General features: G+C 39.8%; 43 protein-coding genes, 1 tRNA gene and 1 riboswitch (2 of these 45 running past the window's edge). Of the genes, 13 read left to right on the top strand and 31 right to left on the bottom strand.

The features are described from left to right. Positions 1-1,200 carry the 3' portion of a DUF5690 family protein gene (locus tag AC04QZ_RS15345; protein WP_478358474.1) on the top strand. The gene continues 117 nt to the left of window position 1, outside the view, so the window shows 1,200 of its 1,317 coding nt (coding positions 118-1,317); its start codon lies beyond the left edge, outside the window; it ends in the stop codon at positions 1,198-1,200. Between the two features lie 82 nt (positions 1,201-1,282). Here AC04QZ_RS15345 and AC04QZ_RS15340 read toward each other — a convergent pair whose 3' ends face one another. The 8 genes from AC04QZ_RS15340 to AC04QZ_RS15305 all read right to left on the bottom strand — a co-directional run bounded on the left by AC04QZ_RS15340 (position 1,283) and on the right by AC04QZ_RS15305 (position 10,090). Beyond that, the gene (locus AC04QZ_RS15340) at positions 1,283-1,714 is read right to left on the bottom strand and encodes a hypothetical protein (RefSeq protein ID WP_478358473.1); all 432 of its coding nucleotides are present in this window, start codon (positions 1,712-1,714) and stop codon (positions 1,283-1,285) included. A gap of 13 nt (positions 1,715-1,727) precedes the next feature. Then, positions 1,728-3,176, bottom strand: a complete 1,449-nt coding sequence (locus tag AC04QZ_RS15335) for a RagB/SusD family nutrient uptake outer membrane protein (RefSeq protein WP_478358472.1) — start codon at positions 3,174-3,176, stop codon at positions 1,728-1,730. 16 nt (positions 3,177-3,192) lie between these two features. Next, positions 3,193-6,183 (bottom strand): SusC/RagA family TonB-linked outer membrane protein, encoded by a 2,991-nt coding sequence (locus AC04QZ_RS15330; RefSeq protein ID WP_478358471.1) that lies wholly within the window; start codon positions 6,181-6,183, stop codon positions 3,193-3,195. 443 nt (positions 6,184-6,626) lie between these two features. After that, on the bottom strand, positions 6,627-7,754 hold the full coding sequence (locus AC04QZ_RS15325; protein WP_478358470.1) for a redoxin domain-containing protein: 1,128 nt from the start codon (positions 7,752-7,754) through the stop codon (positions 6,627-6,629). A 243-nt stretch (positions 7,755-7,997) separates the two neighbouring features. Beyond that, a riboswitch (SAM riboswitch) is annotated at positions 7,998-8,097 on the bottom strand. A gap of 219 nt (positions 8,098-8,316) precedes the next feature. Next, positions 8,317-8,393, bottom strand: a tRNA-Ala gene (locus AC04QZ_RS15320). Between the two features lie 82 nt (positions 8,394-8,475). After that, the gene (locus tag AC04QZ_RS15315) at positions 8,476-8,682 is read right to left on the bottom strand and encodes a hypothetical protein (RefSeq protein ID WP_478358469.1); all 207 of its coding nucleotides are present in this window, start codon (positions 8,680-8,682) and stop codon (positions 8,476-8,478) included. A gap of 71 nt (positions 8,683-8,753) precedes the next feature. Beyond that, the gene (locus tag AC04QZ_RS15310) at positions 8,754-9,398 is read right to left on the bottom strand and encodes a CatA-like O-acetyltransferase (protein WP_478358468.1); all 645 of its coding nucleotides are present in this window, start codon (positions 9,396-9,398) and stop codon (positions 8,754-8,756) included. Beyond that, complete coding sequence (locus AC04QZ_RS15305) at positions 9,395-10,090, bottom strand: HAD family hydrolase (RefSeq protein WP_478358467.1); 696 nt, start codon at positions 10,088-10,090, stop codon at positions 9,395-9,397. Before AC04QZ_RS15305 ends, AC04QZ_RS15310 begins: the two co-directional genes overlap by 4 nt. Positions 10,091-10,168: 78 nt before the next feature. Between AC04QZ_RS15305 and AC04QZ_RS15300 the strand changes: the two genes are divergently transcribed. From AC04QZ_RS15300 to AC04QZ_RS15285, 4 genes are all read left to right on the top strand, one after another. After that, on the top strand, positions 10,169-10,810 hold the full coding sequence (locus AC04QZ_RS15300; RefSeq protein WP_478358465.1) for a Crp/Fnr family transcriptional regulator: 642 nt from the start codon (positions 10,169-10,171) through the stop codon (positions 10,808-10,810). A 311-nt stretch (positions 10,811-11,121) separates the two neighbouring features. After that, positions 11,122-11,730 (top strand): hypothetical protein, encoded by a 609-nt coding sequence (locus AC04QZ_RS15295; protein WP_478358464.1) that lies wholly within the window; start codon positions 11,122-11,124, stop codon positions 11,728-11,730. A gap of 295 nt (positions 11,731-12,025) precedes the next feature. Then, complete coding sequence (locus AC04QZ_RS15290; RefSeq protein WP_478358463.1) at positions 12,026-12,535, top strand: flavodoxin family protein; 510 nt, start codon at positions 12,026-12,028, stop codon at positions 12,533-12,535. Positions 12,536-12,594: 59 nt separating this feature from the next. Further along, positions 12,595-13,221, top strand: a complete 627-nt coding sequence (locus AC04QZ_RS15285) for a carbonic anhydrase (protein WP_086544787.1) — start codon at positions 12,595-12,597, stop codon at positions 13,219-13,221. A gap of 132 nt (positions 13,222-13,353) precedes the next feature. On the opposite strand, the gene AC04QZ_RS15280 is transcribed toward AC04QZ_RS15285, so the two are convergent. The 10 genes from AC04QZ_RS15280 to AC04QZ_RS15235 all read right to left on the bottom strand — a co-directional run bounded on the left by AC04QZ_RS15280 (position 13,354) and on the right by AC04QZ_RS15235 (position 32,295). Beyond that, positions 13,354-14,118 (bottom strand): SDR family NAD(P)-dependent oxidoreductase, encoded by a 765-nt coding sequence (locus tag AC04QZ_RS15280; protein ID WP_478358462.1) that lies wholly within the window; start codon positions 14,116-14,118, stop codon positions 13,354-13,356. 71 nt (positions 14,119-14,189) lie between these two features. Next, positions 14,190-15,029: a 5-dehydro-4-deoxy-D-glucuronate isomerase gene (kduI, locus tag AC04QZ_RS15275; protein WP_478358461.1), complete on the bottom strand. Its 840-nt coding sequence runs from the start codon at positions 15,027-15,029 to the stop codon at positions 14,190-14,192. Between the two features lie 86 nt (positions 15,030-15,115). Next, positions 15,116-16,339: a DUF2264 domain-containing protein gene (locus AC04QZ_RS15270; protein ID WP_478358460.1), complete on the bottom strand. Its 1,224-nt coding sequence runs from the start codon at positions 16,337-16,339 to the stop codon at positions 15,116-15,118. A 345-nt stretch (positions 16,340-16,684) separates the two neighbouring features. Continuing rightward, a complete protein-coding gene (locus tag AC04QZ_RS15265) occupies positions 16,685-17,869 on the bottom strand; it encodes a glycoside hydrolase family 88 protein (protein WP_478358459.1) in 1,185 nt (394 codons plus the stop codon). Positions 17,870-17,936: 67 nt separating this feature from the next. After that, complete coding sequence (locus tag AC04QZ_RS15260) at positions 17,937-19,967, bottom strand: polysaccharide lyase family 8 super-sandwich domain-containing protein (protein ID WP_478358458.1); 2,031 nt, start codon at positions 19,965-19,967, stop codon at positions 17,937-17,939. Positions 19,968-20,056: 89 nt separating this feature from the next. Beyond that, on the bottom strand, positions 20,057-22,351 hold the full coding sequence (locus AC04QZ_RS15255) for a glycosyl hydrolase family 95 catalytic domain-containing protein (protein WP_478358457.1): 2,295 nt from the start codon (positions 22,349-22,351) through the stop codon (positions 20,057-20,059). Positions 22,352-22,473: 122 nt separating this feature from the next. Further along, positions 22,474-24,216, bottom strand: a complete 1,743-nt coding sequence (locus tag AC04QZ_RS15250) for a RagB/SusD family nutrient uptake outer membrane protein (protein WP_478358456.1) — start codon at positions 24,214-24,216, stop codon at positions 22,474-22,476. A 97-nt stretch (positions 24,217-24,313) separates the two neighbouring features. Beyond that, a complete protein-coding gene (locus AC04QZ_RS15245) occupies positions 24,314-27,424 on the bottom strand; it encodes a SusC/RagA family TonB-linked outer membrane protein (protein ID WP_478358455.1) in 3,111 nt (1,036 codons plus the stop codon). A gap of 41 nt (positions 27,425-27,465) precedes the next feature. After that, positions 27,466-29,148: a RagB/SusD family nutrient uptake outer membrane protein gene (locus tag AC04QZ_RS15240; RefSeq protein ID WP_478358454.1), complete on the bottom strand. Its 1,683-nt coding sequence runs from the start codon at positions 29,146-29,148 to the stop codon at positions 27,466-27,468. Between the two features lie 87 nt (positions 29,149-29,235). Continuing rightward, the gene (locus AC04QZ_RS15235) at positions 29,236-32,295 is read right to left on the bottom strand and encodes a SusC/RagA family TonB-linked outer membrane protein (RefSeq protein ID WP_478358453.1); all 3,060 of its coding nucleotides are present in this window, start codon (positions 32,293-32,295) and stop codon (positions 29,236-29,238) included. 270 nt (positions 32,296-32,565) lie between these two features. Between AC04QZ_RS15235 and AC04QZ_RS15230 the strand changes: the two genes are divergently transcribed. Both AC04QZ_RS15230 and AC04QZ_RS15225 read left to right on the top strand, forming a co-directional pair. Beyond that, positions 32,566-34,008, top strand: a complete 1,443-nt coding sequence (locus tag AC04QZ_RS15230) for a ligand-binding sensor domain-containing protein (protein ID WP_478358451.1) — start codon at positions 32,566-32,568, stop codon at positions 34,006-34,008. 133 nt (positions 34,009-34,141) lie between these two features. Next, complete coding sequence (locus AC04QZ_RS15225; RefSeq protein WP_478358450.1) at positions 34,142-36,688, top strand: hybrid sensor histidine kinase/response regulator; 2,547 nt, start codon at positions 34,142-34,144, stop codon at positions 36,686-36,688. On the opposite strand, the gene AC04QZ_RS15220 is transcribed toward AC04QZ_RS15225, so the two are convergent. Next, positions 36,685-37,512 carry a HEPN domain-containing protein gene (locus AC04QZ_RS15220; RefSeq protein ID WP_478358449.1) on the bottom strand — a complete coding sequence of 276 codons (828 nt, stop codon included), beginning with the start codon at positions 37,510-37,512 and terminating at the stop codon, positions 36,685-36,687. The genes AC04QZ_RS15225 and AC04QZ_RS15220 overlap by 4 nt on opposite strands. Then, positions 37,494-38,681 carry a hypothetical protein gene (locus AC04QZ_RS15215; RefSeq protein ID WP_478358448.1) on the bottom strand — a complete coding sequence of 396 codons (1,188 nt, stop codon included), beginning with the start codon at positions 38,679-38,681 and terminating at the stop codon, positions 37,494-37,496. Before AC04QZ_RS15215 ends, AC04QZ_RS15220 begins: the two co-directional genes overlap by 19 nt. 100 nt (positions 38,682-38,781) lie before the next feature. Between AC04QZ_RS15215 and AC04QZ_RS15210 the strand changes: the two genes are divergently transcribed. Then, entirely contained in the window at positions 38,782-39,429 is a 648-nt protein-coding gene (locus tag AC04QZ_RS15210) for a LexA family transcriptional regulator (protein ID WP_478358447.1), read from the top strand. 244 nt (positions 39,430-39,673) lie between these two features. Here the strand turns inward: AC04QZ_RS15210 and AC04QZ_RS15205 are convergent, their stop codons facing one another. Next, positions 39,674-40,108 (bottom strand): hypothetical protein, encoded by a 435-nt coding sequence (locus AC04QZ_RS15205; protein WP_478358446.1) that lies wholly within the window; start codon positions 40,106-40,108, stop codon positions 39,674-39,676. Between the two features lie 143 nt (positions 40,109-40,251). Here AC04QZ_RS15205 and msrA point away from each other — a divergent pair, with 143 nt between their 5' ends. Next, positions 40,252-40,740 carry a peptide-methionine (S)-S-oxide reductase MsrA gene (msrA, locus tag AC04QZ_RS15200; protein ID WP_478358445.1) on the top strand — a complete coding sequence of 163 codons (489 nt, stop codon included), beginning with the start codon at positions 40,252-40,254 and terminating at the stop codon, positions 40,738-40,740. Positions 40,741-41,108: 368 nt separating this feature from the next. On the opposite strand, the gene AC04QZ_RS15195 is transcribed toward msrA, so the two are convergent. From AC04QZ_RS15195 to uvrA, 5 genes are all read right to left on the bottom strand, one after another. After that, positions 41,109-43,550, bottom strand: a complete 2,442-nt coding sequence (locus tag AC04QZ_RS15195; protein WP_478358444.1) for a bifunctional YncE family protein/alkaline phosphatase family protein — start codon at positions 43,548-43,550, stop codon at positions 41,109-41,111. A 25-nt stretch (positions 43,551-43,575) separates the two neighbouring features. Then, positions 43,576-44,415 carry a hypothetical protein gene (locus AC04QZ_RS15190; protein WP_478358443.1) on the bottom strand — a complete coding sequence of 280 codons (840 nt, stop codon included), beginning with the start codon at positions 44,413-44,415 and terminating at the stop codon, positions 43,576-43,578. Positions 44,416-44,433: 18 nt separating this feature from the next. Further along, the gene (locus tag AC04QZ_RS15185) at positions 44,434-45,276 is read right to left on the bottom strand and encodes a metallophosphoesterase family protein (RefSeq protein ID WP_478358442.1); all 843 of its coding nucleotides are present in this window, start codon (positions 45,274-45,276) and stop codon (positions 44,434-44,436) included. A gap of 639 nt (positions 45,277-45,915) precedes the next feature. After that, positions 45,916-46,569 carry a LysE family transporter gene (locus AC04QZ_RS15180; RefSeq protein WP_086544766.1) on the bottom strand — a complete coding sequence of 218 codons (654 nt, stop codon included), beginning with the start codon at positions 46,567-46,569 and terminating at the stop codon, positions 45,916-45,918. Between the two features lie 8 nt (positions 46,570-46,577). Next, positions 46,578-49,391 (bottom strand): excinuclease ABC subunit UvrA, encoded by a 2,814-nt coding sequence (uvrA, locus tag AC04QZ_RS15175; RefSeq protein ID WP_478358441.1) that lies wholly within the window; start codon positions 49,389-49,391, stop codon positions 46,578-46,580. A 258-nt stretch (positions 49,392-49,649) separates the two neighbouring features. On the opposite strand from uvrA, the gene AC04QZ_RS15170 reads away from it, so the two are divergent. The 3 genes from AC04QZ_RS15170 (at position 49,650) to AC04QZ_RS15160 (ending at position 51,993) form a co-directional block, all read left to right on the top strand. Further along, positions 49,650-50,234: an RNA polymerase sigma factor gene (locus tag AC04QZ_RS15170; protein ID WP_057933765.1), complete on the top strand. Its 585-nt coding sequence runs from the start codon at positions 49,650-49,652 to the stop codon at positions 50,232-50,234. 88 nt (positions 50,235-50,322) lie between these two features. After that, entirely contained in the window at positions 50,323-50,517 is a 195-nt protein-coding gene (locus AC04QZ_RS15165; protein WP_086544764.1) for a hypothetical protein, read from the top strand. Positions 50,518-50,808: 291 nt separating this feature from the next. Next, the gene (locus AC04QZ_RS15160) at positions 50,809-51,993 is read left to right on the top strand and encodes an MFS transporter (protein WP_086544763.1); all 1,185 of its coding nucleotides are present in this window, start codon (positions 50,809-50,811) and stop codon (positions 51,991-51,993) included. Positions 51,994-52,263: 270 nt separating this feature from the next. On the opposite strand, the gene AC04QZ_RS15155 is transcribed toward AC04QZ_RS15160, so the two are convergent. From AC04QZ_RS15155 to AC04QZ_RS15140, 4 genes are read right to left on the bottom strand one after another with little or no spacing between them, the layout of a single operon-like run. Then, entirely contained in the window at positions 52,264-52,839 is a 576-nt protein-coding gene (locus AC04QZ_RS15155) for a hypothetical protein (RefSeq protein WP_478358440.1), read from the bottom strand. Positions 52,840-52,866: 27 nt separating this feature from the next. Continuing rightward, on the bottom strand, positions 52,867-53,925 hold the full coding sequence (locus tag AC04QZ_RS15150; RefSeq protein ID WP_478358439.1) for a fatty acid desaturase family protein: 1,059 nt from the start codon (positions 53,923-53,925) through the stop codon (positions 52,867-52,869). Next, entirely contained in the window at positions 53,915-55,012 is a 1,098-nt protein-coding gene (locus AC04QZ_RS15145; protein WP_478358438.1) for a fatty acid desaturase family protein, read from the bottom strand. The genes AC04QZ_RS15150 and AC04QZ_RS15145 overlap by 11 nt, the downstream gene beginning before the upstream one ends. Before the next feature lie 8 nt (positions 55,013-55,020). Continuing rightward, positions 55,021-55,668, bottom strand: coding sequence for a hypothetical protein (locus AC04QZ_RS15140; RefSeq protein WP_478358437.1), 648 nt, complete (start codon positions 55,666-55,668; stop codon positions 55,021-55,023). Between the two features lie 205 nt (positions 55,669-55,873). Between AC04QZ_RS15140 and AC04QZ_RS15135 the strand changes: the two genes are divergently transcribed. Continuing rightward, positions 55,874-56,833 (top strand): hypothetical protein, encoded by a 960-nt coding sequence (locus tag AC04QZ_RS15135; protein WP_086544758.1) that lies wholly within the window; start codon positions 55,874-55,876, stop codon positions 56,831-56,833. 1 nt (position 56,834) lies between these two features. On the opposite strand, the gene AC04QZ_RS15130 is transcribed toward AC04QZ_RS15135, so the two are convergent. Beyond that, positions 56,835-57,671, bottom strand: the final stretch of a protein-coding gene (locus AC04QZ_RS15130) for a multicopper oxidase domain-containing protein (protein ID WP_478358436.1). It continues 1,455 nt past the right edge of the window; only the last 837 of its 2,292 coding nucleotides appear in the window; its start codon lies off the right edge, out of view; it ends in the stop codon at positions 56,835-56,837.

Raw genomic sequence — 57,671 nt, 5'->3', positions numbered from 1 at the left:
GGTACCTACACAAGTTTAACGCTTTTTAATCTTGATTACAAGGCTGTTTTAATCATCTCGCAGGTACTAGGCTATATGATTTCAAAATTTATTGGTATAAAAGTGATCTCAGAGCTTAAAAAATCTGGCAGAAAAAAACTCATTATTGGCCTTATCCTTTTTGCTGAAGCATCTTTGCTGCTCTTTGGCCTGGTTCCATACCCTTTCAATTTCATTTTTCTATGCTTAAACGGTCTTCCCCTCGGCATGGTCTGGGGAATCATATTCAGCTATTTGGAAGGAAGGCGTTTTACAGAAATGCTGGCCATGGGGCTAAGCATTAGCCTTATTATATCTTCCGGAATAATTAAAACCATATATTTCACCATACATGAATGGCTTCCCTGGGTTTCAGAATTCTGGATGCCTGCTACCGTAGGCTTGTTTTTTCTACCCCTCTTCCTGCTGTTCGTTTGGATGCTGAATGTTATTCCGGAACCCAATGAAACCGATAAACTCCTCCGCGTAGAGCGCTTACCCATGAATACGGAAGACAAAAAGTTATGTCTCCGTGAATACCGCGTTGCGATCATAGGCATTGGCATTATCTACACCATGCTTACTACGATGAGAGACTTTCGGGATAATTTTTCGGTCGAGATCTGGACTGAGATTGACAGTCAGTGGGACAAGGCTATTTTTTCTATTACTGAAGGTATCTCAGGGACGATCGTACTGCTTTTTATTGGCAGCTTATCTTTGATCAGAAATAATATTAAGGGTTTTTGGGGTACTCAATACCTGATTGCTTTAGGTTTAATACTGAGTGGAGGCAGCACCTTGTGTTTCCAGTTTAACCTCATCAGTCCTTTTTGGTGGATGTTACTGGTAGGAATGGGGATGTTTATGGCTTATACGCCTATCCAGGTCGTGCTATTTGAACGGATGATTGCCCTTTTTAAAATAAAAGCAAATGCCGGATTTTTTGTTTACATCTGTGATGCTGTGGGCTACCTGGGCAGTGTAGGCCTTTTATTGTACAAAGAATTTTTCATGAAAAACGTCAGCTGGGCAAAAGTACTGATGCAATTCAGCTATCTGCTATCAGGAATATGTCTTTTACTGCTGGTCTTCGTCGCTATTTTCTTTAACCGAAAAATAAGGGCAAAAGGGCCGATAACAGGAATTTTAGATAAGCTACAGGTAAATTCCGGTAGCTAAGTCCTCCTGACTATGTATAGCGCATCGGTAACGGATAAAAATTAAAAATGCGGGCAACACAAACAGCACTGCCCGCGGTTATTTATTGAAGCGTTATGGTTGAGGTTTTATAGTTTTGGCTCACCGGCAGGGTACCGTCCTTCAAGGTCAATATCAGCTTTTTAGCCGTTGCCAGATTTGCAGGAATAGCAGTGATGACCAACTGCGCCGAACTGCTATTGGCAGGAATCGTAATTTTCCCTGCCGGTCCCGAGATGGTATAATGTGTACCTACTACAGCTGTACTTGCAGGATCTATCGAATAGTCGATGTTAATATCAGAACCCTGTTGTGGCCCTACCAGTTGGATAAGTACTGTGGTGCTTCCGGGAGCAGCCGTTGTACCTTTCGCAAGTGTTACAGTAACCGGCTTAAATTCTACCTGCGATGGCTGGTCGTATTCTATCCTGTATTTTTTGCATCCAAAAAACAGCAGTATTGCCAATATAGCGGCTGGAAATATTATTTTTTTCATATGATTTATCATTTTAATAGCCAGGATTTTTAACAAGATTCGGGTTCACACTCAGGTCGGCCTGTGGTATGGGGGCAAGGATTCTATAATCGGTATTATAGGCAATAGGCGCAATAGTTCCCAATGCCGTAGATTTTGGAACATCTAAACCAAGGCGAACCAGATCAAACCACCTGTCCCCTTCAAATGCAAGTTCAATCCTTCTTTCTTTCAGAATTGCAGCTAATGAAACGGGAACACTAGTTAAACCTGCTCTTATTCTAATCTTATCCAGATCACTCTGGGCGGTTGCGCCAATGGCCGAACCTGCCCTAAAATTGGCTTCCGCCCTGATCAGGTAAAGTTCAGAAACCCTAAATAAGGGTATATTCTGTAAAAAGTTAACCCCATTTGTCGGAACCCATTTGCGCACATAATTAACCGTTACATTACTTTTTTTGCCTGTTGTAATGGTACCTCTTCTTATATCTCCCGTTTCATACAATGCCAGTAACTCGGGTGTTGGCGTAAAATCGCCATATCCTACCTTTGGCTCACTGTTGTTATCAAAAGCAGTCTGATCCTGGCGCTTACCGTAATCAGCGGGAAACTGGGCGTAATAAGACTGTAAGGATTCATTGATATTAGATTGTTCGGAAGTGATTACAATATTCAGGATGGCTTCGGGATTATTATCAGCGTAAAAACTGGAGGCATATGCGGCATTACTCACAAAGGTTGAGCCTGCTGCAGCAATTGCTTTATCTGCATAAGTGGCGGCCTGACTATACTTACCCCAGTAAAGGTAAACTTTAGACAAAATAGCCTGTGCAACCGTTTTGGTAATGTACCTGTTCCCGGCGGCATTATCCAGAATACTTTCTGCAGCCAATAAATCCAATTCAATTTGTTTGTAAACCTCATCTACTGTATTCCTTGCAGGAAAAGTAACTGCTGCGAGTGTAGGTGTCGGCTTCAGAACAAGCGGCACACCTTTATCAAATCCATTGACGATAAATTGAGGATTATAGCCGTACAACTTTACCAGATCCCAGTAAAATAAGGCGCGTAAGCCATATGCCTGACCTAAGATCTTATTTTTGTCTGCCTGCGCACCAGCAAGGTTAGTTGTTGCTTCGATAACCAGGTTAACCTGATTAATACCCGAAGTGTACAGCCCCCAAAGGCTCATGTGGGCACCCGCTGCATTAACCGAATTGGTGATCAAACGGTTAGAATTAAGCCCGGGAATCGGATAAATATTATCAGCCATGATATCAGGGTTGATTTTAAACGATTGCCCGTAATATCCGGTTCCCCTTAAATTACTGTAAACGGTATTGAGCAGACTATTAACGCCTGTAAGACTGGTTAAGGCATCAGCCGCAGCTATAGTATCTCTGGGCGCCGTTTCCAATGTTTTTTTACATCCTGAAATCCCAACCAGCCCGGTTAGTATAAGTGTATATAAGTATTTTTTCATTTTGATTTATTTTTATCTACAGTCCGATTTGGAATCCTAAAGTATAAGTTCTCGCCTGCGGCACTCCCCCATTATCAGAAAGTACGCTCTCCGGATCAGTCCCTGTATATTTGGTCCAGGTTAACAGATTGGTACCGGTTGCGTAAAGAAGTACGTTATTAAGCTTTGCTTTGGAGATGAAATTTTTAGGAAATTTGTAAGACAACCTCACTTCTTTTAGTCGCAGGTAATCTCCTGGCTTATACCACTGGGTTGATAGCGTACTGTAGGCAGTAGAGGCAATTCCCCCGGTTACATAATTTCCTCCGGTATATGCAAGCGGCACATCTGTAATCTGCCCAGGTGTTGTCCATCTTCTAAAAACATCCGTACTCCGGTTTGATGCATTTGCATAACTATCCAGGAAGTTTTTATTCTGATCGATCAGCAAAAAGCCTGTAGCATACTGGAAGAAGATATCAAGGCCAATTCCACCGTATGAAAAGTTATTGGTAAACCCACCAAAATATTTCTGCTGGCTGTCGCCTATAATTTTCCTGTCGTTGGTGGTGAGGTTATAGGTCAGGTTATTGTTTGCATCTAACCAAAGCGGTCTTCCATCAGCCGGATTTACCCCCGCATACTGGTAAGAAAGAATCCTGCTTACGGAGTTGCCAACCAACTGGAATCGTGGATCAAGATCATCGGTAATAAGCTCGAGCACTTTGTTTTTATTAAACGAGACGTTGAATGAGCTGCTCCATTTAAATTTACCGACCAGGTTTTCAGAATTTATCTGAAATTCGAAACCCCGGTTACGCATTTTACCGGCATTATCACTCACTCCGCTATAACCGCTTGTACTGGGCAGTGTACGCGTTAAAAGCAGGTTTTTATTCAGTTTATTATAATATTCGGCAGTAAAACTTAACCTATTGTTCAATATTGACACATCGGTACCAAGATTCAGGGTATAACTGTCTTCCCATGTAAGTTCTACATTCGGAAGGCCGCCTGGCGAAATCCCGCCTACACCATTATAACCTGAGTTCGAACCAAAGGTGGAAAGAGAGGCAAAGTTTCCGATACCCGAATTCCCAACTTTACCATAACTGGCCCTGATTTTCCAGTCATTCAGCCATTTAACATCCTTTAAAAAGTTCTCTCTCGAAAGTCGCCATGTAAGTGATCCCGATCCAAAGAGCCCGAATTTCTGGTTTTCACCAAACCTTGAATTTCCATCGTAACGGATTGTTCCGTTAACAATATACTTATCATCAAAAGCATATTCTGCCCGGGCAAAATATCCCAGGTTTTTAAACTCTGTAAAGCTCGACGAGATAGAAGCCAGAACAGTACCGCCGTTCAATGTCCTGAATAAATAGTTTGGAAAACCTGTTTTCTGGGTAGTTACGGAGTTGTTTACCTGATGGCGATACTCGAAACCTGCCAAAGCAGATACTTTATGTTTAGCTCCATACAGGTGGCTGTAATTTAAAGTTGCGTTGGTTTGGTAATTTTTAAACTCGGTATCCAAAAAGGTATATCTTCCGTTTGGTGCGGCACCATCTCTTGTTCTTGGATCCTGAAAACGGTCCTCTTTGATATCTCCATAATCGATCGAACCTGTTGCCCTAAACTTCAGGTCATCAATAATTTTATAATTCAAGGCAAAAATCCCCTGAAGCTGGTTGGTAGTCCCTTTGTTAATATCGTAATTTGCAGATTTGATTGGATTGGTGGCTACTGCACCGAGCAAAGGTTCATTGTAATCGCCCGAGGCTGTGTATATGGCCTGGGTTGGAATCAGAAAGTTTGCTCCAAATGAAGGGTTTGCAAATGTTGAACCACTTAGCGTTCCATTCTGGGTAAAGGTACTCAGGTTTAAATTTGCCTCCAACGATAACCGGTCATTTACATTGTGCTCAAGATTGGTTTTAAAGGTACCTCTTTTGAAATCCTGCTGAATCTGTTGCCCTTTTTGATCAAACAGACCTGCAGAAATATAAAATTTGGTTTTGGCGTCACCTCCCCGGGCAGTTAACTGATAGTTTTGCGTCTGGCCTTTCCGGTAGGCGGCATCATACCAGCTATAAGATGGTGCGGCAGATGGGTCGGAACCAAAAACCGTTTTAATGCCCGAAGGACCAATAACCTGGCTGCTATTGGCACCGTATCGGTTAACATATTCTTCTGTATATACCGATAGCCACTCAGGTCCAGAAAGTACATCAAGTCTGTTAACCTCTTCTGCGTAACCAAAGTAACTACTGAAATCGAATTCGGTTTTCCCTGCTTTCCCTCGTTTTGTTGTGATGATAATTACACCGTTTGCAGCCTGTGAGCCATAAATGGAGGCAGATGAAGCATCTTTCAAAACATCAATGGTTTCGATATCATCGGGATTCAGGTTGTTTAAAATATTAGATGTAGATAAACTTCTGGATAAATCACCTGAATTGATCTGGATACCATCCACGATGTAAAGTGGTGCAGTACTGGCGTTAAATGAGCCCGTTCCGCGGATCAATACACTTACCGAAGCACCTGGTGTTCCTGAATTGGTGGTTACCCTAACCCCGGGTAACCTACCCTGCATGGCCCTATCGAAACTTATTAAAGGCACTTTTTCAATCTCTTTTGCAGAAATACTGGAAACTGCACCTGTAATATCTCTTTTTTTAACCGTTTGGCCGAAACCAGTAACGATAACCTCTTCTAAACCTGTTTGATCGGCTTGTAAGCTGATATTGATTGCCTTACGGTCACCAATATTCTCCCTTAGCGTTACAAAACCGAGGTAGCTAAACTCAATTGTTTTTGCCGAAGATGGAGCAACGATGGAAAACCTCCCGTCTGCATCAGTTTGCGTGGCAATTTTACTGCCCGCTATTCTTACAGAAACAGCAGGAATGGGCAGCCCGTCTGCCACAGCTATTACCTTTCCTGTAATAACTTTGGTTTGTGCCCTGGCATTAAAGACTGCAAAAAGGCACAGTATAATAAGCGAAAATAACTTTCGTTTCATTTATGATGGTTTTAGTTAATGAATGTTGATGCCAGGTCCCAATTCATGGCAGATATTGAAATTTTACCCACAGCGATTTCATTGCTAACAGAAAAACTGCCTAGCCTTAAATCAACACAATGCTTTAAGAAGAAAAATGGGGTAATTTGGGAGAATAGGATAGTTTAAGCAGTAATACAATCGTTTACGGCTAAGGGACATCCATTTAATTGACGAACTAATTTTTTAGGATATTTTCATTATATTTGTTTGAGTGGTTAAACATTAAGTCGCATTATTGGTCACATACCGTGATAAATCACTTGATTCAGGGGCGGCCTCAATCGCCCCTGTTATTATTTATCTGGTAACCTTTTATACACTTTGCATAAAAGGGCAGCTGTCTTTTTTCTCTTATTATTTCTAAAACTTATTAATTAATTTTTATTGAACCGTATTCTTATCTATTTACTTTTAGCCTCCAGAAGCGACGCCAGTTTTTCTTTCAATGCTTCTCCACGAAGTCCTTTTGCGATAATCTTTCCATCTGGATCAATTAAAAAGTTTGCCGGGATAGATCTGATTCCATATTGTTTTGCTACCGCATTGTCCCAAAATTTTAGGTCAGAAACATGTGTCCATGTTAACTGGTCATCGGCAATGGCTTTTAACCAGGCCTCTTTTTTCCCAGGCTGATCTAAAGAAACACCCAATATGGTAAACCCTTTATCTTTATACTGATTATAGGCTGCTACTACATTAGGATTCTCCTGTCTGCAAGGTCCGCACCATGAAGCCCAAAAATCAACCAGAACATATTTTCCTTTAAAATCAGATAATTTTACCGGTTTATCGTTTACATCATTTTGTGTAAAATCGATTGCCTGAAGTCCAATTTTGGTTTTCTTTACTGCGTTGAAGTAAATTGAAACATCTTTACCAGCTTTACTTTCTTTTACCGTCCCATCTAAACCAGCATAAACCTGTTCGGCTTCTGCCTGTACGGTTTCACTGGTGGCAATCTGCTGAATTGCGTTTAAGCTTATGTAAGATTTAGGGTTTTTCCTTGCAAAATCAAGGTATATCGGTTCCAGCGCCTTACTTGCTGCTTCATAACGTTTATAAATCGAATCGGTTAGTGCCTTATTTTTTTTTTGTTCAGGACTAAGTTTACCAAATTCGCCGCTTATGGCTGCAAGTTTATCCTGTACAGGTTTGGTCAGTGCTTTTAACTTATCATTATCGGCATTTACTTTCGATCCGGTAATTGAAGCATTTTTTAAAGAATCTGCGGTGGCGAGTTTAAGGGTACCTGTTTCGAGATAAAAGGACAATACATCCCTTTTTCCGTTTTTTTCAACTGGTTTTCTATAAAGCGATGCCCTAACCGGATCGGCTACATGGCCAGAAAAGGAGAATGATCCATTTTTTAATTCTGTAGAATCGGTAAGCGATTGTCCGTTCTGAGCATAACTGAGGTATACTTTTTCGGGGGCTGATGATTTTTTCAGGGTTCCCTCAATAGAGAACGGTTTCTGTGCCATTGCTGCAACCGGAAGGATACTAATGGCAATTAGTAGTGATTTTTTCATGGTTTTTGGTTTTATGGGTTCTTTTTATAAAATAATTAAGTTCAAAGTTGAAACATCATGTAAGCCCAACTACCTGATAATACGCTCGAAATAGTTGTTGCCTTTCAGCTGGAAGATATCAGGTTTCATCCCGGCAAAAACTTTGTTCGGGAGTGGTATCGTCAGCGCTGGTGTTTAAATAAATGTTCATTTTTTAATCTTTAAAATTTACCACAGGCTCATTCAGATTCTTTAGCGAAATCTTTCTTATCTTTCCTTGGTTAGAGGAAGGATTTAGCACCTTATTTGGCAACAGGTTGCTAAGACATCACAGGGCCTTTCCCTCAGTCTTTCTGGATAAGTCTGCAAAATTATTCCTTGCAGGAGCAAATATATATAATTCCTATAGATTTTGTAGTCTTTTTATTTAAAGTCTAAAAAAAGTGGTTATACCTGTAAAAACGCTCATGAAAATTGCATATCTATGACTGTTGATGTAACAAACTTGGTGGATATTTAAGCTGCTATGCAAGGGAAGAAACCCTTTAAATGATAAAGGCCACCTTACAGGTAGCCTTTAATGTGGTGGAGAATATCGGATTCGAACCGATCACCTCTTCACTGCCAGCGAAGCGCTCTAGCCAAATGAGCTAATCCCCCAATTTTAAATTTTCAAGCTTCCTGCCCGAGCAGCAAAAATAGCAAATACTTTCTCGAATGCAAATGATAATTCATTTTTTAATTAATCTTTAGGTTTAAAAGCAAGCAAGGCCATTAAACAGATTACCGCAAACACCGATTGCATAGGATAATTGATGAACAGAAAAAGTACAAATGTGGCAATAAGCAACAGCACAAAAAACATAATGGCCTTAAAAACGGTATCCATATAACACATGGCTACAACAGCCAAAAGGTAAAAAGGAATAATAACGGCAGCTATAAACATCGCCGAAAATAAATTCCTAATATTAACCGAACATTAAATATGCTTTAGGTTTAATTGCTTAAAGTTTTGAATTAAATATATTCGTTAACTTCTTTTTTGTTTAACAGCTCCTGATAACAATCTACAAATTGGGCCACGTTATAGCCATCCATCAAGGCATGGTTTACGTGTATGGAAACCGACATTATTTTTCTCCCGTTTTCATCTCTAACTTTACCAAAAGATATTTTAGGGCAGCTATCCTGATAAGCATAATTGCGGGCATGTGATAAAGAAGTGAAATTTAACCAGGGTAGTGCCGAATAGTGGATTACATTTTCGCCTGATGAGGAAGGGATTAAACCTTTGCTGGCCTGCACCTTTTCAATCTCTTTATTGGCCGCTGTCCTAAAATCTTCAAAGTCATTATAGAAATCCATGTAGCCAAATCCAAATGTGCCGTTTGGTCTGTTAATCGTGGCTGCAGCATGCACGCTTTCGTACTTCCAAACTTCGCCATCAATAATGCGGTAACGAAAAGGTTCTACCTGATTGGCAGCAACGAGCGATTTGTGCAGGTAAAGCAGGAAAAAAGAAACTTGATGTGCTTTTGCTTCTTCGTAGGTAGCGGTACAGTCTACTTCTACGGTTACGCCGAAGAAAGGTTCTTCAAAGGCGCTAAAAAATTTAAAATGATCTTTTCTGATCCAGGTGTTTATATCTATTTTTTCTTTCATTCAATTAATTTTGGTAAAATCTCAGATAGATTTTCCATCTGATAAAAGTTTGCATGTTCGATGGTATGATCGATGCTTTCGTGCACCCAGGTGGTATGGAAAGGAATGTGAACAGCATGTCCGCCAATATTCAATACGGGTAAAACATCCGATTTCAGAGAATTGCCCAGCATTAAAAAGGCCTCAGGTTTACAATCCAGATGTTTAATCAGTTTTTGATAATCTTTTTCCTGTTTATCGCTCATAATTTCGATATGGTGAAAATAGTGGTCCAGCCCTGATTTGGTCAGTTTTCGTTGTTGGTCGAGTAAATCACCTTTGGTAGCGACCACCAGTTTGTATTTCCCATGTAGGGTTTTTAATACCTCTTCTACTCCATCAAGCAATACAACCGGTTTATTGAGCATTTCCTGTCCAAGTGTTATCGCTTTACTAATCACAACAGGATCTATTTTACCTTCGGTTATCCTTAAAACGGTCTCGATCATGCTTAAAACAAAACCTTTAATCCCGTAACCATAAAGCGGTAAATTGGCTATTTCTGTTTTATAAAGTTCTGCTAAGATGCTGTGTCGGGGCATAAAATCTTCTAAAAGACCTGCAAACTGCTCTTCGGTTTCGCGGAAATAAGGTTCGTTTACCCAAAGGGTATCATCAGCATCAAAAGCAATTACGGTAATTTGATTTTTCATGGTTATGCTTACTTTAGTAGCACAAAAGTAAAGCAACAGATACCGTTAAAAAAGGACATTTGTCTCGACTAAATAAATATGCTTCGTACTAATCTTACTTTCTTATCCTTTATCGAACGTTTTTCTTCCGAAAATAATGGAGAAACCATTAACCTTAAAAACTTTAAAGCAGGACATCGTTTTGTTGAACAGGGTGAAAAAATCAACAATATTTACATCATTAAGGATGGCATTAGCAAGTGTTTTATTTCTGAAGAAAACGGTAAAGATTTTATTATCGAATTTTTAGGCAAGGGCGAAGTGGTGGGCGAATTGGAAGCTTTAAAAAAGATAGATTGCTTATGTAATGTAGCGGCAATAAGTGATGTTTCGGCCTACGTTATTCCCGATCATCTTTTCCTTTCACTGATTCATAAAAGTAGCGAATTTACTACAATCTTACTCCAGGAATTGTCTACCAGAATTATACAAACCAGTACACGGGCATCCTTCCAGCAGCTATATACTTTAGAATATGCGCTTTTAAAATTGCTCAAACTGCAGGCCGATGAGCACATTTCCATCTCAAAAGAAGACATGGCTGCCTATCTGGGCATTTCCGTAAGAAGCTTTAACAGAAGCTTAAAGCAAGTGATAGATAAAGGAGGTTTTGATACACCCGAATTTAAGCATGTGCTCCAGCTCACCAATATGAAAAAGCTACTCGAACGATTAAAATAACCAACGTTATTTGTGGTATAATTATTGCTTCGAAGGTATTTAAAAATTAACTGTAACGTTTCGGCAATTTGATTCGTTTAAGTAATTGAAATTTAACAAGGCCGCATTTTTGCGGAAAACAATGCCACACAAAAAAACCACATATACAAATGAAAAACTACAACCGTCAATTCACATTAAGATTTCCAAGTTAATCGATATTCTGGAGTACCAGCTTACTCTGCAATAAAACGATATCCTTAATTATCATTTAAATAAGGCGCAGGCAAAACCTATGCCATTTACATTGATTCAGCTAATCTTAATTAAACATGAGTGCTTATATTAACATCTACACCAATTCTTTAACAGACGATCTAATTCCAACAATTTTAAAACGGTTAAATGAACATGAAAATGTTCTGGACATTAACTCATCCTTTTCATTTCGAAATACAAACGGGACTCTTCCAATTGTTTTTAAGTGGGACAAGCCAAGCCTGGAAATATTCAACGAAAATAATTTAAAATTAAATTTTAGTGTTTCACTAAAATCTTTCGATCTTAAAGAATACAAGAAAAAGCTTTTTAAAGAAAAAATCATCAAACAAAGCGCTGTTCAAAAAATATTTGGGTTATTTAAGAAGAAGAAAAAGAAAGTAGCCAAGCCTGTAAAATTAAGTGCAGAGGTTGAAACACAATTACAGCAGTACAATAAAGTATTTTCTTTAAAATATCATTCAGGTGATGTTTTCGAAAACCATTTTGCAACTTTAATTGGGGCTATTATTACTGAATTAACCAATGGCGTTTGTCATTTTACCCAGGAGAATGTGTGGTACAATGCTAAAAACGCATTAAGAGAATCGTTGGTTAACTTATATACACTTGAAGAACTGCCTAACCACATTAACAAAAATGCGGTAGCCGTTGCGAGCTAAAAAAAATTAAATTTCTAAAGCCAATATTAATGCCTTTTATATATTTTAAGGTATTGATATTGGCTTTTCTTTTTTACCTTCATCATTACTTAATACGCTCCCTGGAGTTATTGGTCGTTATCGATATTTAACGCGTCATCACACAATCTCAAATCTTTAGGATTAATTGCTTTCCTGCGAGATATCTACAGAACATCTCTCCACAAACGCCCAAATGCGCTTTGTTTCTCCATGCCTGAGCGAACACTAAACATTTAAAGCTTAAAACTTGTTGTTTAATTAAACGAACACCAGTATGCCCGATATCTTAATTATAAACGGTAGCGCCAGATTGAATGGAAATACACAAAAGTTTATCAGCAAACTCACTCAGGAAATTGCATTTGATCAGCTAAATTTAGTGGAGCATTATTTTCTGCCGTATAATTACGAAAACCAATATCCGGTTGAAGATGGTTTCGAAACCTTTGCAAAAGAAATCCTGTATCATAAACACCTTATTTTTGCAACCCCCGTATATTGGTACAGCATGAGTGGGCGAATGAAAAACCTGTTCGATCGCCTGACAGATTGGGTAACCCTGAATAAAGAAGTGGGCCGAAATCTAAAAGGAAAAACAGTACAGTTAATTGCCGTAGGAACAGATGGTGATTTACCCGACGGTTTTACAACACCATTTTTTATGACCGCCAATTACATGGAGATGGATTTTAAAGGCCATGTTTATTTCAATTCGGATGTAACAATTAGCGATGAAGAACATGCAGAAATCAGGAAATCTTTTTTTAGTTTTATAGCTGTATAAACACCTTGTTTAGCACGCATCATAATTATATATCCAAAAATTCTATTTAAAGCAAAAGCATGAATGTAGAAGAAGTTTTTAAGAATAATGAAAAATGGATTGCCGAGAAACTGGCCATTAATCCTGATTATTTCACTGAATTATCGAAAGGTCAAAGCCCTGAGTTTTTGTACATCGGCTGTTCAGATAGCCGTGTTACCGCAGAAGATTTAATGGGCATACAGCCAGGTCAGGCTTTTGTACACCGAAATGTGGCCAATCTGGTAAACAATGTAGATTTAAATGTAATGACGGTTTTAAATTATGCCGTACGCCATTTAAAAGTAAACCATATTGTGGTTTGCGGCCATTACAATTGTGGGGGTGTTAAAGCAGCCATGCAACCTGCAGATTTGGGCATATTAAACCCCTGGTTAAGAAATATCCGCGATGTATACCGTATCCACAAAGAAGAGCTGAATGCCATTGAGGACGAAGGTCTTCGTTACAACAGATTGGTAGAACTTAACGTTCAGGAGCAATGTGTTAACCTGTTAAAAACCGCAGCCGTGCAGGAAGCAATTGCCGGACGTGGCTTAACCGTTCATGGTTGGGTATTTGACATCCACACCGGTCGTTTAATTGATCTAAAAATCGATTTCGAAAAAATTTTGAAAGACATTAAGGAGATTTATAACCTTTATTAGTCCGTAGTCATAAGTCCGAAGTCTTTAGTCCTAATGACATAAAAACCCCGCAGGTTTAAAACTTGCGGGGTTTTATTATCTTCGGGTTACTACTTTAGACTTCTGACTCAGGACTCAAGACTCAGAACTAACCTACCTTCCCATCCAACCGCCATCAACGGTCAAAATTGTTCCATGAACATAATCACTTGCTGGTGAAGCCAGGAATAAGGTTGGTCCTTTAAAATCTTCTGGAGTGCCCCATCTTCCGGCAGGGATACGCGATAATATAGAGGTGCTTCTATCCTGATCTTCGCGTAAAGCAGAAGTATTATCGGTTGCAATATAACCAGGCGCAATGGCATTTACATTTACCCCTTTTGATGCCCATTCATTGGCGAAAGCTTTGGTTAAAGATGCAATTGCCCCTTTACTCGCTGCATAACCAGGAACGGTAATCCCACCCTGAAATGATAATAATGACGCCGTGAAGATCACTTTTCCACTTCCTCTCGCAATCATCTCTCTACCAATTTCGCGTGTTAAAATAAAGGGAGCCGTTTGGTTTACCGCAATGACTTCATCCCAATACTCATCAGAATGTTCAGCAATTGGCTGACGTAAAATCGTTCCGGCGTTATTGACCAAAATATCGATAACGGGATGGTCTGCTTTTACCTGAGCCGCAAAAGCCAGGATATTTTCGCGTTTACCAAAATCACACTGGTAAGCATAAAACTTTCTGCCCAGCGCTAAAATTTCTTTCTCTACCGCACTGCCCTGAAGTTCGAGACTTGCAGAAACACCGATAATATCGGCACCCGCCTCGGCTAGAGCTAAAGCCATTGCTTTTCCTATTCCTCTTTTACAGCCGGTAACTAATGCAGTTTTACCTGCTAAATTGAATATGTTTGACATGTTTTTTTCTAAAGTTCTATTTTAAAGATCTCTCCACTTCGCTTTGTGCCAGTCGAGATGACGATAAGAATTTATTTCAGTTCGGTAATGGCACAGTGATCCATATCGCCATAATCAAGATTTTCGCCTGCCATACCCCAAATAAAAGTATAGTTGCTTGTACCTGCACCTGAATGGATTGACCAGTTTGGCGAAATAACCGCCTGATCGTTCTGCATCCAAATATGACGGGTTTCTTGTGGCTGGCCCATAAAGTGGCAAACGCTCTGTCCTTTTGGAACTTCGAAATAGAAATAAGCTTCCATCCTTCTATCATGTGTGTGCGCAGGCATGGTATTCCAAACACTGCCCGATTTTAACTCGGTCATACCCATTTGTAACTGACAGGTAGGCAAAACACTATTTACCAATAACTTATTAATTATTCTATGATTTGCAGTTTCAGGCGTACCTAATTCTACAATCTCTGCCTCAGCTTTGCTGACCTTTTTGTTTGGATAAGTATGGTGTGCAGGAGCAGAATTGATGTATAATTTTGCAGCTTCGCCAGGGATAGCAGATTCAAAAAACACTTCTTTGGCACCTTTACCAATATACAAAGCTTCTTTATAATCCAATTCGTATTTTTCGCCGTCAGCAGTAACAATAGCTTTTCCGCCAACATTAATAATACCCAGTTCCCTACGCTCTAAAAAGTAGGTGGCTTTTAAATCATCTGGATTAGGAAGTGCTATTTTCTGATCAACAGGCATTGCACCACCAACAATATATCTGTCAAAATGAGATAAGGTTAGGTTTACCTGGTTTGCCTCAAATACGTTTTCAATCAGGAAATTATCCCGCAAAGCAGCGGTATCCATTTGTTTAACTTCTTTGGGGCTTTGAGCGTAACGGCTTTCGAATTTATTCATTGGTTAAAAATTGAGTTTTGCAATAAGACCTGAACTGATATCAGATCCTATCCGCAAATATATTTATACCTTACTTATTATTTGTATTAATACTCAACTTTATAATCCTTTTTTATGGTTTCTCCACTCCAGGCCTTTAAACTGGTCCAGGGTGCAGGTGCATCTGTCCAGAATTTATTATCGGCGGGTAAACCCAAGGTTAAAAAGCCCAGCGTGGCCATATATAAACTTCCCGTTGAAGTGTAGGTATCTGCCACTTCCGGCTGATGACCATTAAAGCCCAGCACCAGCCATCCCTTATCGTCAAAATTCTGCTTTCCATCATATAGTTTATGCATAACCGCGGTTAAGCCACCACGAACTTGCGATGGTTTTACATATTCGGGTAGTTTTTCCATTAAGGCCGTTTGGGCCAATGCCTGAAAGGCAGCCGTACGATAAGTGATCGAGCGGCCATAAGCCGGATAAGTGCCTTCTGGTGAGATGATCCTTTCTAAATACTCTGAATAACGCACCATTCTTTTCAATGCGATATCATAATCGGCCTGAGCTGCTCTTTTCTTGTCAACCAATACTTTTAACAGATCAACCAGCATCGGGTGGATGACATAAGAATTGTAATAATCCATGCTAAATTTCTCCCCGTCACTATACCAGCTATCGCCTACGTACCATTCTTTCATTTTATTGATCGAAAACTGAACACGGGCAGGATCATACTGCTCGCCGATGCTTAACAGAAAACCTTCGGTTAAACCCGAAAACAAGAGCCAGTTGTTATAAGCACCACTCCGGGTACGTAAGGATTTAAATTCTTCTATAAATCTTTTTTTGGTTAGCTCATCAAGTGGTTCCCACAGCGCTTTTGGTGCACGTAAGAAGGCATGTGCAACATAGGCCGCATCAACAATAGGCTGACTTTCTGAGCGGTAACTGATATAATCGGGACTCTCGGGATTTACCGAATTGGCCAAACCTTTTAAAAGTTCGGTACGCATGGTTTTTCTAAGTTTACCTTCTGCAGAATCATCGTCTGGTAAAGCCAGCCATGGTGCAACACCTGCAATGGTGCGTCCTAATGCTTCGAGATAAGTAACTTTAGCCGCATTTAAGCCATAACCGGGTGCTTTTTCTACAGGCATGTTCTTTTTTAACGTTTCGTTAGCCAGGTTATGGATTACCGGGTAAGCGATGCGGTTTAAGGTTTTAACCCAAAAGGCACGGTCTTCGGCGCCAGTGGCCGGTTTCTTTTGTGCATAAGCAAACTGTGAGAAGATCAGCAGTGCCGAAAAAATTAGTTTGTATTTCATTTTCTTTATAGTGTGAGTCTTAAAACTCAGTGTTAGATTTAAATTATTTGGAGAGCAGGTTTCTGCACTACCATTCAAGTTTCTTCCCGCTTTCCGTTTTACTCTCCCGATGAAAATCGGGCTCGTGTCCACTTCAATCGGGTCTAGGTGGCCTGTGATCTGCTACTATTTTACCCGATTAAGCGATCTGTATTATTTTGTATTGATCAATTTTTAGCTTCTTTTCCTTACGAAATCGTCATGCTGTCCTGAAGCGTCGGCATCGGCATGCTTTAATGCAGGAAAGATCCTGAAATAAATTCAGGATAACGACGCTTTTTATTAAAATCCTGTCATGATCAATCTTTACAAATACCATTTTTTATATCTCGCCAAAGCCTCTAAATAGTAGTAATCAGCATAAACCAAAGGCACATCTATTTCGCTGTTTAATGGATAAGCACCGGTGCTATGCATTAATAAAAAGCCCCCGTTTTCACCTAATTTTGCATGGTAGGCATTACCCGCAAGTGAATAAATCATGGTTTCTGCCGCAGATTTGAATTCAGCTTTTTCGCTTCCTGAAGCATACTGCCCCAGCTCTAACAATGCCGAAGCGATTAATGCACCTGCCGAGGCATCGCGCTTGGCAAAAGGAATACCTTGTGCATCGAAATCCCAGAATGGTATTTTATCGGCTGGTAAATTTGGATGGTTTAATATAAAGTGCGCAATACCTTTGGCTTGTTTTAAATAGCTTTCGTCTTTGGTAAAACGGTACATCATGGTATAACCATATAAGGCCCAGCCTTGTCCGCGCGACCACGCAGAGCAATTTGCAGCGCCCTGCCAGGTTGCTTTTTTAATGATTTCGCCAGTTTGTGGGTTATAATCTATCACATGGTAAGAACTAAAATCTGGTCGGAAATGATTTTTCAAAGTGGTATTGGCGTGTGTAATAGCAATCTCTTTATACTTCTTATCTCCACCATTATCGCTTGCCCAGTTCATCATTTCGAGATTCATCATATTATCAATAATTACCGGACACTCCCACATTTTGCTTTTGTTCCATGATTGGATTGATTTAACAACCGGACGGTAACGCGTAGCGAGAGATTCAGCAGAACGCTGAATTACGGCTTTATATTCTGCTTTGCCTGTTAAACGGTAAGCATTCCCAAAACTACAGTACATCATAAAACCTAAATCGTGGTTTCCGGTATAAGTTTGGTTGGGTTCTATTACTTTTAAGGCCAGCTCTGCCTCTTTTTTAATGTTCTGATCTTTGGTTTGTTCGTATATGTACCACAAACTGCCTGAATAAAAACCGCTGCACCACCACTTAATATCGTAGTTTATAGATTTACCTTTATCGAAACTTTGAGGTGTTTTGCCCTCAGGTATATTTTTAGCCAGCACTTTATATTGGTCAGCGGCGAATTTAAATTCATCGTTAATTAACTGGGCCATTGGCTTCCTGGCGGTTTGGGCAAATGAGCCAGCCCCCGTAAGCAGGAGTAATGCGGCAATTAAATTGATTTTTTTCATCTGTATATTTGTGTTTTTAAAGGTAATGAAGCGCTCCTTCGCAGCGCATATCCTAGTCTGTTTATTATTATTCTTTTATCTTAAAACTTGCTGTAGCACCTGCAAAAGCACCATCTGGCAAAGTACAAGCTATGCTTTTTGGTTTTGATAAACCCGGGAGTTTAAGTTCTACATGTACAGTAGTATGTTCCTGTGCAGGATCTGCCAGGTAAAGCACTGGGCTTTTAGTATTCAACTCTTTAATGTAAACGGCACAAGGCTGATCAACATGGAGGAATAATCCGTTAACCGATAATGTGCCTGCCTTGTAAAACACAGCCTGCAGCATATTTAAACCTATATGTTTTACCGCCTGGATTTCTTCTGTATTTTTTAATACCTGTATCATCGATCGGTTGTATTTCTTTAAACCTTTAGCATCAATTCCCGGCAAAACCAGGTATTGGTAGCTGGCATGCTGGGGATTTTGACCATGATTTAACCAGATTTTAAATACCTTATGTTGCAATTCGGTTTTGCTCTGAAATTGATTGATGCGGTACCAGCTTCCATTTTGGGGATTATTGCTAATCTCTAATTCCCCACCTTGGGGAAATATATACCCAATACTATCATGAAGTGCCCAGATTTCGCTGTTGCCATTAGCATGTGTGCCATTTGAGGAAATGACCTCACCCCTCGACCAGGTCTGGTTAATGGTGGTGGTGATATTTTCTTTCGAGTCACTCCTAATCCCAGCGCCTAAACAAACTATTTCCTGATCAAAAAAGAACCAGGCTTTTTTGGCCTGAACACTATCGTAGTTTAAATCGTAACACGAAACGCCATAAACACCATCACTAACTCCGCCTACAAATTTGGTTGTACCCGGAATTCCCCAATCGCTTTTTATGGTTGCGCCATGATCATCGGCATAATCTCTACTGGTGGTTCCGGGGATTTTATCCCATTCCCATACCGGCATCAGATTGGCATATTCAGCTCCATTGCGTTGAATATTGGTTGCCCCATCGGGTAAAAATTTCCCCAATATATTTTCGTTATTGCCACGCTCTGTACGCAAGGTTCGGGTAGATGCGGTTTGGACGCTAAAGGTATATGCAGGACGAACATGCAGTGTATAGCCGCTTTTCCAATATTGGTTGTGACCAGGCATAACACCATAACTGGCAGGCTCTTTACCCGACGTTCTTAATGTTGAAGCATCCCAGTAAGCCGTGTTTTCGGGATCGAAAAGTTTAATTTTACTGACCATACCGCCCATGCCACTGCTCAACGAATCTTTACGGCTAATCCCGCGTCCGCGTACATTAAAATCGTAAAACGATCCTCTTATGGTTTTTAAGAAAGTATTTTTAAGGTAATTGACCAAAATAGCCAACTGATCTTTCGGCAAGGCATATTCCGTTTCTCTCAAATAAAAAGCCGCATTAACCGAATTTCCGGCAAACACCCTTCCATAACTGGCAATGGCCTGTTGTTTTCCATGTTGATAATAACTGCCATCAACCTGAACACCTTCTTTTCCGTCGGTTATGGCAATAGGTTCGAAGAGATATTTCGCGGCAGAATCGAGGGTTGCCTTATTCTGAGTTAAACAGGCCCGGTATAAATAATGTAAGGCCTCGTCAGAAGTGTTGGCGCCATCACCAACTCTTAACTTTCTGATCATCCGTTTAATCAATGCATTCTCTAACGCTGGAGGAAGTCCTGTTTTTGCACTGCGCATTAATATCAAGGTTTGCCCGATCGCTTGCGGATAAAAAATATCGTTGTACCACCAATTCTTGTTCTTCGGGTTTTTATCCAGCCAATTTTGTAATGACTTAACAATCGCGCTATGGAGCTCGGTGTTATTATACAGCTTGTTCGATGGGCGGATATAAACCGTTGCCATATCTTTAATCCGTTTTAAGGGATCATATTGGGCATCGGCATAATTAACATCCTGCCAGCTGCCATCAGTATTTAGACTTTTAAGGTGCTGACTAACCTCATCAGCCAAGGGCTTATCTTTAACAAAAGTCTGCAAATCTTGATTAATACGTTGCAGAATCATATTAAAAGGTTCGTTTTGCGCTTTCACTGGTATACTCATCAGCACTAAGCATCCCGCCAGGAATCCAAGTCTAACTTTTTGGTGAAACTTTATTTTGTCGTTTGTTTTTTTATTTACGGCAAACATCTTTATTTTTTATTTAAGCCCCAGAACCAGTTTTGATATTGACTATAAGGAAAATCTGGCGCTTGTTTTTCTTCAAAGCTAGCAGAAACCAGCTGTATGGTTTCTCCAATTATGGTTTTTTTAATTTCAATTTTGATTTTTTCGCCTTCCTCATATTGCTCATAATCAATTTTACTCCGCTTATTCGACCGGATGGAAAATTTACCCATGTTGCTCACTAATGTTAGGGTCCCTCCTTTTAAACTGCTTATTTTAATGTTTTTTGTCTCGCCATTTTGCATATCTGCGCTGACCAAAAAAGCACCTTCTGCCCTAAGCTGTTTAAACGACACATTTTTCCAGCTGGATGGAATGGCAGGGAAAATCCTGATTTTATCTCCCCAGCTTTGGATCAGCATTTCCTGCACCGACGTCGCTGCTGCCAATGGTGTTTCGATAACCGGCCCTGATTCGCGGTACAGGGTATTGACCTGCATAAAACGATCGAACAGTTCATTTAACCACTGGTAAGCCATATCGCCATTTCCCATACCGGCATAAATGGAGGCCGCACCGCTAAAAGAAAATCCAGCAAGCGCATTTTTATAAGAAAGCCAGTTTTTTAAAGATAAGCTGATCAGTTCCTTATTTTCTGGCTGCTCCCAATTCACCAGATTATATGGGTAAATCATCAGTAAGTGTGAATAGTGCCTGTGCGAACTGTTTAACGGCACATCTTTGCCGATCAAAAACCCGGTATCTCCAACGGGAAAAGGTGCCAGGTTTTTCAATATCAAACTCCATTTATCGGCATCGGCATCTTTTAACTGCAGTGCTTTATTTACCTTAATTAAAGTTTGCAAAGCCCAGCTTAAACTCGATAAGGTATAATTTGCATCTTCTGCATTTTTGTATTCCGGAGAATGAGACATTGGAAAATGATAAATCCCCTTTTCATCCTGCTTAAGCTGATGGATTAAAAAATTTGCCGATCTTTTTAATAAAGGATAAATTTTAGTGCGGAGGGTCTGCTCATCTTTGGAATAGGCATAATACTGGTAATAATAATACAACATCCAGGTGAGGTTTGCAGGCTCAAAAGTCCCTTTGTTAATCTCTGCTTCCGTAATTGGGCTGACCAGATCGTAAGAAGAGCTCCTTCCTATGGCAGCAGCATCATTACGCCATTGCGCCGGAACATTGTTGATTAAATTTTGCTGATGAACATTTAAGGACTTAAACAGCGATTCGCCTAATTCTAAATGATTGGCCGTAAATATTGGTGAATAAGTAAGCTGGGTATTTAAATTCCACCAGATGGCTGGCCAGGGTGTAGCACTTGTCCATGGCCCCATTAAGTCGGCTATGGGTTTATCTGCACGGGTTATCGAAGCAAGTTTGTAAAGCTGTATCCAATAAAAGTTTTCCATGCGTTTATCGGGCAGGGCAACAAAACTCTGCTGATAATAGCGATGCCACCAATTGCGGTGTGCCGCAATACCTTCCTTACCGGAATTAAAGTTTTTAAGGTTAGTTAAGGCCTCTTGAGTTTCATCAAGATTATTATATCCATCGTAGCCCACACTGACCAGCAGTTTACCAGCACTGGCATGACCACTAATTTGATAAGCTGTGGTATAACCACCATTATTGAATAAGGGTTGATTACAAAAGGTATAACCGTTTTCAGTCGAAATTTTTACAGGCGGGTTTTCCGGATAGTTTGCAGGTTTATCTGTGGGGTAGCCTTGCAGGTATCTCGGGCTGATACTTTTACCCGGGTTCCATTTCCAGGCTGAAACTTTTTCTTGCTGCGTGGCATTGACCGAAATGCTAATTACATTTTGATTGGCTGCTACAAAGGCCGTAAAGGAGATTGTTCCCTGCGTAGTAGATATACTGCCTTTGGCTTCGGCATTGTAAATATCGAGTTCTATTTTGGCACCTGTTATTTTACCTTCAGTTTTAAGCGTAAAATAACCGATGGGCAAACGTGATTGCGTATATAATTTACCTGCGGCAGGCATCAGTTTTTCGCGGTGATCTACGACATCACTCCTGCCTATATCGAAACGGATTAGACTGTCGTTTTCTTTATAAATATTGGTACCGAGCAGCCCGTTACCCAGGATAATGCCACTGTAATAATCTTTACCAAGATGATCCCATTTTAAGTTTTGCCTGGCCATAAAAACAGGCCAGTTTACCTCATTAGCTGGTATTTGCGCCACACAGGTAATGTAAGGCAATATCAGCAAGGGTACAGAGAGGTATGCTTTCAGTAAGCTACGGGTGTATCTTAATTTGTTAAACGGCATTTCTATTTAATTTTCGCTTCAATAATAAATTTTAACATTTAAAAAAGCCACCAAGCCAGGCAAGGTGGCCCAAACTAACGACTAACCATTTTTTATCAGTTTGAACTGATGTTTCTTATTTTTTACCAGCCTGGATTTTGGATCAATGCGGTATTTTTTGCGATTTCTGAAGCCAACATCGGGAATAAACCATAGTTGGCTGGAAAATGATGTTCACGCACATCTACATATTCGTAGCTATAAGTATTGCCTGTTTTGGTAATCTTAACGCCACGTATTGGTTTTTCAAAATCAACCGCAGCTGTTTTCCATCTTCTGGCATCCCACATACGGTGTTCTTCCATAAACAATTCTACATCGCGTTCTTTTTGTATAATGGTGCGCATTTCATCTTGTGTGGCATCGGCCTTAATTCCATAATTACCATCTGTACCTGCAGTAATACCAGCACGCTCTCTTATTTTCCTTAGCTGCGCGTACACTTCTGCTACTGGTCCGCTATACTCGTTAAGGGCTTCAGCATAATTCAATAAAATTTCTGCATATCGGATTAGCCCCCAGCACCGCTCTCCATTCCCTGTAGAATTTTCTAACAGATATTTACGTGGAAAGTAACCCGTATTAAATCCAAGCGGCCCACTTACAGCGTCTGTTGTGCCAGAACCTACATAAGTATTTACCGGAGCAGCATTATTACCGCTTAAAATCCAGGGTGCTCCGTTATAAATGACAGAATTGGCAAAACGGGGATCACGGTTGGCGTAAGGATTGGCCGGATCGTATAAAGAACCTGCTTCATTAATGGCTTTACCATTAATCATCGGAAACTTATCTACTGTTTGCTGGCTTACCGTAAAGGCATAACCACCAGATCTGCTCTGTGGCAGTAAAAAAGTTTCAAACTCACGTTGTGCACCCCTCATTGCCGCAAACAGGTATTCGCTGTTTACCCGCATCTGAAAAACCTTATAAAAGCCATATCCGTTTCTGTTGGTTGTACCGCTTGCCGCACCATTATCTACATATAAAGAATAGTTACCGGTATTGATAATATCCAATGCAGCATCGGCAGCCTTTTTCCAGCGTTCTTTATCGTAAGCAGCATAACCTGTTAGCTCACGCACTTCACCTCCCGTAGCGAGCTGACCACCGTTAAATAAAGGACTTGCGGCATATAGTAAAACACGCGATTTTAAACCCATGCAGGTTCCCTGGGTAATACGACCATAATTTTGAGGCAGAATGGTTACATTGGTTGGTAAATCTGCTTTTGCCGCGTCGCATTCTGAAACGATATAATTTACACACTCCTGGTAGGTTGATCTTTTCAAGTTAAAATCCTCGGTAATATCATAAACCTTATCACCCAGTAATGGAACACCTCCAAAAGCCCTGATCAACAGGAAATAATACCAGGCTCTTAAATACCTGGCTTCGGCAATCATGCCTTTTTTGGTTGCTGCACTTAATGGTGCACCACCAATATTCTGCAGAAGTACATTTACCCTTCTGATATTTTGATAAGGCACTGACCACATACCAGTAAAATCGCTATTGGTTGAGCTTTTAGACACCAGACCAAAGGCAATAACCACTGCTGAATTTTGGGTACCGTTGTAACGGCCCGCAACACCTTCATCAGCCGCACCCGAATGCCCACCGGCATCAAGGTACTGAATATCATATTGAAAGCCAACCTGCTGATAGATGCGCGTTAAAAACGCCTGGGTATTTATACTGTCGGCAAAGGTAGTTTCTTCGTTTAAGGTAGTTAAAGTACTCTCATCCAATAAGCCTCCTTTTTTACAGGAATAGCTGATGATGATAAGCGCAAATAAGGCTATGATGGAAATTTTCTTTTTCATCTGTATAATGATTTATTTTCTAGTTGATGAAGCTATCATGGGCATATTCATCACTATTTTTAAACAGCATGCCCATGATGGTTTCATGATCATTTAATTAAAATGTAACATTTAATCCAAGATTATAAATACGCTGGGTTGGATAAACACTGATTACCGTTGTGGTACTGTTTCCATTTTCAGGATCTACCTGGTAAAGGTCGGTTACGTTGGTCCAGGTAAGCAGGTTGTTACCATTGGCATATAGCCTTATTGCAGAAAGGCGTAGTTTTTTGGCCAATGCATTTGGAAACAGGTAGCTGATTTCTGCCGTTTTTAAACGCACATAATAATTGTCTCTCGTCCAAAAATCAGAGAAATTGTTGGTTGCATTTGGAAAATTGGTTACCGCATTCCCACCCAATCGTGGAAAGATAGCTGTAGCAGCTGTTTCTGGTGTCCAGCGTTGCAAATGTATCGGCTGATAGTTCGAGTTTCCAGGAGTAATAGTCTCCGAGTGGAAACGGGTACTATAACCATATGAACCCTGGAAAAATACATTCAGATAAAAGTTTTTATACCCGAAATTAAAGTTTGCCCCATAGGTAGTGTTTGGCAGGTTTGGTTTGCCAATTACCCCTTTATCGGTATCATCAATAATTTTATCTCCATTCAAATCCTGATATTTCATATCACCTGGACCGACTGCTGTTGTTGGTTTGGCCACATTAGGATCGGCGATTTCTGCTGCAGTATAAAAGCCTAAAAAGTGCCATCCAAAATACTGACCAATTGGGTTGCCTGTAGCCGCTAACCAGGGATAAGCAGGCTGTGCTTCATCTTGATACAGGATTTTATTCTTGGCATAAGAAAAGGTTAACCTTACCCCTGCCGAGAAATCGTTAATTTTTTCGTTGTAGCTTACCTCTCCGTCAAAACCTCTGTTATTTACTTTACCCAGGTTAACTGGTGGTAAACCTACCCCAATGGTAAAGGGAACGCTTTGTCTGGTGGTTAAAATATCGTACCTGTCGTTATTGAAATAATCGGCAGTAATTTTTAGCTTACCTTTAAACATATTCAGATCAATACCCACATCAAGTTTCTTTTCTTTCTCCCAGGTTACATCCAGGTTTCCTAAACTACCCTCGGTAATGCCGTTATATGAAGTAGGTGATGTACCAAAATTGTAAGAACCCGTTCCTAAAGTATATAGCTGGAGGAATTTTTTCGCCCCACCAATATCATCCGATCCCACCATACCATATGATGCCCTGATTTTAAATAAATCTATAAACTTGATATTATCGGAGAAAAACTTCTCTTCAGAAATATTCCAGCCTATCGATGCAGCAGGGAACCAACCTTTGGTTTTCGAACCTGTAAAACGGTCGGTACCATTGTAGGCGGCGTTAAATTCAATCAGATATTTGTTTTTGTAATCGTAACCACCCCTAAGCGTTGTTCCAGTAATTACTGTTGGCACTCCTGGACCTTGATTGGCATCACCTGTGGTAGTGGAATTAATTACACGGTTATCGTTATACAATATCAAACCATATACACGGTGGTCGCCAAAATTACGATCGTAATTTAAAGATGATTGTGTACTTAAGGTACGGAAAATACTGGTATTGCTGTATCCTGCTGCAAATGGCGGAGTACGGTACTGCGTAGCATTTAGTGGCAGGTAAAGCCCCGTAGCCGAATTATATAAATAATAAGGTAATGCGGTCCTACTTGCACTTACACTATAACTTTGGGCACTTGCATATGATAATAATACTTTGGCCGCCAAACCAGGTGTAATAAAATCTAACTTCTGACTGGCGCTCGAAACAATATTCAGGTCATTATCAAAAGTTCTCGAATAACCTGACTCTGCCAAACGGCCAATAATACTGGTATTTGCATTGGTTAACAAAGGGTTGTATGGGTACGAGCCATTTGGATTGGTAACCGGGAAAGCCCAGGGTGGCAAATAACCACCACTGTAAATTTCGCCAACAATACCATTTCCGTTTGCATAATAGGCATTGCCCTGTTGTGAATTAAAAGGTTGGTTGGTTTCGCCGAAACGTCCGGTTAAATCTAAGCGGATACTTAAGGTTTTGGTTGCCTGAATATCTAAGTTCGATCTAAAATTATAACGTTTGTAATAGAAGTTACTATTTACACCGTTATCTGAACTAAAATCCCTTACATTACCATTCTGCCATAAATAACCTGCCGATACAAAGTATTTTACACTTTCTGTTCCACCCTGAAAATCGAGGTTCTGCCTGGTAATCATAGCACCTGGTTTAAAAATGGTTTTCCACCAATCAATATCAGGATGTCCATAAGGATCGGTATGATCTCGGTAAGCAGCCAAATCGGCGTCTGTAGCATAAGCTTTATTGGTTAAATCGCCCGAATTTCTGAGTGCCTCATTGTTTAATAATTTAGCCTCATAAGAATTTAAGAATTCAGGAGTATTTACATCCATCTGATAACCTGCCTCCGACTTTAGATTAATTCGTGGTTTACCGGCTAATCCTCTTTTAGTGGTGATCACCAATACGCCATTCGCACCTTTAATTCCATAAACAGCAGTGGTGGAGGCATCTTTTAAAATGGAAACAGTTTCTACTTCATTGGGATCGATATCGGAAACCTGGTTATAATCATATTCCACATCATCAACAATAATTAAAGGAGAGGTACTACCGGCATAAGTACTTACGCCGCGGATAAAGAAAGCTGCCCCGTCTGCTCCAGGTTGGCCACTTCTTTGTTGTGAAGTAAAACCTGGCAATCGACCTGCGAGGGTATTCTGGATACTTGCACTTGGATTCTGTTTAATCTCTGATGCCGAAATCGAACTGATAGCTCCGGTATTGGTAATTTTCTTTTGCTTACCAAAACCAACAACCAACACTTCATCCAGGCCCTTAGTATCGGCCTTTAAATTGATGGATACTACTGTTTTTCCAGCAACATTAACCTCCTGGGTTAAGTAACCGATTGATTTAACAATAAGGGTTTTTGAGGTGCCTTTTAAAGTAAATTGAAATTTACCTTCACCATCACTCACGGCACCATTGTTGGTTAAGCCCTTTTCTACAATTGTAGCACCAGGTAAGGGGCCCGAATTATCGACTACAGTTCCTCTAATAACCGTTTGCGCCAAAGAAATGCCGGGCAAAAGGATAAAAGGGATTAATAATTTATATAATATTTTTTGCATAATAGGTATGGTTATCATTTAACAATTTTTAAAATCTCCAATTACCAGCCTGGGTTTTGCGTTAAGTTTCTGTTCTTGTTCACCTCGCTGGCTGCAATTGGATAACGATACATCTTAGCGGCATCGAACGACACATTGAGCGCATTTGTTTGAGTATAAGAGAATGTGCCATTTGCATTTTTGATAATCTGCATGCCATGCAAAGTGCCATTCAATACTGTTCCGGCTATTTTCCATCTGCGTATATCCCAAAAACGCTGCTCTTCGAAAGCCATTTCCACCCTACGTTCATGTCTGATCGCCTCTCTCATTTCTGCCTGGGTCATAGTGGTTTTTAATCCATGTTGATATCCTGCTGTGCTGCCTACCGCAATACCCGCCCTTAACCTTAAAGCTTTTAACTGGTTAAAAGCTTCAGTTCTGTTTACGGCATTATCTGCCGCTTCGTTCATGGCCTCGGCATAATTGAGCAAAATCTCTGCATATCTGAAAATCGGGAAATTGTGTGTTTGATTGCTGTAAACCGAAGCACTTTCAAAAGTTTCGTTCAAAAATTTACGCATATAATAACCGGTCCGGGTTTGCACGTTTACCGCACTTCCAGGTCTGTCTAAACCCCCATCATAGGTTTGGATTATTCTATTTAACCATTTTGCGTTGTTGTGAAAAATAGTTCTGTAAAACCTTGGATCTCTGCCTGTGTAAGGATCTGCAGCATTATAACCTGATGCCGGATCACTTATCGCTCTACCATTAGCCATATCAAAAGCATCAACCAGTTCTTGCGTAGGGCTGGTGTAACCAGAACCCGATGCATTGGTAGCCGTATATCCGACAGGTGCATTCCTGGTTTCGAGATCGAAAGTTACTGCTCGCTGGTAGGCAAGAATAACCTCACTATTTTTACGTGTGTTAAAAACCGAAGTATAAGCGGCAGTTAATGAAAATATATTCAGGTTCATTACATCTTTAGCCGCCTGTGCTGCCGCAGCCCATTTGGTTAAATCATTAGTTGGATTGTTTAATGGACTGGCATCGTATAATAAAATTCGTGCTTTTAAGGCAAGTGCAACGCCCTGGGTTACCCTTCCATAATCTTCGTCAGCAGCCAGCGTGTTATCGGGTCTGGCAATAGCCTTTAAAGCATCACATTCATCAGCCACATATTTTACACACTCAGCGTAAGTATTTCTGGGCAATTGAATATTATCATCCAAACCTAAAACCTTATCACCCAATAATGGCACACCACCAAAACGTTTAATCAGTTCGAAATAAGCAATTGCTCTAAGTATTCTGGCTTCCGATTTCCAGAACACTTTTAATCCTTTTTGATTTAATGGCACCACATCAATATTGGCCAGGAATATATTGGCCCTTCTAATGGTTTTGTAATTATTGTCCCACGAGTTATCTACAGTAGCCACGGCAGAAATACGGCCGTTAACAAAATACTCGATGGTGCTTGCTGGCGATGAACTAATGGCATCATCAGAAGCTGCATCTAATACATCATTGCCTATTCTATTGTATCCATTTGGCAGATAAGAATAAATATCTGCTAAAAATGTTTTGGCCTGTATGCCCAGCGAGTCTGTTTTATCGAAAACGTAAGTAATATCCTGACTGGTTGGCTCTGTTTCGTATAGTGGCTTTTTACATGCCGTAAAACCAATGATGGTCATGGCTAAAACACCAACTATTTCTTTTATCTTAATTTTCATCTGTTTCTAATTTGTTTTTAATGGTGATGAAATGCTCATGATTCAGAATTTCCCCTGAATGCTGTGAACTTTCATATCAACCCAGCATTAAAATTTCACATTTAAACCAGCGTTAACCACTCTTTGCAGCGGATAACCATTTCCGTAAACCTCAGGATCTACCCTATCATAAGCTGATAATGTAACTGCGTTTACAGCATTTACAAAAAAGCGGATTGAAGCCAGTTTTAGTTTACTGGTGAGCAGTTTGGGAAGTGTATATCCTAATTCAACATTTTTTAGGCGTACATAACTTCCATCGTGCAACCAGTATGATGAGATGGCTTCGTTATTCGGGTTTGAACCAATAGTTAAGCGCGGCTGTGTGGCAGTGCCTGCTGTGGCAGGTGTCCATCGGCCAAGATTTTGTTCAAAAGCCTGTCCTAAACCATTGTTCTGGAATGCCCATTCTGTTGAGCCGGAAACATAAACATAACGGTTTTGAACACCCTGTAGCAGGGCAGAAAAATCGAAACCTTTATAGCTAAAACCTAAATTTAAACCATAAAACCAGATTGGATTATTGTTTTTGAGTGACTGAATATCAAGCTCGTTGATAATGCCATCGTTATTTAAATCTTTATATTTAATATCGCCTGGTACCGGGCTGTAGCCTTGTATTTTTGCACTTGAATTAATCTCGGCCTGGTTTTGAAACAAACCATCGGCGATATAACCAAAGGTTTGATCTTCGCGCTGCCCTGTTCTAACCATCCATGGGTATGGCCTATCGATCTCATCCTGATATTGAATGATTTTTTGGAGCGAGAAAACATTTGGAGCAATGTAATAGTTAAAGTTACCGATATTATTGCTGTACTTCAGGTCGAACTCTACTCCCGAATATCTGTTGATGCCTATGTTTTCTGCAGGATAGGAAGTACCCAATAATGCCGAACTCCTTCCCCTGGTTTGGACCAGATCAAAATTCTCATTATTGAAATAATCAGCAGCTATGGAGAGCTTATTGTTAAACAAACTTGCATCAATACCAAAGTTATATTGGTTTGCTTTCTCCCAGGTAATGTTCAGGTTAGCCAATGTACCTTCTGTTGTTCCGGCGATTGCTGTTGGCGTGGTGCCATAATTGTAAGTACCACCCGTTACATAATATTGCTTATAAGCAAAATAACCAGCATTTGCATTACCTGTATAAGCATAGTTGGCTCTTACTTTAAGCGCATTTAGCCATTTGGTATCTTTTAAAAAATCTTCTTTCGCAATATTCCATCCTAAACCAAAGCCATAAAAGAACCCAAAGCGATTGCCCTCCTCATATCTGTTTAAGCCGCTATAACTTAAAGCAACCTCAGCCAAATACTTTTCTTTATAGTTATAATCTAGCCTTCCGGATAAATTACTAAAGATCATTGGGATTTGATTGGCCGTTTGCGCACTTTGCGAATTGTATTTTAAAAGTGCATTAATACTGTGATTACCATAAGTTTTATCTAGCCCGGCAGAAAAATCAACAAATAAATTTCTGCTCTGACCAGAATTGGTAGAAAGATTAATCTGCTGACCATCTATACCAAATTTCTGATATACATCAGGATTGGTACTCGCCAGTTTGTAAACCGCATACTGTTTGGTGCGGATAATGTTTTCTGATACACTGGTATTAAAACTGGCCAGGGCTTTTAACCATAAACCTTTGGTTACATTATCGAGCGTTTTCCGTAAAGAGATATCCGCAGAAACATCTCTTGTACTGTTATAAAAATAACCCGAGCGAGTAGTTGCTGCCCATAAATTGGTTTGATAATCAGAACTACCAGCCAGCGAGCCATTAGGATTAAAAACAGGATAAGCATTATTTGGTGTAGCAGCCAGTTGCGCAAAAATATTGTTACCACCAAAGTTTGATAAGGTTGTGCCAGTCGTAAAAATGGCAGTATTGGCCCCTGCCCCGCCTGGCTGGTTGCCATTTTGGATGCGACCAAATAAGTTTAAGTTTAATAAAGTTGTAGGCGTAATATCTATATCGATATTCGTACGAACCAAGTACCTTTTATAATCGGTATTGGTACTGTAAGTATTTTGATCATCCTGTTTAAGGATACCGCTCTGATTGAGATAATCTACGTCAAGAAAATATCTTGTAGAATTACCTCCACCATAGGTATTTAAATTATACCGGCTAAAAACTGTATTTGGTTTTAAGATCGTCCCATACCAATCTACATCAGGATGAAATACAGGGTCTGATCCGGTTGCCCAGGCATTTAAATCAGCAGCAGTATAACGTGGTGCTTTTCCATCGTTTGCCAATGCTTCATTGTATAGAGTAGCGTAATCAAAAGCACCTAAGGGCTGGGGCAATTTAATAGCCGATTGTAAACCTGCCTGTGCGGTTAACGAGATCCGCTGTTTTCCAACTTCCCCCTTACGTGTGGTTATCATCACTACACTGTTAGAAGATTGCTGCCCTAACATTACCGTAGATAAACCATCTTTTAGAATAGTTACAGATTCTATTTCCTCAGGGTCGATAGAAGGATAATCTCTCGGCACGCCATTAACTAAAACTAATGGTACATTTCCCCTAACTGTAATACTTGTTCCATCGGCACCCGGCCTGCCGCTGCTTTGTAAAGTATACAAACCAGCCAATCTACCAGATAATGCATTATTTATTCCGGCTACCGGAACCTTAATTAAATCGCTGTTATAAACGGTTGAAGTAGATTGCAGGTTGGTTGTTACGCTTTGTTCGCCATATAATACGGGTGTAGTAGCCTGGCGTTTTTGACTTTCGCCTAAACTCACGTTCAATAAAGCCTGATTCGCTTCTACCTCTTTTACCAGATAGCCGTTAAGCGTAAAGACTAAAACATCGCCTTCTACAGCACTTATTTTATACTTCCCGTTTTTATCGGTAGAAACACTGGTTCCGGTTTCTTTAATCGAAACCTTTACACCAAACAATGGATTACCAAAGTTATCGGTCACCGTTCCAGTTACTTCCAACCTATGGTTTTTAGTAAACCCAATTTTTCCCTTTACATGGCTTTTGACTCGTATGGTATTTGCATTGGCCACACCTGGGCATACAGCGTATACGGTTAACGAAAAAAGCATTAATTGCTTAAAGTAAGTTTTCCTCATATAGTTCTTGTTTGTTGGCTAGTTGCTTGTCCGGTGTTAAGGAATGGCAGGGCATTCGCTTTACTTACGGATAAATTTTGGTTATTAAATATTTGGTTATCACAATGCAATCAGTTACAAATGCATAGGGTCAAATCTATTTAGAAGCGAAAAAAAGAAGGGGGTAAAATCCTAAACAAATAGGTATAAAAATCCTAAATAAAGGCAGAAACCAGCATTAAACAGGGCAAATAAGCAGATAAAGTATTAAAATTGCCTTGCCAAACAGATTTGATTTTTATAATAGAAACATTTTGTACTTTTAATCAGGTAAAAGCTAAACATCCCTCACTTTCTGCCAACATGAAATACCTGCTAACATTTACTTTAATATTTTTTATCATTGTAAGTAATGCCCAAAACAAATATGCTTTTAAACACCTCAATGTAGAAAACGGGCTAACACAAAGTTCGGTATTATCTATTGCTCAAGATGCCAGGGGTTTTATCTGGTTTGGCACCCGGTTCGGGTTAAATAAATACGATTCTAAATCTTTCAAGGTATATTATCACGAAAACAATAATGAGAAAAGCCTAAGCAATGCTTCCTTTCTCTCGTCTATTTTAGCATTAAAAGATGGAACATTATTAATTGGCACCTCAAATGGGCTGAATAAATATAATGAAGGGGATGATAACTTCGACCGCTATGCGTACAATCGCAAAGATCCGAATAGCATTAGTAATTCCGGAGTAAATTGCATTTTTCAGGACAAAAAGAATCGTGTTTGGATCGGTACCACAAATGGTTTAAACCTGCTCAGCACCAATGGAAAGTATAAATTTAAACGCTTTTTAGATAAGCAAAAGCAACGCCAGCAAATTTATGCCATTACAGAGGACCATAACGGAACATTATGGTTAAGTACAACTTATGGTTTAGTAAACATGCGCTTTAAAGATGGGAAAATACACCTCAGGTATTTTAAAGATTTTAGCGAAGAGTTGAATAAAGCAATTGATAACCACATTACAACCATGGTTGAAGACCGTGAAAATAATTTATGGATCGGCACCAAACAAACGGGCGTAAGCAAGTTAAACCTTAGCACGGAAACCATTACAAGCTACCGATACTCCAGTCTTAACCCAGCGGGCATTAGCAGCAATAACGTCCGCAAAATTATGATGGATCAGGAAGGCAAATTATGGATTGGAACGCTACATGGTATTAACATCTACCATCCTGCCACCAAAAATTTCAGTTCCCTGCATAATATCCCCGAAGATCCAACCAGCCTGAGTCAAAACTCCGTTTACGATATTTACCAGGACCGGCAGGGCATAATATGGGTAGGCACCTATTACGGGGCCATTAACATGGTATATCCCAATTATACGCCATTTAAGGTTTATAGAAGCACTACAGCGCCAAATGGCTTAAGCAGCAATGTAGTCAGTTCGATCATGGAAGATCAGCACCAAAACCTCTGGATTGGTACCGAAGGCGAAGGGTTAAATTACTACGACAGAAAAAACGATACTTTTACCCGTTATAAAAATAACCCGAACGATCCGAAAAGCTTAAGCGCAAACCTGGTAAAATCGGTTATACGGGATAAAAAAAAACAGAATTTGGGTAGGAACACATTATGGAGGGTTAAACCTTTTTCAACCAGAAACCAAAACTTTTGTCAGATATACCAAGCACAAAAACGATACCTCATCCATTAGCAATGATGAAATTACAGCCCTTTTTGAAGATAGTTATGGGCGCTTTTGGGTAGGCACCAATGGTGGCTTAAATAGCTTTAACAGTACTACCGGTAAATTTATCCGAAACCGGGTAAACGGCTTAACCGATGCGGTGCATTACATTTTTGAGGATGCCCAAAGATGCCTTTGGGTAGCGACCAACTCAGGCCTTTACCAGATAAAAAAAGATAGTCAGCGGTTTGTTAGCCGCGTTGCTGCCGATCCGGAAATTTTGAAATATAATGAAATCACTTGCTTAACTACCGATAAAGCAGGTTATTTGCTCATGGGCACCTCGCATAACGGTTTGTTTAGGCTCAACCCTGGTCGCCATAGCTATTCTAGAATGACCACATTTGATGGCTTACCCAGCAACAACATCATGGGCATACTGGAAGATGATTTTAATAACCTTTGGATAACTACCGACAAAGGTTTATGTAAATACAACCCCAGGCAGAAAACGTTTAAAACATATAACATTAAAGATGGACTGCCGGGCAACGAATTTAATTACAAGTCATTTTTGAGAGACAGTAAAGGTGCCTTTTTCTTTGGTGGATTAAGTGGAATGGTGAGCTTTTTTCCTAATGAAATCAAAGAGAATAAAAACACCCCACCGGTTATTTTTACAGGATTAAAACTGTTTAATAAACCCATAGCGCTGCATACCGGAGATGGCTTACTTAAACAAAACATCAGCACCATTAAATCAATTACCTTCGAATCAGATCAGAATGTATTTTCAATTGATTTTACGCTACTCAACTTTATTAAATCTGATAAAAACCGTTATGCCTATAAACTGGGGGGCTTTGAAAAAAACTGGAACTATGTAGATATCCCCTCAGCCAGTTATACCAACCTCTCGCCCGGAAACTATACGCTTATGGTTAAAGGAAGTAATAACGATGGCCTTTGGACCAATGAAACCAGCACCTTAGATATCAAAATTCTGCCGCCATTTTACAGAACATGGTGGGCCTATCTGTTTTATTTTTGTGCTTTTGCAGCCATTTCCTTTGTATTTATACGTTACTTGTTGATAAAAGCCGTACTTAAAAAAGAAAAAGAAATTAATGAACATAAGTTAGAATTTTTCACCAATATTTCTCACGAAATACGTACGCCTTTAACCCTCATCGTTGGTCCGTTAGATAAGTTGATCGAAAACGCTAAAGACGACCCTGCCCTGAACCGGGATCTGCAACCGATTAAAAATAATGCCGACCGTTTGATGAACTTAGTTACCGAACTGCTCGACTTTAGAAAGGCAGAAAGTGGAAAAATGGCCTTACATGTAAGTCCTGGCGATGTGGTAAAATTCTGCAGGGAAATATTTCTGGCTTTTCAGAACATGGCGATTTCTAAAAACATCGATTACCAGTTCGAAGCCACACAGGCAGCAATTGAGCTTTATTTTGATAAGGTTCAAATGGAAAAAGTGATGTTTAACCTACTTTCAAATGCCTTTAAGTTTACACCTGTAAACGGAAAAATCAGCCTAAAAATAGAAACAGAAAAGCAATTGGTTAATATTAAAATCTGCGATAACGGCAAGGGCATTCCTTTGGAGAACCAGGCCAGTTTATTCACTAATTTTTATCAGGCCAATGCCACTACCACCATTGGTACAGGTTTGGGCTTATCGTTCTCTAAAAGCCTTGTAGAACTGCATCATGGCCAGATTAGTTTCGAAAGTACCCCTAAAAATGATAAAGCCTTTGGCAATACGGCTTTCACTGTAAGTTTAAAAACAGGAAAAGAACATTTTAATCCATCCGATTTTATTCCCGATTATGTTTATTACGACGATGCCTTAAATTACAGCCTTAGTACTACAACGCAGGTAACCGAACAGTTTAAGGAGGATGATATACTGCCGGATGGTTTAGGAAAAAACAAAAAGAACAGCATCTTACTGGTAGAAGATAACGAAGATGTGAGAACCTTTATTAAACAGGCTTTAAGCCCTTCATATCAGATATATGAGCGCGAAAACGGGGCAAACGGACTAGAATGCGCATTAGATCTGATTCCCGATTTAATTATCAGCGATGTAATGATGCCCGTAATGGATGGCTTAGAATTATGCCGGAAACTTAAAACAGATGAGCGAACCAGCCATATCCCGGTAGTTTTATTAACGGCAAGATCGGCTTACGTACACCAGGTAAACGGTTTCGAAAACGGAGCTGATGCCTATATTATGAAGCCATTTAATTTAAAAATACTTGAACTGAACATCCAGAACCTGTTAAATGCACGGGAAACCATTAAACAAAAATTTGCACAGGTAATTACGCTCGAGCCCAGAAACATGGTGATTAATACCACCGAGCAGCATTTTTTAAATAAAATTATTCAGCTTATCGAAGACCGGATTGCCGATCCTGATTTTGATGTTCCTACCTTATCAGCAGAAGTTGGGATGAGCCAACCTGTGTTATATAAAAAAATAAGGGCACTGACCGACCTTTCGGTAAACGACTTTATTAAATCGTTGCGGATAAAAAGAGCGGCTCAATTACTTAAACAGGGTACAGGAAACATTGCCGAGATTGCTTATTCAGTAGGTTTTAACGACCGGAAATATTTTAGCTCAGAGTTTAAAAAACATTTCGGCAAAACCCCGAGTGAGTTCATGAGCAATGATTAACCAGTAAACCTTTCCGTAACCTGCTGATCGAAATGATTGTTCATGATTGCCTGATATACCTGTTCGGCAACATGGTACAATAAATCTAGTTTTTCAAACAGGCGTATTACATCTGGTTCACCAATCTGGTAATTGTTTTCATACCGAACAGCCAGGTAAGCCTCATCAAGCAAATGCAACAGGCAAAGTTCTTCCTCGTCATCGCTAAATAGCTCAGACAGCTGTTTTACATAAGCTTTAATATACAGTTGATGGGCTTTGATGCGGTGTGTTTTTTTATCCTTTCCCATCACCAAAACTTCAACGGCCCGGTACATTAAATCGAAAACCTCGTGCAGCATAAAAGTGCAGTATTCGAAATTTTGTTGTTTAAAATAGAACTTTGCACCCAATAAAAATTGGTTGGCTTTATTAATTTCGTGTCGATAAATGTTTTTAACCCGATCTGCAAGGAGGTGAGCTGTTCCACAATCAAGAAAACTTCCAGATTTACTAAATAAAGCATTTTGAGCCGCAGTGGCATAGTAAAAAAACAAACTGCCATCCAGCAAAGCCTGCTCAACCTCGTGCACATGGAAAACCCGGTAACTAAATTCCATTTGCCCGGTAAATACAATATTTAGTACTGGTGTTAATTCGTTCAAAATACATACATGTTTAATCGAAACCATAATCAGCATTTCCTGTACCGCCTTACCGGCAAAAAAGTGAGTGTGGAGATAAATATACTGAGTGGGTACTGCGGCTGTTACACCCTTTAACAAGCGCATAACAGTTTCTTCTTTTACGGCATGATGGCTAAGGTTTAAAAATTTATTCCGCATAAAGGCCTCCTTTCCGCTTTAACATCATCACTTAGTGAAGGATTTCCGATGATCAGAAAAAAAGCTTCCACGATCATCAGCATGGCTTCATACTGCTCAAATAAAAATTCCTTATCCATCAGTTTAATGCTGCTCCCGGTACTCAATGCGGCATACAGCCATTCTAGAAGCCCTAAGCGCAACTGTTTAATTTTTTCAGGAATGAAAAAAGACTCCACAAACCGGTAAGGGTTTTCGAAATGTTCGGCAGGGAGTGTATTTACTTCGCAGAGCCCCTTATTATACACATCGTTTGATATGAAACGCCCTTTCGTGGCAACCAGGCCTTCGGGCAAGTCTTCCTGATAAATTAGGTTTTTGCTTGCAATTAAATAGCCGGTATTAAGCAATTTTGTAAACTGGTTATAAAGGAAAAAATAATCGGCAACATCACTTACACGGTTATCTTCTGACAAGGCTATTTTATACCATTTTTTCAGGTAGGCTTTGTGGCCTGCAAGGTTATCCAAACTAAAGAAAAATTCAATTGCCTGAAATGGATCATTAAATAATTCCTGATCAAAAGCCAGTGGCGATGTACTTTCGAACATGGCCATATGATAATAGCGATCGAGACTTTTAAAACTATTTTTAGTGATTACCCTTTCGTGGATGAGCCAGCAGGCCTCCAGCATTTTTTTTGTGTTTTCGTAAAACGGAAAAATATACTGGTCCCAATCCAGATCGAGCTTATTTTCCAATCCGGCCAGTAACCATTCTTTGTAAATTAATTTATAGCTCTCCGATTCAAAGAAGATAAAAATATCGAGAAAGGTAAATTTTGGACTTTCCATTTCCACTTTGCTCAATAATTTCGGACAATATTCAAGCAAAACCGCTTCGCGTGCCAGGCTGCATTCATCAGCCTCAATCGCTTTTACAAAGGCCGTATCGGTTTCAATCCGATTAAAAATTAAATCTGAATAATCGAACAGCGGCAACAGCTTTTCGTAAAAACCCAACAGTTGCGCAGGATGTTTTTGCGGCGAATAATCAAATTCGTTTTGAGGTGGGTTTAACCAGTTTTTTAGAAACTGTAAATGATGGCCTATACCATTTGACAAAAAAAAGCTTTCAATAGCATCAATAAATGCCATCGTTTCTTTTTTAAAATTTGAGATCCCTTCCATAGCCGTATATTTTTAAATGATTATATTAGCTAACGAATTTAGCAAAACGAAATAAGTTTAACTATTAATTATACATAAAACTTATTAACATCTTTACCTCATGAATGAAAATCAACGCTTAAAAACACTCATGGATTTGTTGGGATTTAGAACCCAAAAAGATTTTGCTATGGCGTTGAATATCAAACAAGGCTCTCTTTCGGATATTTTAAGAGAAAGGATCAACGTATCCAATTCCATTAAAGATAAACTCGAGCTTAAATTCGATGTAAATTTAACCTGGCTTGAAAATGGAACCGGCGAACCCTTCTTTAAAAAGAAACGGGCCGTTGGCGAAAGCAAAGAGGGTGTTCCCTATTTTGACATGAGCCTATCTGATGCTAAAGAGCTCATCGTAGAAGAACAACGCGCAGAATACCTGGTAAATTATCTTCCTTTTAACGATTGCACCGCTTATTTACCGGTTTATGGCGATAGCATGTATCCCAAATATGCCGCAGGCGAAATTATAGCCATAAAAGAAATTACCAATTACGAAATCTTACAGTGGGGCGAAGCTTATGTGGTGATGACGGATGAAAACAGTAACAGTCTGCGTACCATAAAATTAATTTTTCAGCATGCTGATGAGAGCAAACTCATCCTCCGTTCTTCAAATCCAAATTTTAAAGGCGATACGGTAATCCACAAAAAAAGTATTCAGGCACTTTACATCATCAAAGGGAAAATTACACGAAATATTATTTAAATCAGGTTTATTAGCTTTATACGCATAATTACTTACCATATTTTAATTGAAATGTTCAATAATGACACACCACAAGGTGGTTTGAGAAAAGTTTGTATTGATGCTCTATTAATTAAGTCTTAATTTCCATACGTTTGTTTTACATTTTTATTTAGCTAAACTAGAAAACACCATGTTCATCGCAAAATTATCACCTCAGGTTGGTTTAGCTATCTGGCCAGTCGTAACATTAATACTAATTTTTTTAATTATTTTTTCTATTTATAAATTTATCACCAAAAACAAATGAAAAATCTTTTGGCGACATATAGTCCTCGTTTGTAACGAGGATTGGTGAGATTCGCATTTGTAATGCGGTTAAATGATTTTGGGGATAAAACCGGATAAAAAGCACGCCCAAAACTTTAAAACTTGTTACTGCGACTTCAAAACTCCTTACTGCGACTTTAAAACTTCCTACTTCAACTTTAAAACTTCTTACTGTAACTTTAAAACTTCCAACTGCGACTTTAAAACTTCTTACTGCGACTTTAAAACACCTTACTGCGACTTTAAAACTTCTTACTGCAACTTTAAAACTCCTTACTGCAACTTTAAAACTCCTTACTGCAACTTTAAAACTTCCAACTGCGACTTTAAAACTTCTTACTGCGACTTTAAAACCACCGCCTGCAAGCATGAAACGATTAACCGTTCGATCAGAACTTCTTATTGCAATTACAGAACGGCCAGCTGAAAACCACCAGCTGTCAACTGATAACTAATTACTTTCCTTTTACACATCTTCGCCGTACCTTTATTTAATTAAAAAAGGAAAGATATATGAATACTGAAAAAGCCATTCTTGCAGGCGGCTGCTTTTGGGGAGTAGAAGAACTGATCCGTCATTATCCTGGGGTGATCTCCACAGTGGTTGGATATACCGGAGGTGATGTTCCCAATGCCACTTACCGGAACCATGGCACACATGCCGAAGCCATTGAAGTTACCTTTGATCCAACTGTTTTAACCTATCGCAAATTATTAGCATACTTCTTCCAGATCCACGATCCGAGCACACGTAACCGGCAGGGAAATGATGTAGGTACATCGTACCGTTCTGCCATTTTCTACAATAGTGAAGAACAGAAAAACACGGCAAATGTATTGATTGCCGAGCTGGATGCTTCTGGCAAGTGGCCCGGTAAAATTGTAACCGATGTGCTACCTGAAACCGATTTTTGGAATGCAGAAGAAGAACACCAGGATTATTTACAGAAAAACCCTTACGGTTATACCTGCCATTTTGAAAGGCCAGACTGGAAATTATAAATAAGATCGTTATTACAAGGCACTGCCTTCCCCGACTCTTCTTATCGTGGACAGATCTTTTGATTTGGGTTTTTATGCACTTTGCTAAACAACGTTAATAAAGTTCAGGCTTTGCCGAAGAACTTCGTCAATCCTGATCCCCGTGGTCTGTGTCCCCACAGACCACCTAGATTTTTAGAAAAGATTTATACATTTCGTTGCACTTCATGACATGACGATATAAATTCATCTGGAGAAATCCTTGATGTAACGTACAAAAAAAATTGGTCTGTGAGGACACAGACCATGGAAGCAGATCACTCAAACAAAAAGGCAACTTCCTGAATCGAAAACTGCCTTTTTGTTTAAAATGTAATCATGACTGGTCGCTAATCATCATCATCTTTTTTCTTCTTCTCGAGGATGACAAAAGCACTTCGCTTTGGTGCCGGCATTACCGATTGTTCGCCTTTCACCGATTTCCATACCACTTCGTTTAAATCTAAATCCGGTGCCGAATCTTCTTTGGCAAAATTGAACAGTTCAGAACGCCTGCTGCTCTCATTTACGGCGACATTCCTCGTATCTAAATCAATAAGCGGCTGAATCACATTATAAGGTGTAAAATCAGGCGTAGCCGTAAAACATTCATATAAAGGCATGGCCGCAGCATCGTACTGGCTCATGGGCGGCAAACCTAAAATAAGTTCCATTGTTCTTAAAAACCCGGAAGTAGAATACATCGTATGAACAGGTGTATTTCTTTTTACGTAAGGACCAACCACATAAGCCGGCGAACGGTGTGCATCAACATGATCGGGGCCATTTTGCGCATCATCTTCCAGAATAAAAACAACCGATTCTTTCCAGATTTTGCTATGCGATAAATGTTCCAAAATACGGCCTACAGCCAAATCGTTATCGGCAACTGCGGCCTGTGGCGAGTATTTACCTTTCTTTTGTCCGCTGGTATGATCGTTGGATATTCTTAAAGTATTAAACTGAGGTACAACACCTGCAACCAATAACGAATCGAAATCATGCTGCCAGGCATCTACCCGCACCTGATCCTTAATATCCATGTCAAAACCCGGCGAAGCGGTACACATATGGCCTTGCAACGATTTAATATTTGCCTTGCCATAATCGCCAAACTCACCATAACTGCGGTAGCTTACTCCTGCCCTTTGGCAGTAATCCCAGATAAAACCACCCTTCGGATAGGTTACCGGCCTGCCGCCTTCGAAGCTGGTGCTTCCACCGCGTGCGCCATAACTGGTTGGCCATGTTTTCTCGACTACATCTGTGGCGTAAGCAGCCATGCTCCAGTTGTGTCCATCGGCACTCACCTCCGCATCTACATAGAAATTATCCAACAACACATAGTTTTCGGCAAAAGCATGTTGGTTAGGTGTAATTTTTCTGCCGAAAAGTGTTAATGTAGAATCTCCGTTTCCTTTTGGCATATCGCCAAGCACCTGATCGTAGGTTCTGTTTTCTTTGATGATATAAAAAACGTGTTTAATGGGCGATTTTTCGTTCTGTTTACGTGGAATAGGATTTCCGGCTTCACCATCGGCAGTAATTGTCCGTTTATCAGTAAAAGGTGTATTGGCATAAACCTGTTTGGTATATACCTTTAACTGTTCAGGTTTTGGCGCATCGATAAAAGATAAGGTACCCTTAAACAAACCAGCAATATACTGCAGCCTGCTATTGGCCGTACTACCCATGTGATAACCGCTGTTATCTACTTTAGAAATGGGTTGTGGCCCCTGAGGGTTCGCCATAGGCGTATTCCCTTTACCGTTGGTAACCAGAATTTTCGAACCCAGAACCTTCACACTGGTTGGATACCAGCCTACCGGAATAAAACCCTGACTCAGGCTTAGTCCAGGTTTACTTACATCAAAAACGGCTAAACAATTGTTATCTGCATTGGCGATGTACAAAGTTTTTTCGTTGGCACTTAAAGCTAAACCATTGGTGGTCGAGCCTGTTAACTGCGTGGCATAAAGTGTAGTAGCAATGGTTTCAATTACCTTATTGTTTAAGGTATTAATGACCGAAACGGTATTATCGTTTGCATTGGCTACAAAAAGAATATTACCTTTTTTATTAAGCAATAGTTCATTTGGATGATCGCCAACCGGAATACGCTGTGAGATATTTTCTGATATCAGATCGATTACCGCAACTGATTTCCCGCCCCAGAGCGAAACATAGAGTTTACTTTCATCCGTTGATAAAACACAGCTGTAGGCAATTGCCGGAAGCTGGATTTTTTTAAGGATCTGCTTTTCTGTTGGATTGATGATGTATAAACTGCTATCCTCTTTGGTTACGGTATATAGTTTACTGTTGTTTTTGTTTACCACAATCCCTGCCGGACTGATTTTTCCCTTTGGCCAAACCGGACCGAGTTTAATTGTATCGCTTTTGCCCAGTTTACCGTTCTGGATATTAAAATCCAAAATCCAGTTATCGTTACCACCTGAGGCATACAGGTGTTTTTCGTCTTTACTAAATGCGATTCCATACCACGATTTGCTCAGGACTTTTTCATCAATAATCTTTTCTGTTTTGGCATCAAGCAATTGCAGCGACTGTATGCTTTGTCCGTTGTTGGTAATGGCAAGATATTTACCCGAAGCGCTCAGTTGCATGTTTAAAGGCAAATCGCCCAATTGCAGGGAATGCCCCGCCGGACTCAGTTTCCAGCCATTGGGCAATAAAATCTGCTGGGTGCTTTCGTTTTTGCCCGGCCATTGTGCAAATCCATTTTGGATAAAAAAGAAACACAAGAGTAATAATAAGTATGATTTTTTCATTTTTCTTAAATTGAAGATAGCAGCACTAGCGGTGAAGATTAAAATTAACCAGGGCCCTGATGGTGTAACCATTACCCGATGCTACCGAACCGATTTCACGTATGGCCTCGGATGGAATAGCCTGACTGCGGGTTGCATAAAAAACAGGTCCGCCGGAAATAGAAAACGAAAGTTTTGAATGGTTTGGCTCCAGATTGATTGAGGGACCGATCATTACCTTCGCACCTCCTTCTGCCTCGTCTTTTTCCCAAAACCCTTCTAAATCCTGCCCTAAGGCTTCGAAACCAAGGTACAAAACATTAGAAACGCGGTGCTGATAGCCAAAACTGGTAATAAAATCAAGCTTATCCCTTGTTTTATCAAAAGCTTTTTCGAAACGAAGGTTACCCGCCATTCTCCAGTTTGTTTGATCGAATGAAGCGGTAATCCGGCTAATTGCAGAACCTACGTTCGACCAATCTCTGCTTAAGCCTAAACCAGCACCTAATCTAAAACCAGCTAAGCCTTTACCGCCCACAAAATCTCTGATCACTTCAGCTTGTTCTGCACTGGTTACGCCCCCTGAATTGGCAAAACCGATTGCCGCAGTGGCATACAAAGTAAACCTGCTCCCCAAATATCCCTTAACACCAAACTGTTGCCCTAAACCATCATAACCGAACTGTCCATTGGTTCTTTCTCCATAACTTCCAGAATAATGGATATTCCAGCGGGGATTTTCTGCGGTTAGCGTGTTCAAAGAAAACAAAAAGGGTTGTGCAGCATCTGTCCCAATCTTAGCATCCGACTGACCTTCTGTAATCTTTTGGGCAGAACAATTCAGTGCAATACCTGCAAGAGTGATTGCTATAAGTATCTTTTTCATTTTAGTTTAATATATCAGTTAGAATTTCGTTTCATTCAACAGTGGTGATCCACTTGCGTTAACCTGATAAGTTTGGATCTTATCATTTTCATCAACCTCTACAATCCGGTAACCTTTATAGGCTGTGCCCCAGTTTCCACCAATATGTGCATCGAAGAAATGAGGAAGTTTATCGGTGTAAAAGACGGCATCGAGACTATGGTCGTGGCCATGAAATACAGCCTTTACATTGGCATAGCTGTGCAACAGTTTAATCGTATCAGGACATTCTACAAAAGGACTTTCGGGCACCCAGAAATGAGGTGGGATATGCAGCACCACGAAAACAGTTTTTAGGTTTTTAAACTTATCAAGCTCCTGTTTTAAAAAATCGTTGTTAGGGCATAAATAAGTTCCTTTGGTATCTGACGTGTTGGCCAAAACAAAACCTACTCCATTTTTTTCGAAAGAAAAGTTATCCTCGTAACCAAAAACCGATTTCCAGATCTTCGCGTCGGCATGATCGTGGTTACCCGGGATAGCATAAAAAGGAACTTTAAGTTTATCGTAATATTCTTTTTTTACTTCTGATAATAGTTCCGGACGATCGTGTACCAGATCTCCGTTAATGATCACAAAGTTTAAAGGATTTTTGTCGTGAGATTCATTTAACCACTTTACAATATTTTCGTGATGCAGTTTATAATCTGTTCCGGGCTGGCCATAATGCCCATCGGATGCAATGGCGAAACGAAGTTTAGGTGCTTTGCCCGGTCTGGCGGCAGCGCTGTGTTCTTCAGCAAATGAGGAAAGAACCGGCGAAATACTGGCTACTACAGCAGCGGCCAAACTATTTTTCAGAAAAAATCGTCTGTTAGACATAAGGATAAGATATGTTTTGTATCAAAGCCCAATATTAGCTTGGTTAGGCTTCTTAAACATAAATTTAATGTTATGATTAGGTTAACCGAAGCATAACTATGTATCAATTTTATAACAGAAACATGCTGTGGATCTTGCCCTTATACTATACTCCCGGTCTGTATCCTCGCAGAACGAAAAACAAATAATTTCTTCCTATTGAATACTTGATAAAAGCCAACTGGAAGGTCTGTGAGGACATAGATCTTGGAAAGAAAACGGTTGTTCGATCTTCAGCGAGCTCAGACCGACAACATTATCCAAGATAATAAACCAAGTGCATCTGTTCCGTACTTTCCATGTTTCCGTGGCAAAAAAAACAAATTACCAATTCAGGAAACTCCTAAAAAACAAAAGGTCTGTGAGGACATAGATCTTGGAAAGAAAACGGTTGTTCGATTATCCAAGATAATAAACCAAGTGCATCTGTTCCGTGCTTTCCGTGTTTCCGTGGCAAAAAAAACAAATTACCAATTCAGGAAACTTCCAAAAAACAAAAGGTCTGTGTCTCCACAGACCTTGGGATAAGGTATTTAAGTAGATCCTTCGACAGGCTCAGGATGACAATTCTATATTTATGATACAACCGCTTTGATTAGACTATAGAATAACGATCAGCTGTTTTACCACCAGATAGGCCGCCAATGCATATAAAAATATCGCAATTGATTTATTAATAATTAAACTGCTCAGCGCAAACTTTTCCTGAATATAAGTTGCAAAATGCGCATATAGGTAAAGTGCCAGTGTAGAACCCACACCGGAGCCCAAACTAAAGATTACAAGTGACAGATAATCAGTTTCGATCCATTGATGTAAAATCACATAGTTACCAAAAAACAGCCAGAATGGAATCTGAACAGGGTTTAATACGCCTAAAATCAATCCATATAACACACTTCCACTGCGTTTATCTTCTTTTTTATTGCTGGTTTTGGGTACTTTTTTCCTGTTTTTCCAGGTAATCGTTCCCATCACCAAAAACATCACGATCATGAAACAATCGACCAAAGTACTTAAGCGCACTTCACTTACCGCTTCGTTCGGATTGATATCGCTCATGGCCCAGCGGGCAAAACGCATCATCCCAAAGGTGAAAAATACTTCTACGCAAGAGAAGGAAAGAATAAAGTACCAAACCTGCCGCATGCCTTTGTTAATGGCGAGCTGCGCAACGGTGAGATTAATATTGCCGGGAGGAATATACCCCATGGCATTGAGAATGATGCCTATGAAAAACGTTAGAAAAAGCATTGCCGAAATTATGGATTTAAATTTAAATGCGATGCTAAATATTTTCCGGTGTACGATTTTTCTACCTGAACTAAATCTTCAGGTATGCCTTCAAATACCACCTGGCCACCGCCATCGCCCCCTTCAGGGCCGATATCGATAACCCAATCGGCACATTTAATCATGTCCATATTATGTTCAATCACCAAAATTGTGTTCCCTTGTTCAATAAGTGTATTCAGTGCTTTTAACAGTTTTTTAATATCATGAAAATGCAGTCCAGTTGTTGGCTCATCAAAAATGAACAGCGTTTTATTGGCATTATTTCCTTTAATTAAAAACGAAGCCAGTTTAATACGTTGCGCCTCACCACCCGATAAGGTATTAGAAGATTGACCTAAATGCACATAACCCAAACCCACATCAACCAATGGATTTAATTTATTGAGGATCTTTTGTTCATCCTTAAAAAATTCTACCGCTTCTTCAATGGTCATATCCAGAATTTCGGATACGTTTTTCTCTTTATAGGTTACATCTAAAACCTGTTGTTTAAAACGTTTACCGTTACAGGCTTCGCAAGGCAGGTAAATATCGGCCATAAACTGCATTTCGATCTTCACTTCGCCTTCACCCTGGCAAACATCGCAACGGCCGCCTTCTACGTTGAAAGAGAAAGCCGCTGGTTTTAAGCCTGCAGCTTTTGCCGAAGCCAAACCAGAAAACAGCGCACGGATATCATCCCAGGCTTTAACATAAGTAACCGGATTAGATCGGCTGGAACGACCAATCGGATTCTGATCGACCATTTCTACAGCGCTGACCAGATCGTAATTGCCAAAAATGCCATCATAAGCACCCGTTTGTTCACCCGCGTAATTTCCGATTGCTTTTTGCAATGCCGGATATAAGATTTTTTTAACCAAACTGGTTTTTCCTGATCCAGAAACGCCACTTACTGCGGTAAAAACACCTAACGGAAACTTCACGTCAATATTTTGAAGATTGTTTTCCCTCGCACCTTTAATCAGGATATGGTCTTTCCATTTACGGCGTTTATCCGGAATGGCAATTTTTTCCAATCCCGACAGGTAACGGCCGGTTAAACTATTTTTATCTTTTAAAATCTCTTCGTAATTACCACTGAAAACTAAATTACCACCATGGGTACCAGCCTCAGGGCCAATATCGATAATGTAATCGGCTGCGCGCATCATTTCTTCTTCGTGCTCTACCACCAAAACGGTATTGCCTACATTACGGAGCGAGATCAATACTTCAATCAGTTTATTCGTATCGCGTGGATGCAATCCGATACTCGGTTCGTCCAAAACGTAAATAGAACCCACCAAACTACTTCCCAATGATGTGGCCAGGTTAATCCTTTGTGATTCACCACCCGAAAGCGTATTCGATAAACGGTTTAGGGTAAGGTAGCCTAAACCTACATTGTTTAAATAAAGAAAACGGTTATCAATCTCTGCCAGTAAACGTTTGGCAATTTTGGTATCGTTGGTATTTAATTTCAGCTCATTAAAGAAAACAAGGGCTTTTGCCAAAGGCATCAGCACCACATCGATAATCGATTTTTCAGCAATCTTTACATAAGAAGCATCTTTACGCAAGCGAGAACCTTTACAATCCGGGCAGGTGGTTTTACCGCGGTAACGCGATAACATGACGCGGTATTGAATTTTATAAGTCTGCTCTTCCAGTTCTTTGAAAAAAGCATCCAGGCCTGCAAAATATTTATTCCCTGTCCAGAGTAAACGTTGTTCTGTTTCGGTTAAAGCACTATAAGGCCGGTGGATCGGGAATTCGAATTTTGGTGCAGCTTTGATAAAATTCTGCAACCACACATTCATTTTTTCGCCTCGCCAGGGGGCAATGGCATTATCGTAAACACTTTTGCTCTTATCAGGAATCACCAGGTCTTCATCAATGCCGATTACGTTTCCATAACCTTCACAGCGCTTGCAGGCGCCATAAGGGTTGTTGAAAGAGAAAAAGTTTGGCGTAGGTTCTTCGAACTTTATTCCGTCCAGTTCAAAGCGATCGCTAAAATGTTTCGTAGTCCCCTGGGCCTCTACATAACAATCGCCTTTACCTTCAAAAAAAGCTGTCTGCGCCGAATCGGCCAATCTGCTCAAGGTTTCTTCTTCCTGGTTGGTTACAATACGATCGATCAGGATCTGAACGGTTTTATCATCGGTGAGTTCTGCATCTTTAAAATCAGCATCATCTAAAACCGTTTCTATCTTTTCTATTTTATCATTAATCAGGACCCTTAAAAATCCTTTCTGTAATAAAATAGCCAGTTCTTCTTTAATCGTACGGTTATTGTGCGGATACAGCGGGCAAAAAATGGTTACCGTTGTATCTTCAGGCATGGCATTTACATAATCGACCACCGTGCTTACCGAATCTTTTTTCACTTCTTTGCCCGAAACAGGCGAAATGGTTTTCCCGATACGGGAGAAAAGCAGTTTCAGGTAATCGTAAATTTCGGTTGAGGTACCGACGGTAGAACGCGGGTTGGAAGTAATTACCTTTTGTTCGATGGCAATTGCCGGTGCAATACCTTTAATATAATCAACATCGGGTTTATTCATCCGGCCCATAAACTGGCGGGCATAAGAAGATAAACTTTCTACATATCGGCGTTGCCCCTCTGCATATAAAGTATCAAATGCCAGCGAAGATTTCCCCGAACCAGACATACCGGTTACCACCACAAGTTTGTTTTTTGGAATGGCAACATCGATGTTTTTGAGGTTGTGCACACGGGCACCTTTTATGATAATATTTTTATGCGGATCTTTTTCGGCCTCTTTTTTGCTCATGTATGATAACGAATATAATGTATAACCCCAGAATGTTGTTAGGGTTTTAAGAACATACAAAAATAGGGTACTGAGATGGTTAATTTATTTTTTAACATTTTATTTTTTGTTTTTTGATAAAAAAATAACTTTCTTTGAATATTAACAACCTCAAAACCAAACTGACACATTCAAAAAACATAGGAGAGCAGCTATAGAAATTAAACATCTACAAATTAATTTTTAGCAAATAGTACGGGATTTAGTGTAGGTAAACCTATGAATTTACAATCATATAATGATCAGGACCTGGTAAAGGTATATATTACCGGGAACGAGAATGGATTGCAGGAACTTTTAAGAAGACATAAAAGTAAAATTTATACCTCTATCTACTTATTGGTGAAAGACCAATATCTGGCGGAGGATATTTTTCAGGATGCTTTTATAAAAGTAATTAATACCCTGCGATCAGGAAGATATAACGAAGAAGGTAAGTTTTTGCCTTGGGTAATGCGTATTGCGCATAATCTGGTTATCGATTATTTCAGAAAAGAAAAGAGAACACCAATCATCACCAGTGCTGATGGAATGGATGTATTCAATATGCTACACTTTTATGACGAGAGCGCAGAAGACAAAATGCTTCGCGATCAAACCCATAAAGATTTAAAAGCAATGATCCATTTATTGCCCGATGAGCAGAAAGAAGTGCTCCTCATGCGCCATTACGCCGATTTAAGCTTCAAAGAGATTGCTGATTTAACTGACGTGAGCATCAATACCGCCTTAGGCCGTATGCGTTATGCCCTTAGTAATTTGCGTAAAATGCTTAAAACAAAAGAGATGACCTACAAAGGGTAGTAAAAATGTTACATAAAATTTTTTAGGGCTTGAAATAAAGCATCTGAACTATCGTTAAGTTTATAAAACTTATCACATTCAGTTGCTTATGACAAAAACCTCTACATCAAAAACAAATGTAAATTTACCTACACCTAACATGTTTCAGCCTAAAACTGATATTGAATCGGACGCAGAAATCGACTTATTTTATGATCAAATCAAAGGTAAGTTAGATAGACTGGCTAAAAATCCTCAAGATGAAACCATCAACAAGATTTTAGCTTACAGCCGTACCAAGTAGTAAATCTTTACATGAGCCAAAAAAGCTTGTTCCACAGGGTGGGACAAGCTTTTTTTGTATCTATGGATGATGGAAAATGTAGATGAATGGTGTGTGAATTCTGGACCATAAGCTATTTTACAACAACATCCCACCTTTCCCATTTCACCTCTCCCATCTTCCATCCTACCTCTCCCATCTTACATTTCACCTCTCCCATCTTCCATATCCGCATAAATGGCCTAATTTTTACAATCCCCTTAAATAAAAAGCCTTACCTTTACATAGTGTAATTTTAACACTAAGTACGCTATGAACAAGAACTTGCTCCCACTCACTTTAGGCGGTTTAGGCATCGGCATAACAGAATTTGTGATGATGGGTTTGTTACCCGATATCTCTAAAGATTTAGCCGTAACCATTCCACAAGCCGGACATTTAATTTCAGCTTACGCTTTGGGCGTGGTTATCGGTGCCCCGTTATTGATTATGATTGCGGGTAAATATCCTCCAAAAATGATATTGATTGCTTTGATGATCATGTTTACAGTTTTCAATGCTTTTTCAGCATTTGCCCCAACTTTCGATACCCTGTTTATTGCCCGATTGCTTTCAGGCTTACCACATGGTGCATTTTTCGGCGTGGGCTCGGTAGTGGCCAGCAGAATAGCCGAAAAAGGGAAAGCGGCTCAGGCCGTATCGCTCATGTTTATGGGCTTAACCATCGCCAATATTGTCGGCGTACCGCTGGGCACCTTTATTGGTCACAATTTCTCGTGGCGAATATCTTTTGCTGTTGTGGTATTTGTTGGTCTGGTTACTTTATTAAGTTTAAAGTTATGGTTACCTGCTTTAGAAGCTACTAAAAACCGCGATTTAAAAGCCGAACTAAGTTTTTTCAAAAAAAGAGAAGCATGGATCATCATTTTTATGATCTCGATCGGAACCGGTGGTTTATTCACGTGGTACAGTTATATCGCCCCGTTAATGACTGACGTTGCTGGTTTTTCGCCAAATGCAGTAACTTATATTTTAATGTTAGCGGGTATTGGTATGTTATGTGGCAATTACATTGGCGGTATACTGGCCGATAAATTTTCGCCGGCAAAGGCATCTGCTGCGTTATTATTAACCATGGTGATCACCCTAACTATTGTGCACTTCGTATCGGCAAGTCAGCCCTTAGCTTTAATTATGACTTTTGTTACCGGCGCTGTCTCTTTTGCGTTGGCTGCTCCTATACAGATGTTAATGATCCAAAGTGCCAAAGGCTCCGAAATGTTGGCGGCCTCAGCCAGTCAGGCAAGTTTCAACATCGGTAATGCCCTGGGTGCTTTCTTCGGTGGCCTTCCGTTAGTATATGGCTTCGATTATACTTCGCCAGCCTATGTAGGTGCCGCAATGGCTCTGGTTGGTGCTTTCTTTGCATTTTGGCTGATCAAAAGTAACCAGGGGCTAACCGAACAGGTTAAAGTACCTGCTGCTTCTTTTCACTAAAAATATTCGTCATTGCGAACGAAGCGGTGTTTTGTGATGGGAGTGAAGCAATTTATAATATTGCATTTTTTTGGAAAACATAGGTTAGTGCAAGAAAAAATTTTCAGTCCTGCTGTCCGCTAAAGCCTCGCAGAAAAAGCTCGGGCTATCGCTCCCATCAGGTTTAAAATGAAAGGTCATGCCGTTAATTAAAAACCCAGTGCGCCATTTTTGAATGAGTGAATGAGAAAATATAATCATTCGCTCATTCGAAACTCCATCATTCAATAATCACTTCACTCTATCTCTCAAACGCCCAAAGGTAGCACCCACCGAGAAGCCACAAAAGCTATTCGCGCTATTGAGATTGGCACTTATTCCAAGGGTTAACGCTGCAGCCCTCCCCACCAAAAAACTGGTCCTTACTTCTATCGGAATGCCAAGAGTTCGGGTGGTAACAATTTCATAAACATCATGATCAAACAGGCAGAACATAGACTTACAGGTATTGTACAAAAATGCGCCTCTTGATATCTGCTCCGTAAATGCCAGTCCTGCACCAAGCTTGATGTTGATATAGCGCTCGAAACTATAACTTTTGCCTACAATAATCCCAACATCGGAAATACTGGGATTAGGCTTATCTCCAAAAAGCTCGAATTCCGAAATACCCGATGATTTAAAAGCAATGTAATTGGTTTTACGCTGCAAATAAAGATGAAGCTCACCGTAACCCCCATCTTCGGTTCCCTTACCTCCGCTCAAAGCTATACCATAGTAAAATTTATGATTTTTGTGTAAGGTATCTTGTTGCGCTGATGCAGCTGTAAACCCTAGCAAACAAAAGCATATCAATAAATATTTCATAACGTTCAATTTAGATGAGTATGAGGACTATGCGGCAGCTCCCATTCTTTTAAGCAGCTTTAAATGAGATTTTATCCCGCCGAAATAACTGGTACAATTGGGTGTTACACCACTTTCATTTAACATTTCGTACAATATTTTACTGATCTGCGGGTAGTATACATGGTGATAATGCGGAAATAAATGATGGGCAATATGATTGTTAAAACCACCTAAAATAAAGTTCGCCGTTTTACTAAAAGGATGCATATCGTTTGAGCTCTTAATCTGGTTCATTAACCAGGAAGCATTGATGTAACCCTCCGCATCTGCTTTCGGATATTGCGTTTCTTCTACATGGTGCGTCATAAAGAATGTAAACAGCAAAAACAGCGATAGGCTTAAATGCATCATCAAAAAACCAAATAACACTACGTACCATGGCTGAGCCGAAAAAAGTATAGGCAATATCACTAATAAACTGATGTAGACTAATTTCTGAAGCACAAAAGACAGGTAATACTTAAAGCTCTTTTTAACGGCAAAGCCATCATTGCTAAAAAGAATGACAAAATCTTTAATAAAAATCCAGAACAACGAATAAGTGGTATAAGCCAATGGCGCATACAAATGCTGATAAGCATGGAACCAATAATGTTTACTATCAGGCACCACACGGATTAGCTTCGATATTTTAAGGTCCGAATCATAATCCTCTACATTTGGTGCGTAGTGATGCGAATTAACATGGCGCAGTTTCCAGGCTTCGGCATGCGCACCGACCAATGTATAAATAGCCACAAAGCAGATATGGTTTAGCCGCTTACTTTTAAAAATGGTATTGTGCGAAAAATCGTGCGAAAAATTAAAGGCAAAGAGCAAAGAGATAAAACCATATAGCACAAAACAACCTATAAAACTCATCGGACCGGTAATTTTATACAAGGTTAGATAGGCAAATACCGTGAGCGAAAAATACACCAGAAACTTAGCGGCAATCATCCTCATAAAAGCAGGTTTATCAATCACCAGCTCCTGCTCTACACGTTTGTATATCGCTTTTAGCAACTGACTATCAGCCGCTACATGAATGTGTTTATCCTTCATATCGCATCGGAATTAAGTGTTCATTTTTACCCATCATTTTCAAAAACCTGAAATGCGAGGCCAACGATTCACCGTACGACATTTCCATGTAGGTAAGTTTGTGCTTTTTAGCCAATGCCTTAAAAATTGGAATAATGTGAAGGTAATGCACATGGCAAACATTAGGAAGCAGATGGTGTACGGCATGGGCGTTAAAGCCACCCAATGTCCAGTTTAGAAATTTACTTTCTGCATGGTAATCTATAGAAGTAAGCAACTGCAGTTTCGGCCAGCTCATGTTCAATTGATTATCTTCATCGGGCACCGGGTGGCTCACATAATCTGATAAATGTGCAACGCCCAACACCGCCACAAATAACAGCGAAATGATAAAATGATTCAGCAGGAAAGCCATCAAAACTACTGCCCAGCCGAAAGGCAACAGATAAACAGGCAATACAATCATATAACCTATATACAAGAGTTTATACACCACCAGCTTTATGGCTTCAATGCGGGGAATTTCCACTTTAATCGTCCGGCTCGATAAATTGAACAACATCAGGCTTTCCCTAAAAAAGAACCAGTTAATAGAATAAAAGAGATAGAGAAATGGCGCGTAAATAAACTGATACCGGTGGTACCCTTTTAAAGGCTGCGATTCGGTCATTCTAAACAGCGGATTGTTCAGCACATCAATATCACTACCTTCTATGTTCGTATATAAATGGTGCGATTCGTTATGGTTTTTACCCCACACATAGGCATTATTGCCCTGCAGATTAAAACTGAGAGAGAACAATAATCGGTTCCAAAACTTGCTTTTAACCGCTACACCATGGGCAGCATCGTGGGAAACATTAAAAGCGGTTAACAAAACAGAAAGCCCCATCAGCAGGTAAAAAACATAGAATGCCAATACTGAATCGCTGGTGATCATTAAAATATAAAACAGGATGTCCAATCCGAAATACAAGAAAATCTTAAAAAACATCTTCGCGTTCCCGGTTTTCTTCAATCCATTTTGCACAAAATACAGTTCTATCTGCTCATTTAATTCTTTATAGAATGCTGAGCCTTCATCCTTTATAAATCTTAATTTGTTCATGTCGTTATTTATTTAATCCTTTTAAAATGATAAGCAGAATCGTAAGAGCGACCTGCGCCTATAAATAGTAAAAGTGCACCAGAACTATCATAAGCATGATTCACGATAAGTCCTCCGTCGCTTGCTAAACCAATCCGTGTTTTTTCACTCTTTGAGCCCCCTAAAATGTAAGGCACTCCGTGAAATTCCACATATTTATTCCCCAATAGCAACAAGCCTCGTGATTGCAGTTTGGCCGATAAGGTTACGCTATCAACAATCAAATTGTCTTTTTTAAAATGAAAGCTGATTTGGTTATCCTCCATCACCTTTAGATCTACAGTGAGGTTTTCAGAAGGTTTGAAATCGATTTCGCGTTTGCTGATGTATCGATGAAAGCGCTCGGTTGCAGGCTGATCACCAAGCGTTTCGGTTACCCCTTTTTTGGTATAAATCAAATCAGGAAATACCTGATAGGTACCCGAAAGTTTTGATACTTCATCTTTATCCAGTTTAACCTTATGGCGACTAATGGGCCTGTCAGAAAAAGAAGCACAGCCCGAAAAAAACAGCCAACATGTAATGATGCAGACAGACTGCTTAAAGTAACGTAGGTTATCATTCAGCCTATTGTAATGGACATGAGGCTGAATGGAGGTTGAGATTAGCATATTCATTTGATGTATTTTAAATTGTTAATCAAATCTAAAACACTGAACATTAAACCATTAATCTTAAAGATTACTATACATCATAAAAATATCCTTTAAAGAAATTTATGAATCTACAATATGATTATAAATTATAATTATTAAATTAACTGTCGACAATAATCCATTCGATTATTAAAAACGTTAAGATTTCATTTATAAATTAATCTTTATGGATAATCAGCAAGCATTATTTTTTCAGGCCATCAAAGCAGCCTTACCTGAATACCAGAACCTGGCACTGAGTGTAGCCGAAGAGTTAGGAATAAGCACCAACGAAGCTTATAAGAAAATCAGGGGCGACAGCAACCTTACCTTCCAGCAAATCATCAAACTTTCTGATTGTTTTGACGTGCCTTTCCTGTACAGCCCGAAACAATCGTTATCTGTTACTTTTAGCTATTTAAGTGTAAACGAAGATTTAGATATGGTTGGCTATCTTCGGAATTTATTGGATAACATTAAAGCCATCAAGAACAGCCATAAAAAACACATCACCATCACAACCGACGATATTCCTTTATTTCATTTCTTCAAGTATCCCGAACTCACAAGTTTCAAACTCTTCTTTTGGGCAAACAGCGCCAATAATCTAGAGATGCCGTTCAGTTCTTCCTTCCTGTCTGATGAAATTATTAAAATTTCGCAGGAGCTGCATAACACTTACCTGGAAATACCAAGCACCGAAATCTGGTCTAAAGATACCGTAACAGGCACACTCGAACAGATCAGGTATGCATTCGAAGCCGGACACCTTACCGATACCGAACTGGCTGTGAAAATTGTAGAACAGGTAAGGTATTGCCTGACTGATATGAATATGTATGCAATCAGCAGTAAAAAAACCATCGACCCGAGCCATACTTTTAACTGGTACAACTGCGATGTACTGGGAAGCATCGCTTACCTGGTCGATTTTAAAGACCGTATGGCCTGCTACAACAGGTTTAATACTTTTAATTATTTAAGAACCGAAGACCAGGCCTATTGCAAACAAACCAAACAATGGATGCAGGGCCTGATTATGAAATCGGTTTCTTTTAGCGGGCAGGGAGAAAAACACCGCAATAAATATTTATATAATGCCTTTGCCGAATGCGATAAATTGTTGAGGGAGATTACTAATGGTTAGATCAATAATTAAGCGTTAAACCTGCGCCAAAACCCATATCGCTATCGTAGTGCGCAGAAATGCCCATGTATTTAGTGGTAATAAATTTAAATCCGCCCATAAACTCTTTATCACTGTTTACCATAAAACTTGCCCTCAAACGCTTAGAAATGGGTATATCTTCGCGCATTAACTGCAAACGAATATTACCATCGTGGTACACTTCTGCCTGCGCAATCACCAGCATGGGTAAAGTATAGGCAAGCCCCACACTAAACATGGTTCTTTTATCCTTTGTACTTTTTTGGCCAAAAATATTACTTTCCTGTTCGCCAGCCTCCATTTTCCGGTAGCGCCAGTCGAAACCCACAAATGGCATTAACCACTGCATCCGATCTACATAACGGCCAATATGGGTTTCGGTTTCAAAGCCGTGCATTTTATTATAACCTAAGCGCCACTCCGCTCCAAAACTCCAGCGTGTATTTGCCAACATGGCCATACCGTCGTTTCCGTTGCTGGCAAAATCGTTTTCGGCCATAAAATGAAACATCCTGTCATCAGCATAAAGTTTTCGCTGCGCCAGTTTAGGGTTCGGAATTTCAGGATTCAACGGCGAGTTTTCATAACTAAAAATTTTACCCATCCCGCTCATCATGTGGTACAGAATATGGCAGTGAAAAAACCAATCGCCACTTTCAGAAGCACTAAACTCAATGGTATCGCGCTCCATGGGCATAATATCCAGTACATTTTTTAAAGGCGCATAATCGCCCTGACCATTAATTACCCTAAAATCGTGTCCGTGCAGGTGCATAGGATGACGCATCATACTATTGTTATATAAAATGATCCGCAG

It is taken from the genome of Pedobacter folensis (assembly GCF_056490665.1).
Note: the sequence above shows the minus strand (reverse complement) of the source record. Positions and strands in the feature narration are given on the sequence as shown.

What these genes read in the sequence shown, in the direction of transcription:
- AC04QZ_RS15340 (WP_478358473.1), bottom strand. Translation starts at nt 1,714, where the DNA reads ATGAAAAAAATAATATTTCCAGCCGCTATATTGGCAATACTGCTGTTT.
- AC04QZ_RS15335 (WP_478358472.1), bottom strand. Translation starts at nt 3,176, where the DNA reads ATGAAAAAATACTTATATACACTTATACTAACCGGGCTGGTTGGGATT.
- AC04QZ_RS15330 (WP_478358471.1), bottom strand. Translation starts at nt 6,183, where the DNA reads ATGAAACGAAAGTTATTTTCGCTTATTATACTGTGCCTTTTTGCAGTC.
- AC04QZ_RS15325 (WP_478358470.1), bottom strand. Translation starts at nt 7,754, where the DNA reads ATGAAAAAATCACTACTAATTGCCATTAGTATCCTTCCGGTTGCAGCA.
- AC04QZ_RS15315 (WP_478358469.1), bottom strand. Translation starts at nt 8,682, where the DNA reads ATGTTTATAGCTGCCGTTATTATTCCTTTTTACCTTTTGGCTGTTGTA.
- AC04QZ_RS15310 (WP_478358468.1), bottom strand. Translation starts at nt 9,398, where the DNA reads ATGAAAGAAAAAATAGATATAAACACCTGGATCAGAAAAGATCATTTT.
- AC04QZ_RS15305 (WP_478358467.1), bottom strand. Translation starts at nt 10,090, where the DNA reads ATGAAAAATCAAATTACCGTAATTGCTTTTGATGCTGATGATACCCTT.
- AC04QZ_RS15300 (WP_478358465.1), top strand. Translation starts at nt 10,169, where the DNA reads ATGCTTCGTACTAATCTTACTTTCTTATCCTTTATCGAACGTTTTTCT.
- AC04QZ_RS15295 (WP_478358464.1), top strand. Translation starts at nt 11,122, where the DNA reads ATGAGTGCTTATATTAACATCTACACCAATTCTTTAACAGACGATCTA.
- AC04QZ_RS15290 (WP_478358463.1), top strand. Translation starts at nt 12,026, where the DNA reads ATGCCCGATATCTTAATTATAAACGGTAGCGCCAGATTGAATGGAAAT.
- AC04QZ_RS15285 (WP_086544787.1), top strand. Translation starts at nt 12,595, where the DNA reads ATGAATGTAGAAGAAGTTTTTAAGAATAATGAAAAATGGATTGCCGAG.
- AC04QZ_RS15280 (WP_478358462.1), bottom strand. Translation starts at nt 14,118, where the DNA reads ATGTCAAACATATTCAATTTAGCAGGTAAAACTGCATTAGTTACCGGC.
- kduI (WP_478358461.1), bottom strand. Translation starts at nt 15,029, where the DNA reads ATGAATAAATTCGAAAGCCGTTACGCTCAAAGCCCCAAAGAAGTTAAA.
- AC04QZ_RS15270 (WP_478358460.1), bottom strand. Translation starts at nt 16,339, where the DNA reads ATGAAATACAAACTAATTTTTTCGGCACTGCTGATCTTCTCACAGTTT.
- AC04QZ_RS15265 (WP_478358459.1), bottom strand. Translation starts at nt 17,869, where the DNA reads ATGAAAAAAATCAATTTAATTGCCGCATTACTCCTGCTTACGGGGGCT.
- AC04QZ_RS15260 (WP_478358458.1), bottom strand. Translation starts at nt 19,967, where the DNA reads ATGAGTATACCAGTGAAAGCGCAAAACGAACCTTTTAATATGATTCTG.
- AC04QZ_RS15255 (WP_478358457.1), bottom strand. Translation starts at nt 22,351, where the DNA reads ATGCCGTTTAACAAATTAAGATACACCCGTAGCTTACTGAAAGCATAC.
- AC04QZ_RS15250 (WP_478358456.1), bottom strand. Translation starts at nt 24,216, where the DNA reads ATGAAAAAGAAAATTTCCATCATAGCCTTATTTGCGCTTATCATCATC.
- AC04QZ_RS15245 (WP_478358455.1), bottom strand. Translation starts at nt 27,424, where the DNA reads ATGCAAAAAATATTATATAAATTATTAATCCCTTTTATCCTTTTGCCC.
- AC04QZ_RS15240 (WP_478358454.1), bottom strand. Translation starts at nt 29,148, where the DNA reads ATGAAAATTAAGATAAAAGAAATAGTTGGTGTTTTAGCCATGACCATC.
- AC04QZ_RS15235 (WP_478358453.1), bottom strand. Translation starts at nt 32,295, where the DNA reads ATGAGGAAAACTTACTTTAAGCAATTAATGCTTTTTTCGTTAACCGTA.
- AC04QZ_RS15220 (WP_478358449.1), bottom strand. Translation starts at nt 37,512, where the DNA reads ATGCGGAATAAATTTTTAAACCTTAGCCATCATGCCGTAAAAGAAGAA.
- AC04QZ_RS15215 (WP_478358448.1), bottom strand. Translation starts at nt 38,681, where the DNA reads ATGGAAGGGATCTCAAATTTTAAAAAAGAAACGATGGCATTTATTGAT.
- AC04QZ_RS15210 (WP_478358447.1), top strand. Translation starts at nt 38,782, where the DNA reads ATGAATGAAAATCAACGCTTAAAAACACTCATGGATTTGTTGGGATTT.
- AC04QZ_RS15205 (WP_478358446.1), bottom strand. Translation starts at nt 40,108, where the DNA reads ATGCTTGCAGGCGGTGGTTTTAAAGTCGCAGTAAGAAGTTTTAAAGTC.
- msrA (WP_478358445.1), top strand. Translation starts at nt 40,252, where the DNA reads ATGAATACTGAAAAAGCCATTCTTGCAGGCGGCTGCTTTTGGGGAGTA.
- AC04QZ_RS15195 (WP_478358444.1), bottom strand. Translation starts at nt 43,550, where the DNA reads ATGAAAAAATCATACTTATTATTACTCTTGTGTTTCTTTTTTATCCAA.
- AC04QZ_RS15190 (WP_478358443.1), bottom strand. Translation starts at nt 44,415, where the DNA reads ATGAAAAAGATACTTATAGCAATCACTCTTGCAGGTATTGCACTGAAT.
- AC04QZ_RS15185 (WP_478358442.1), bottom strand. Translation starts at nt 45,276, where the DNA reads ATGTCTAACAGACGATTTTTTCTGAAAAATAGTTTGGCCGCTGCTGTA.
- AC04QZ_RS15180 (WP_086544766.1), bottom strand. Translation starts at nt 46,569, where the DNA reads ATGCTTTTTCTAACGTTTTTCATAGGCATCATTCTCAATGCCATGGGG.
- uvrA (WP_478358441.1), bottom strand. Translation starts at nt 49,391, where the DNA reads ATGAGCAAAAAAGAGGCCGAAAAAGATCCGCATAAAAATATTATCATA.
- AC04QZ_RS15170 (WP_057933765.1), top strand. Translation starts at nt 49,650, where the DNA reads ATGAATTTACAATCATATAATGATCAGGACCTGGTAAAGGTATATATT.
- AC04QZ_RS15165 (WP_086544764.1), top strand. Translation starts at nt 50,323, where the DNA reads ATGACAAAAACCTCTACATCAAAAACAAATGTAAATTTACCTACACCT.
- AC04QZ_RS15160 (WP_086544763.1), top strand. Translation starts at nt 50,809, where the DNA reads ATGAACAAGAACTTGCTCCCACTCACTTTAGGCGGTTTAGGCATCGGC.
- AC04QZ_RS15155 (WP_478358440.1), bottom strand. Translation starts at nt 52,839, where the DNA reads ATGAAATATTTATTGATATGCTTTTGTTTGCTAGGGTTTACAGCTGCA.
- AC04QZ_RS15150 (WP_478358439.1), bottom strand. Translation starts at nt 53,925, where the DNA reads ATGAAGGATAAACACATTCATGTAGCGGCTGATAGTCAGTTGCTAAAA.
- AC04QZ_RS15145 (WP_478358438.1), bottom strand. Translation starts at nt 55,012, where the DNA reads ATGAACAAATTAAGATTTATAAAGGATGAAGGCTCAGCATTCTATAAA.
- AC04QZ_RS15140 (WP_478358437.1), bottom strand. Translation starts at nt 55,668, where the DNA reads ATGAATATGCTAATCTCAACCTCCATTCAGCCTCATGTCCATTACAAT.
- AC04QZ_RS15135 (WP_086544758.1), top strand. Translation starts at nt 55,874, where the DNA reads ATGGATAATCAGCAAGCATTATTTTTTCAGGCCATCAAAGCAGCCTTA.